The organism is Microcoleus sp. MON1_C1 (assembly GCF_036701945.1).
Taxonomy (GTDB): domain Bacteria; phylum Cyanobacteriota; class Cyanobacteriia; order Cyanobacteriales; family Microcoleaceae; genus Microcoleus.
This window is the reverse complement of sequence record NZ_JAUBRO010000042.1, coordinates 20363-63378: the sequence shown is the minus strand read 5'-3', so window position 1 is coordinate 63378 and position 43016 is coordinate 20363. Positions and strand designations below refer to the sequence as shown.

The 43016-nt window shown below is 45.6% G+C and carries 40 protein-coding genes; 22 read left to right on the top strand and 18 right to left on the bottom strand.

Features of this window, described 5'->3' with window-relative positions; translation table 11 throughout:
- Window positions 1-193: 193 nt before the first annotated feature.
- The 9 genes from gap to QUA62_RS21805 form a co-directional block, all read right to left on the bottom strand.
- Window positions 194-1225: a type I glyceraldehyde-3-phosphate dehydrogenase gene (gap, locus tag QUA62_RS21845; protein WP_333406643.1), complete on the bottom strand. Its 1032-nt coding sequence runs from the start codon at window positions 1223-1225 to the stop codon at window positions 194-196.
- Between the two features lie 453 nt (window positions 1226-1678).
- Window positions 1679-1990 (bottom strand): P-II family nitrogen regulator, encoded by a 312-nt coding sequence (locus QUA62_RS21840; protein ID WP_242728729.1) that lies wholly within the window; start codon window positions 1988-1990, stop codon window positions 1679-1681.
- Between the two features lies 1 nt (window position 1991).
- Window positions 1992-2963, bottom strand: coding sequence for a sodium-dependent bicarbonate transport family permease (locus QUA62_RS21835; protein ID WP_190660925.1), 972 nt, complete (start codon window positions 2961-2963; stop codon window positions 1992-1994).
- A gap of 204 nt (window positions 2964-3167) precedes the next feature.
- A complete protein-coding gene (locus tag QUA62_RS21830; RefSeq protein WP_333406641.1) occupies window positions 3168-3902 on the bottom strand; it encodes a glutathione peroxidase in 735 nt (244 codons plus the stop codon).
- Between the two features lie 228 nt (window positions 3903-4130).
- Window positions 4131-4772 (bottom strand): Uma2 family endonuclease, encoded by a 642-nt coding sequence (locus tag QUA62_RS21825; protein ID WP_333406639.1) that lies wholly within the window; start codon window positions 4770-4772, stop codon window positions 4131-4133.
- A gap of 42 nt (window positions 4773-4814) precedes the next feature.
- Window positions 4815-6677 carry a tetratricopeptide repeat protein gene (locus tag QUA62_RS21820; protein ID WP_333406637.1) on the bottom strand — a complete coding sequence of 621 codons (1863 nt, stop codon included), beginning with the start codon at window positions 6675-6677 and terminating at the stop codon, window positions 4815-4817.
- Window positions 6670-10761 (bottom strand): tetratricopeptide repeat protein, encoded by a 4092-nt coding sequence (locus tag QUA62_RS21815; protein ID WP_333406635.1) that lies wholly within the window; start codon window positions 10759-10761, stop codon window positions 6670-6672. Before QUA62_RS21815 ends, QUA62_RS21820 begins: the two co-directional genes overlap by 8 nt.
- 24 nt (window positions 10762-10785) lie before the next feature.
- A complete protein-coding gene (locus QUA62_RS21810; RefSeq protein ID WP_333406633.1) occupies window positions 10786-13701 on the bottom strand; it encodes a tetratricopeptide repeat protein in 2916 nt (971 codons plus the stop codon).
- 277 nt (window positions 13702-13978) lie between these two features.
- Entirely contained in the window at window positions 13979-14839 is an 861-nt protein-coding gene (locus QUA62_RS21805) for a calcium-binding protein (protein WP_333406631.1), read from the bottom strand.
- A 541-nt stretch (window positions 14840-15380) separates the two neighbouring features.
- On the opposite strand from QUA62_RS21805, the gene QUA62_RS21800 reads away from it, so the two are divergent.
- Together QUA62_RS21800 and QUA62_RS21795 are read left to right on the top strand one after the other, a co-directional pair.
- Window positions 15381-15629 (top strand): hypothetical protein, encoded by a 249-nt coding sequence (locus tag QUA62_RS21800; protein WP_333406629.1) that lies wholly within the window; start codon window positions 15381-15383, stop codon window positions 15627-15629.
- A 76-nt stretch (window positions 15630-15705) separates the two neighbouring features.
- Entirely contained in the window at window positions 15706-16011 is a 306-nt protein-coding gene (locus QUA62_RS21795) for a transposase (RefSeq protein ID WP_333406627.1), read from the top strand.
- A gap of 188 nt (window positions 16012-16199) precedes the next feature.
- Here the strand turns inward: QUA62_RS21795 and QUA62_RS21790 are convergent, their stop codons facing one another.
- Window positions 16200-16379 (bottom strand): hypothetical protein, encoded by a 180-nt coding sequence (locus tag QUA62_RS21790; RefSeq protein WP_333406625.1) that lies wholly within the window; start codon window positions 16377-16379, stop codon window positions 16200-16202.
- 989 nt (window positions 16380-17368) lie between these two features.
- Window positions 17369-17785, bottom strand: a complete 417-nt coding sequence (locus QUA62_RS21785; protein ID WP_333406623.1) for a hypothetical protein — start codon at window positions 17783-17785, stop codon at window positions 17369-17371.
- A gap of 226 nt (window positions 17786-18011) precedes the next feature.
- On the opposite strand from QUA62_RS21785, the gene QUA62_RS21780 reads away from it, so the two are divergent.
- A complete protein-coding gene (locus QUA62_RS21780) occupies window positions 18012-18209 on the top strand; it encodes a hypothetical protein (protein WP_006632170.1) in 198 nt (65 codons plus the stop codon).
- 736 nt (window positions 18210-18945) lie between these two features.
- Window positions 18946-19146: a hypothetical protein gene (locus QUA62_RS21775; protein WP_039886773.1), complete on the top strand. Its 201-nt coding sequence runs from the start codon at window positions 18946-18948 to the stop codon at window positions 19144-19146.
- A 327-nt stretch (window positions 19147-19473) separates the two neighbouring features.
- On the opposite strand, the gene QUA62_RS21770 is transcribed toward QUA62_RS21775, so the two are convergent.
- Window positions 19474-20223 carry a pentapeptide repeat-containing protein gene (locus QUA62_RS21770; protein WP_333406621.1) on the bottom strand — a complete coding sequence of 250 codons (750 nt, stop codon included), beginning with the start codon at window positions 20221-20223 and terminating at the stop codon, window positions 19474-19476.
- A 54-nt stretch (window positions 20224-20277) separates the two neighbouring features.
- Between QUA62_RS21770 and QUA62_RS21765 the strand changes: the two genes are divergently transcribed.
- The gene (locus tag QUA62_RS21765; RefSeq protein WP_190660905.1) at window positions 20278-20790 is read left to right on the top strand and encodes a phosphoribosyltransferase family protein; all 513 of its coding nucleotides are present in this window, start codon (window positions 20278-20280) and stop codon (window positions 20788-20790) included.
- A 356-nt stretch (window positions 20791-21146) separates the two neighbouring features.
- Here QUA62_RS21765 and dxr read toward each other — a convergent pair whose 3' ends face one another.
- Entirely contained in the window at window positions 21147-22337 is a 1191-nt protein-coding gene (gene dxr / locus QUA62_RS21760) for a 1-deoxy-D-xylulose-5-phosphate reductoisomerase (protein WP_333282742.1), read from the bottom strand.
- 127 nt (window positions 22338-22464) lie between these two features.
- Between dxr and QUA62_RS21755 the strand changes: the two genes are divergently transcribed.
- On the top strand, window positions 22465-24048 hold the full coding sequence (locus tag QUA62_RS21755; protein ID WP_333406619.1) for a DUF2079 domain-containing protein: 1584 nt from the start codon (window positions 22465-22467) through the stop codon (window positions 24046-24048).
- Window positions 24049-24057: 9 nt separating this feature from the next.
- Window positions 24058-25494 carry a DUF2079 domain-containing protein gene (locus tag QUA62_RS21750; RefSeq protein ID WP_333406617.1) on the top strand — a complete coding sequence of 479 codons (1437 nt, stop codon included), beginning with the start codon at window positions 24058-24060 and terminating at the stop codon, window positions 25492-25494.
- 63 nt (window positions 25495-25557) lie between these two features.
- On the opposite strand, the gene cas6 is transcribed toward QUA62_RS21750, so the two are convergent.
- Window positions 25558-26688: a CRISPR-associated endoribonuclease Cas6 gene (gene cas6 / locus QUA62_RS21745; RefSeq protein ID WP_333406615.1), complete on the bottom strand. Its 1131-nt coding sequence runs from the start codon at window positions 26686-26688 to the stop codon at window positions 25558-25560.
- A gap of 300 nt (window positions 26689-26988) precedes the next feature.
- Between cas6 and QUA62_RS21740 the strand changes: the two genes are divergently transcribed.
- From QUA62_RS21740 to QUA62_RS21720, 5 genes are all read left to right on the top strand, one after another.
- Window positions 26989-27351, top strand: coding sequence for a ferredoxin-thioredoxin reductase catalytic domain-containing protein (locus QUA62_RS21740; RefSeq protein WP_333282733.1), 363 nt, complete (start codon window positions 26989-26991; stop codon window positions 27349-27351).
- A gap of 147 nt (window positions 27352-27498) precedes the next feature.
- The gene (locus QUA62_RS21735) at window positions 27499-27906 is read left to right on the top strand and encodes a DUF309 domain-containing protein (RefSeq protein WP_333406613.1); all 408 of its coding nucleotides are present in this window, start codon (window positions 27499-27501) and stop codon (window positions 27904-27906) included.
- 305 nt (window positions 27907-28211) lie between these two features.
- Window positions 28212-28682, top strand: a complete 471-nt coding sequence (locus QUA62_RS21730; protein ID WP_190660893.1) for an LptA/OstA family protein — start codon at window positions 28212-28214, stop codon at window positions 28680-28682.
- Between the two features lie 173 nt (window positions 28683-28855).
- On the top strand, window positions 28856-29584 hold the full coding sequence (lptB, locus tag QUA62_RS21725) for an LPS export ABC transporter ATP-binding protein (RefSeq protein ID WP_190738078.1): 729 nt from the start codon (window positions 28856-28858) through the stop codon (window positions 29582-29584).
- Window positions 29585-29665: 81 nt separating this feature from the next.
- Window positions 29666-30832, top strand: coding sequence for an LptF/LptG family permease (locus QUA62_RS21720; RefSeq protein WP_190660891.1), 1167 nt, complete (start codon window positions 29666-29668; stop codon window positions 30830-30832).
- 174 nt (window positions 30833-31006) lie between these two features.
- Here the strand turns inward: QUA62_RS21720 and QUA62_RS21715 are convergent, their stop codons facing one another.
- Window positions 31007-32377 carry a hypothetical protein gene (locus QUA62_RS21715; protein WP_333406611.1) on the bottom strand — a complete coding sequence of 457 codons (1371 nt, stop codon included), beginning with the start codon at window positions 32375-32377 and terminating at the stop codon, window positions 31007-31009.
- Between the two features lie 476 nt (window positions 32378-32853).
- On the opposite strand from QUA62_RS21715, the gene pgl reads away from it, so the two are divergent.
- The 6 genes from pgl (at window position 32854) to QUA62_RS21685 (ending at window position 37117) form a co-directional block, all read left to right on the top strand.
- Complete coding sequence (gene pgl, locus QUA62_RS21710; protein ID WP_190660887.1) at window positions 32854-33573, top strand: 6-phosphogluconolactonase; 720 nt, start codon at window positions 32854-32856, stop codon at window positions 33571-33573.
- A gap of 206 nt (window positions 33574-33779) precedes the next feature.
- Window positions 33780-34571 carry an FHA domain-containing protein gene (locus tag QUA62_RS21705; RefSeq protein WP_333406609.1) on the top strand — a complete coding sequence of 264 codons (792 nt, stop codon included), beginning with the start codon at window positions 33780-33782 and terminating at the stop codon, window positions 34569-34571.
- A 97-nt stretch (window positions 34572-34668) separates the two neighbouring features.
- Complete coding sequence (locus tag QUA62_RS21700; protein ID WP_445243748.1) at window positions 34669-35145, top strand: FHA domain-containing protein; 477 nt, start codon at window positions 34669-34671, stop codon at window positions 35143-35145.
- Between the two features lie 55 nt (window positions 35146-35200).
- A complete protein-coding gene (locus QUA62_RS21695) occupies window positions 35201-35938 on the top strand; it encodes a PRC-barrel domain-containing protein (protein WP_333282713.1) in 738 nt (245 codons plus the stop codon).
- Window positions 35939-36107: 169 nt separating this feature from the next.
- Window positions 36108-36668, top strand: coding sequence for a hypothetical protein (locus tag QUA62_RS21690; protein ID WP_333406607.1), 561 nt, complete (start codon window positions 36108-36110; stop codon window positions 36666-36668).
- The gene (locus tag QUA62_RS21685) at window positions 36665-37117 is read left to right on the top strand and encodes an FHA domain-containing protein (protein WP_333282707.1); all 453 of its coding nucleotides are present in this window, start codon (window positions 36665-36667) and stop codon (window positions 37115-37117) included. Before QUA62_RS21690 ends, QUA62_RS21685 begins: the two co-directional genes overlap by 4 nt.
- A 137-nt stretch (window positions 37118-37254) precedes the next feature.
- Here QUA62_RS21685 and QUA62_RS21680 read toward each other — a convergent pair whose 3' ends face one another.
- Window positions 37255-37833, bottom strand: coding sequence for a DUF1997 domain-containing protein (locus QUA62_RS21680; RefSeq protein ID WP_333282704.1), 579 nt, complete (start codon window positions 37831-37833; stop codon window positions 37255-37257).
- Between the two features lie 222 nt (window positions 37834-38055).
- Between QUA62_RS21680 and pheA the strand changes: the two genes are divergently transcribed.
- On the top strand, window positions 38056-38982 hold the full coding sequence (gene pheA / locus QUA62_RS21675) for a prephenate dehydratase (protein WP_333406605.1): 927 nt from the start codon (window positions 38056-38058) through the stop codon (window positions 38980-38982).
- A gap of 34 nt (window positions 38983-39016) precedes the next feature.
- Entirely contained in the window at window positions 39017-39661 is a 645-nt protein-coding gene (locus tag QUA62_RS21670; protein WP_333406603.1) for a pentapeptide repeat-containing protein, read from the top strand.
- Between the two features lie 33 nt (window positions 39662-39694).
- Here the strand turns inward: QUA62_RS21670 and QUA62_RS21665 are convergent, their stop codons facing one another.
- Window positions 39695-40627 (bottom strand): PspA/IM30 family protein, encoded by a 933-nt coding sequence (locus QUA62_RS21665; protein ID WP_333406601.1) that lies wholly within the window; start codon window positions 40625-40627, stop codon window positions 39695-39697.
- Window positions 40628-40842: 215 nt separating this feature from the next.
- A complete protein-coding gene (locus QUA62_RS21660) occupies window positions 40843-41484 on the bottom strand; it encodes an LON peptidase substrate-binding domain-containing protein (protein WP_006632192.1) in 642 nt (213 codons plus the stop codon).
- Window positions 41485-41718: 234 nt separating this feature from the next.
- Here QUA62_RS21660 and QUA62_RS29475 point away from each other — a divergent pair, with 234 nt between their 5' ends.
- On the top strand, window positions 41719-41850 hold the full coding sequence (locus tag QUA62_RS29475; RefSeq protein ID WP_445301698.1) for a helix-turn-helix domain-containing protein: 132 nt from the start codon (window positions 41719-41721) through the stop codon (window positions 41848-41850).
- 162 nt (window positions 41851-42012) lie between these two features.
- A partial coding sequence (locus QUA62_RS21655) for a DUF4347 domain-containing protein (protein WP_333406598.1) occupies window positions 42013-43016 on the top strand: 1004 nt, incomplete at its 3' end.

Below are 43016 nucleotides of genomic sequence, written 5' to 3'. Positions count from 1 at the left end.
AGAAATCAGTTCACTATCTTCTTACACTTTCATTCTGGAAGCTTTATTCTATGCAGCTTCATATTAAATTGGTATAACTCACATGAGGTACTATTCTCAGGAACGGGTACGCGAACCCGTTCCACAAAAAATCATAGGAATTTGTTTGTGGGGTGGACACGCGAGTCCGCGCAAAATGCCACCTCACAAAAAATCAATTATTCAAAATTCCGTCTTTCTCGGCCATCGACAGCATTAAGTCAATCACGCGGCTAGAATAACCCCACTCGTTGTCGTACCAAGAAACGACTTTGAAAAACTTAGAATTCAGTTCAATTCCCGCACCTGCATCGAAAATGCTCGATCGCGCGTCGCCCTGAAAATCTGTCGAAACCACCGCATCCTCAGTATATCCAAGAATGTCTTTGAGTTCGCCCTCCGAAGCTTTTTTCATGGCCTCGCAAATTTCTTTATAGCTAGTTTCCTTCGCCGTTTTGAAAGTAAGGTCAACTACAGACACGTCGGGAGTTGGCACCCGCAAAGCCATTCCCGTCAATTTTCCTTTCAATTCTGGCAACACCAAAGTAACAGCTTTCGCTGCACCGGTCGAAGATGGAATAATATTTTGAGCCGCACCGCGTCCTCCCCGCCAATCTTTTTGGCTGGGGCCGTCTACAGTTGGTTGAGTAGCTGTCATTGCGTGAACTGTCGTCATTAAACCTTCTTCCAAACCGAAGTTATCGTTGATAACTTTGGCAATGGGTGCTAAACAATTCGTCGTACAGCTAGCATTAGAAACAACCGTATCTTTTGCCGGGTCAAATTTGTGGTGGTTGACCCCTACTAGATATGTTGGTACTTTTTCCGGGTCTTTTGTCGGTGCTGAAAGTATTACTCGTTTTGCTCCTGCCGTCAAGTGTTTTGATGCGCCTTCAAAATCGGTAAACAATCCAGTAGATTCTACAACATAATCGGCGCCGGATTTACCCCATGGCAATTCGGCAGGATTTCTAATCGCTGTACAGGAGATAAAATTTCCGTCAACGACAATCCCGTCTGGTTTGCTTTCAACTTCGCCGTCATAAATGCCGTGGGTAGAGTCGTATTTGAAAAGATAAGCCAGGTTGTCTGGCGAAACTAAGTCGTTAATGCCGACAAATTCGATGTTGGGGTTTTTGATGCCGGCACGCATAACTAGCCGTCCGATGCGACCAAATCCGTTGATGCCAACTTTTAATGCAGCCATGTTTAAACTCCTCTTGAAAATATCGTTAGTCGATCGGGTGATCGCCTGTGGTGGCTTAGAATTTACCACGCTAACGGATTTTGGCAAGTGATTCTTTTCTATCTCTTAATAATTCTGAATTCTGCAGCGGGGAAGCGCAATTAATCCTGAAATGACCGCTGGCTAATGGCTGATGCCTGATGATTATAAACTGGTAAAAGTGCTATAAGAGACAGAAATTATTTTCAAAATCGCCTTTTTTAAATCACGCTAAAGTAATTAGAAAAAACTTAGGCAAAAGCAAAAACGGAGTGGCATTCTCACCAGCGGCTGTCGGGGTGCCAAGCCTAGGATTCAAGTCGCAGATACGCGCAAAGACACGGCATTGCCGTGTCCTTACACATATGGCGTACAATCTATATGCAGCTCTACTGTTGGGAATTGGTATAATCATCAATCACTAAGGACTAATGACTACCCGACGCACCTAGTAATTAGCAATTCCACCGCATCGGAAATAAAACACGACCCACCAAATTTATTTAGCACTGGTCTAATGTTTTCTGCAACTGCTGATACTTGAGCTGGTGAACAAAAAGCAAGCACATAAATGTTATCCAGTGCCGTCATTGATGAACCACGAGAAACGTGATCCCGGGTGCTTTTTCCAGCGACATCACGAATCACTGAATAACCGGGTACGCCAGCTTTGTCTAAACCGTCTAAAATCTTGCCGAGCTCCACTGAGTGAGCTATGATTTCTACTCTTTTGACTGACTCCATCATCTCACCTCCAAAACATATTGATTCCGTATAGATACATGGGAATGCCTACAATGATATTAAAGGGAAATGTCACTGCTAAGGCAGTTGAAATGTAAAGGCTGGGATTCGCTTCGGGAACAGTTAGGCGCATGGCTGCTGGTACTGCTATATAAGAAGCACTCGCGCACAATACGGCAAACAGCAAAGTGTCTCCCTGTGGCATTCCGATTAATTTCGCTATTAGCAAAGCAATTACTGCGTTGAGTATGGGAATTAGGATTGCAAAGCCGATCAGAAAAATTCCTGCTTCTTGCAAATCTTTAATTCTGCTAGCAGCAACCAGCCCCATGTCTAGCAAGAAAAAAGTCAAAACTCCGTAAAACAAGTCTTGAGTAAACGGACTCATAACTTGCCAACCGTGTTCTCCTGTCATTATGCCCATAATTAGGCTGCCAATCAGTAGAAAAACTGAACTGTTTAGGAATGCTTCTTGCAACACTTCTGGCCAAACTATTTCGCGTTTTCCTTCTTCCCCCCCGAATACACTCACGAGGATTAGCCCGACTATAATTGCTGGGGATTCCATTAATGCTAGCGCGGCTACCATGTAACCGTCAAAGTCGATCCCCTGTGCTGTGAGGAAGGAGGTTGCCGTGATAAATGTGACGGCGCTGATGGAACCATAGGTAGCTGCGATCGCGGCGGCATTGTAGGAGTCGAGTTTGATTCTCAGTATGAAAAAAGTATAAATGGGTACTAGCATTGACATCAGCATCGCTGCCAAAATTGTCAGGGCGACTTGCTGGTCAATTCCGCTTCGGGACAGTTCGACGCCGCCTTTAAATCCGATCGCAAACAGCAGGTACAGCGAAAACAGTTTGGGGATGGGCGCTGGAATTTCTAAATCAGATTTGAGAAAAATTGCCAGCATTCCCATGAAAAAAGCTAATATTGGGGGATTTAAGATATTTGACGCTACTAAACTCAAATCCACGATAGGTAACTCCCATTTCTTGCGTTTTTGATATTACTTCCCCAGTAATTGTGGCACGAGAATGGATCAATAGACCGATCGAACTTTGGACGCGCAAGCTCGATCGGGCTAAATACCCCCAAATACGGCAAAGGCGCACAGTACGCACCGTACAACGAGTAAGGTGTGGACTGTGCACCCGCAGGCTAAGTTATGGTTGTTTAACTAAGCAACTGCCAAATAAGACTCTAGGGCTTCGGAACCACCGATCAACTTGCCGTCGATAAATACTTGCGGCACAGTTGTAGCCCCAGTCATAGCCCGGAGCGATCGAGTTGTGATCTCCCGGCCCAAGACAATTTCTTCATAATCCAAGCCCTTTTGACTCAGCATTGCCTTAGCCTTAGCGCAGAAGGGACAGCCCATTTTTGTAAACAGCGACACTATCTTCGGCTTGGGTGCTGCGGAGTTGATGTAGTTGAGCATCGTCTCGGCATCGGACACTTTGAAAGGATCGCCCGGTTCATCAGGCTCAATAAACATTTTTTCAACCACGCTATCTTTTACCAGCATCGAATAACGCCAAGACCGCTTGCCAAAGCCTAAATCTGTTTTGTCTACCAGCATTCCCATGCCTTCAGTAAATTCGCCGTTACCGTCGGGAATTAACGTCAGATTGTCTGATTCTTGGTTTTTGGCCCATTCGTTCATCACAAAGGTGTCGTTGACGGAAATACAAACGATCTCATCTACGCCGTTTTCTTTGAAAACTTTCGCCAATTCGTTGTAACCGGGGAGGTGCGTTGACGAACAAGTGGGAGTAAAAGCTCCCGGCAGCGAGAAGACTACTACCGTTTTACCTGCAAATATATCATCGGTGGTGACATCCACCCACTCGTTGTCTTGGCGAGTGCGAAAGGTGACTTTGGGTACTCTTTGACCTTCTTTGTTCGTCAGCATGATTTTAAATTCTTAGGTACTTGGGTTCAATTCCTTTGCTTATTATAGCGTACTCATAACGAGTATGACTTGTCAAGGGAGGCGAGTTTTTTCTCGGACTTGGGCGCGCGCGAGCTCAGTTAATTGTCTTTGCGACGATAGTTTGAATCATAGTCCGAATCAATCTCGCGGCGCGCGCGAGCTCAGTTCATTGTCTTTGCGACAGCTAGCAGATTTAAAACTTGCTGTTTAAGTAGGTCGGCAATTCTGTCTCCATTCCTTTGCTGCTGCTAACGGGTGAGGATTTTTTACACATTCTGTCAACATATCGATATCAATTCCCGGTAGCAATTCGCTTTGTGTGATTAATTCATAACCGCAGTTGGACACGAATTCAACCGGAATTTCTTCTCGCAAATGGTAGATAGAAAATCGGTCATTTCGCCAGAACCAAACCTCTCGCACATTCAACCTTCTATACAGTTCTAGTTTATTGATGCTGCCACTGGTAACAATCACTTCAATTACCAAATCGGGAAATTCTTTATCTGTGCCAATACAGTAAGCTTCATCCGGTTCCGTACCGCCACGTTTTTCCTCTTGTCGCAGAGTTGTAGACCCAAAAGGGAAATATTCGATGTCAGCTTCTACAAAATAAATAAGCAGCAGATCTCCAATGCGAGTTTTTCTACTTTCATGGCGGCGAGAAGGCGACATAATTTCCAAAACTCCATCTAAATAAGTAACTCGATATCCTGCCGCATCTCCAATCCGATTCAGCAGTGTCTCGTATTGTTCCCAGTTGGCGCTATCGGTAATGTAGCGATCTTCAGGATCTTGGCGTTGGAGTGCTTGTTGCTTAAGTAGCGTATCTAGCTCGCTCGTCAGCATCGGTATTACCTCCTTACAAGTTGTTCTAATCTTAGCTCAACTTTATTCCCAATCAAACTGCCTCCCCAAATATTCCTCTAATTCCTGATTGTAAGGTCGGAAATAATCGCTCAACCTGTCGCGAACCGATTCATTTACCCGCTGATAAGAACCAGGATTAGCATTTTGGTACTCAGACAATTGATATTCCGGCAAATCTAAAAATTCTAAAACCTGCTGGACTATAGCCGCCGCATCTGCATAAAAATCTTCGCTTTTCAAAATTAACAACTGTTCTTGGGGAAAGAAAGTACGCCAGTTTTTAATAAATTCTATGTACCTACCGCGAGCTAAATAATTGCCCGGTTCCTCGCCGATGATGTATTGGGGATTTTGATTCAACCGTTCAATTTCATCGCTAATTACTCGATCGAGCGATCGCGCTTCCCAATTTAAGCCAGTCAAGCGGTAAAATTGAGAAATCGCCCGATCGACGGGATTTCGCAAAAGTACAATCAGTTTAGCCTCTGGAAACAGGCTGTAGAGCCGTGCCGGTGCTTCCCGAGAGTCAAAATAGCTCGGACTTGCTTCACCCGTCAAAAATTGCTCTCCTGGAGGAATTGGCGGAAAATGAGCCAAATACCAATCAATCCCTCTGTCAAAGTGCCACGAGAAAAAATCCATCTCCTTTTTAATCGGAGTCAAAATTTGCGGGTGTTGGGCTAAATAAGTATAAAGAGAAGTAGTGCCACACCGCTGAGAACCAATAATTATAAAGTTAGGAAATTGGACGGGTTTTAAGTTCCAATTTTGTAGAACAGGCATCTTGCCTGTATCTGCTTGTAGAACAGGCATCTTGCCTATTCTATTACTTATAATAGATGCAAAACTTTGTTTAAAACTGACTGTTCGATAAAAATCAATCGCCTCGGGAATTTTACCTTGCCTCGTTAAAGCTTCTCCCAAATTCAGATAAGGCCAAAAAGCCTCCGGTTTAGCTGCAACAACTTGGCGGCACAAGTTCTCAACTTCATCTAGCTTATTTTGCCTAACCAAAACTTCCCACAAATTGTAATAAAACCACCAAGGAAGATCGGGATTTATTTCTATTGCTTGGAAAAAGGCCGCCGCCGCTTCCTCCCAATATTTTTGGTGGCTCAGAACAGCACCTAAATTGTAATAAGACCAGCAATCATCTGGTTTTTGGGCGACAGTTGCGCGAGATGAGGCTAATGCGCGATCCTCTTCGAGGGCTTCGGTAACGCACTTTTCTTGCTGCTGCAACAACTCCTCTAATTTTTCTGACATTTCTGCACAACTCGGCATATTTGTCAATAGCCATTTATAAAAAATAATTGCGCTTTTTGGGCGATCGTACTTGGCTAAATTCTTTCCTAACTGCAAATAAAACTCCCAATTTTCCGGTGTAATTTGCAATTGAGATTGTTCTAACACTAAGTTTAAATCCGACTCTGTTTGTCCGAGAGCGTATCCCAACTTCTCGTAAATTCCCGGCAAATCTCCGTCAATTTCAATAGCTTTTAAATACGTAGCGATAGCTTCATCCCAGTGTTTTAGTTTAGTTAAAGCGTCGCCTAAATTGCAAAAAGACCAAGCAAAATCCGAGTTTAGTGCAATCTCGCAACGGTAAGCAACAGCAGCCTCTTTCCATTGCTGAAGTTTCAGCAAAGCATCGCCCAAATTGTGATAAGACCAGGAAAAAGCGGGATTTAACTCAACCGCTTTTTTATAAGCAGCGACAGCTTCCTCGCATTTTTCAAGTGTCAGCAAAACATCGCCCAAACTGTGATAAGACCAAGAAAAATTGGGATTTAATTCAATAGCTTTTTTGTAAGCAGCAACAGCCTCATCAAACCGACCGCTTTCTTGCAGGGAATTCCCCAAACTGTGGTAGTCATTATCCATGCAAAACTCCTGCCATAGCTAGTAATTTTTCCAGCGAGTTCAAATCCAACTGCATATCTTTATGTAGAGGTTTGGTCTGAGTTCCATCATCAACCAAATCACCAATTAAATAGTAATGTTCCAAACCGCACAAATTGCTAATCATCCAATAACAATGCGGAACGTAAAGGGGAGAAAAAATCTCAATTACCTTAGTTCCCGGACTGCAAAAAACTAGATTAGTCAAGCCCCCTCCGTGGGGTGCGACAACTACTTTAGCAGCAGCCAAACACGATGCTTGTTCCGCTACCGACATCGTTTCCAACTTGACACTGCGGAACCCTAATTTTTCTAAGTATTTAATTACCTCTTCATCGTTGACGATTCGCCGATAGGATGCTTGTTGGCGGCTGATATAAATTCGCTCTGAATAGTCTGTATTTAGTGGCTGCTTTTCATTTAAAAATGTCTCTTTTAGATATTCACACTTCCATTTAGAAACCGCTCCCGCTCCGTCATAAGATATTGACGGCACTATTAATTTATCGGCTGTAATGTGTAAATTGCAGCGACTTTCTAAAAGTTTATCTTGAGAAATTCCTAAAGTATCTAAAGTTTCTGCTTGATAGGAAGAATCCGAGGCATTGACAACAAACTTATCTATAGTTTCTATCAATCCGCTCCGCTGCAAAAGGTCAAATCGCGTAATCACATCAAACATCCAATGAAAATAAGCCGCTCCACCCCAGCGAGCAGATAAAAAAGCTACATTTCCATCGACGTGTTCAGCGGGAGGCAATTTGTCGGAAGTAATTACCAATTCCGCACAACCCATTGAAATATCAGCAACAAGTTTATTGTCTGAAGTAATCACGGCGGTAGTCACAACATCTGCCCAAGCTCGTCCGTTTGGCAAGACGGCAATAAAAGCTTTTCTGGAATGACTTTGATGTTCCCAAAATCTGCGGCTGCTGTCGATTGTTTTGGAATCAGATAAATTGATTTGACTCGCAGGATGGATGTCAATGCAGGTGAGGTTAGGATTTGATTCTGCTGCAACGGTCAAATCTTCTGTAAACCCACAGTATTTTTCGAGAATACTTAAGGGTAAATTTTGATTACTGCATTTTGCCCGATCGCTCTCATCGCCTTCTCCTTGTTGTTCGAGAGCATAACCTATATTATCGTAAGCTTCAAACAAATCGGGTTTAATTTGCAGGGCTTGAACTAAATTAGCGATTGCAGGTTCCCACTGCTGTTTTGCAATTAAACTCAAACCCAATCCTTCGTAACACCAACAGGATTTTGGATCGAGATTGATGCCTTTTTCATAAAAGGCGATCGCCCTTTCCAATTCCCCTTGATTCCGCAGTGCATCACCCAACTTTTTGTACAGCCAACTATGCTCAGATTCGATCTCAATAGCACGACCAAAAGCCACTGCTGCTTCGGCCCAATTTTCTTGCGATTCCAGAACTTCCCCCAAACTATTGTACAACCAACAATCATCAGGATTTAACTCAATGGCTTTGCGGTAAGCCGCCGTCGCGTCCTCCCAATTTTCCAGTGCAACCAAAGCCTTACCTAATCTATCGTAAGACCAACAAAAATCGGGATTCAGTTCAACTAACTTGCGGTAAGCAACAGCAGCTTCCTCCCACTCAGAAAGCTCCATCAGCACCTCCCCTAAATTGTTGTAAGTCCAACAAAAATCGGGATTTAACTCAATAGCTTTGCGGTAAGCAGCAGCGGCTTCGGCTTGTTCCTCAATCGCCTGTAAAGTTTCCCCCAAAAAGTGGTAAGCCCAACTAAAATTAGGGTTGAGTGCGATCGCCCGTTGGTAAGCGGCCCGAGCTTCGTCAAACAGTTCTTTCTCTTGCAGAGCTTTACCCAACTTGTGATAAGTTAAGTAGTTGCCAGACTTAATTTTAATAGCTGTTTGATAGCGGGCGCTCGCCTCATCGAAATAACCCGCATTTGCTGCAGCATCCCCCAACTTTTCCCAACCCAGAGACAACAGAGTTTGCTCTTCGCCCAAACTTTGATTGCCGATTTTTTTGACCATCAGTTGATAGCCTTTGTGTACTACTTCTAACTGACTTCCAAACATCTCCAAAAAAACATCTATCCCAATTTTAGTATCTTGCTCCGGGCTGTCGGGAAACGTAAACTCGTAATCGTCAAAAATCATCAATCCCCCAACTTTCACCAACCTCCAAGATAAAATCGCATCTTGCAGAGCACTGGTGGGTTTGTGACAGCCGTCAATGTAAGCAACATCGTAATATTCCGAAGCCAAATTAATTAACAAATCTTGAGAGTGACCTTCTAATTCAATTACCCGATCTGCTGCTCCCGTTTTAACAATATTGCCCTTAAAATGTTGTTGAAAATACAAATCAATACAAGTAATCTTTGCCGTCGGATGAGTTAAAATATTATCCAGCAGCCAGCAAGCCGACATTCCCTGAAAACTGCCGATTTCCACCACTTGAAAATCCGCAATTCCGGTAAATTCCTGCAAATGCCGTTGCCAAATAGGAATATTGTGGGTAAACCAATCTTGGGTAAATTGATAATCTTTCGCCGCACACTCAGGCCAACCCCTCAATTCGCTTGCTTTTTGGTGGCAAATAATTGCTTCTTCTAATTCCCCTAATTGGGGTAAAATATTTCCTAAATCGTTGTAAGGCTTAGAATTGCTCGGATCTATTTCAATTTGGTGGCGGTAAGCGGCAATTTGTGCGTATAACTCCTGTTGTTTCGCCCGAACCTCATCCAGTTTTGCAACAACTTCCGCAGCATTGGGTTCAATTTGCAGTGCCATGCTATAAAATACGATCGCACCTTCCAACTGCTTCTGTTTTGCTAAACTATTGCCTAAATTTATATAAAACTCCGCTCCATCTAACTCAATTCCCAGCAAGTTGTGGTAAATTTTCCCGCTTGCAAGTACCTCAATACCTTGACAGTAAGTTGCGATTGTGCTGTCTAAACCCGATTCGCTGCGCTTCCGCAAAACATATCCCAACCTCTGATTGATTCCCGTCAAATTCGGCTCAATCTGAACCGCCTGCAGGAAAGCAGCCACAGCTTCATCCCAGGATTTTTCGCAGGTGAAGGCAATTCCCAAATTGACATAAAACCAAGGAATATTGGGATTTATTTCAATAGCTTTGCGGTAGCAACTAATAGCTTCCTGCCACAGTTGTTTTTGAGCCAAAGCGTCCCCTAAGCAATTGTATGCCCAGTAGGAATTATCATTGATTTCCAGAGTCTGACGGTAACATTTAATGGCTGCATCAAAGTCGCGTTTTTGTGCGAAAACATTACCTAAACCCACGTAAGCACGAGCGTAGTTGGGATTGAGTTCGAGGCTTTTGTTGTAACAGGCGATCGCCCGCTCTAATTCTCCTCGCTCCGCCCAAGTTTTACCCAAACTGTGGTAAGATTCAAACGAATTTGGATTGAGGGCAATGGCTTGTCGGTAATTGGCGATCGCCTCATCCCACCGCTTCTGACCAACCAGCATTTCTCCCAAATTGTGATAAGCTGTTGCCAGCGTCGGGTTTAACTTAATTGCCCGCGAATAACACTCCATAGCGCGATCGAACTTTCCCAATTCAACCAAACTATTTCCCAGAGTGACTTGTTCCTCCGCAGTTGCCCAATTCGGCTCGATATTAAAAGCTTGATACCAACAGTCTGCCGCCTCTTCTCGCTTCTCTAACTGCGTCCAAATTCTCGCCAACTGCCGATAAACAGCAGCAAAATTCGGCGCTAGCGAAATCGCTTTTTCACAATTGGCGATCGCCTTTTCCCACTGTTTACCCTGAGAATACAAAATGCCGAGATTAGCATAAACTTCCGGCAAATTTGGATTGCGATCGATTGCCGCTTCATACCACTGCTTAGCTTGCTCGATTTCACCTCGAAGCTGCATCACCTTTCCCAGCGTCTGGCAAGCTGTCGCCAAATTCGGTTCAATTTTCAACGCTGACTCGCAAGCAGCAACTGCCTCATTCAACTTTCCTTCGGCTAAATAAACTTCTGCTTGCCGACTCAAATCAACCGCTGCCTTTTCCATCTTCTCAATCGAGGGCATAATTAAACTTGCTCCAGACACCAACTAACCCAAACCCACCACCTCAACCATCCTTTTCAGCGAACTCACGTTCACTAAAATATCCTCAGTCAGCGAATTCTGATACATCAACTGTCTAATAGGATAGCATTCAAAAGCCTCGCCCGCTAAAAAGTAATGTTCCAACTGCAAATATTGACTTATTCCCCAGTAATAATGGCTGATATAGTGAGGCGACACCAACTCAATTACTTGAGTTCCCGGCCTACAAAAAATTGTATTTGTCAACCCGCTGCCGTGGGCAGCCACTATCACCTCAGCGTGGTAAAAATGAGCAATTTGCTCTGCCAAAGACAGGGACTCAGGTAAAATAGAAACAAAGCCAAAGTTCTCCAAAACCTCAACCACATCTTCCTCGCTCAAAACTCGTCGGTATCTTGCTTTGCTGCGGCTGATATAAATGCGTTTTGGATAGCTCGAACTAGGTATAATTCCCTTGAGAAACTCCCGCCTCAAAAAATCCATCGCCCACCCAGAAGGCCAGCCCAAATATCCCGCAAAAGAAGGTACAATCAACTCGGTTGCTTGTATGTGAGGCAAGCGATCGCTCTCCAAGACTTTTTCTTCGGGAATGCCCAAAATTCTCAGACTTTCCCGCTGAAATTGGTGCTGACAACTATTCACCAAAAACCAATCAATTTCCGCCAAATCCCTACCGCTGTGCCGCAGCAATTCTATCCTCGGCAAAACATCAACCATCCAGTGAAAATAGACATTTCCCGACAAACCAGAAAGCACGGCCACCCTGCCGTCAATTTGCTTTAGAGACGGGAAGGATTCTAACTTAAACACGCTGTGTTTTCTAACATCATGCTTTTCGCATCCAGGTAAAAACCCCGGATAATCTCTCGACACATCAGCCAACAAATAATTGTCAGGAGTAATTACAGCTATCGCCTTGCAAATCAGCCAATAATTTTCCTGCGGAACACTCCAAACTCTACCGTTGGGAATTGCGGCCACAAAAGTCTTTGGCTGCGCCACAGGTATCGGTTGCGCGTTGGACAAACGGCAAACTCCCCAACCCAAATGCACTGGATCGAACCACTTAGAAAGTCGCTGCAAACACAGCCCGCAAGTTAACCCGGCACACTCGGAATTTGCCAATTTGGAATTGGATCTCGCAAATTGGGAATTCGGAATATTTTCTGCACTTGCTTTTTGTGCCGATTTCCAAAATATTTCCACATAATTATCAGCATCCAAATTAGCATTAACCAGCCAATCCCAACTCGATAAGTAAATACCGTGAGGAGGTTTTAGAGAATTGTGAGCTGGCGAGATAAAACTCTCTTTTTTCCACTGTTTCTGATCCCCATACCCGTGCAATTGCAGATCTAAAACCTTTTGATAATAATCAATCGCCCGTTCCCAGCGCCCCTGTTTTTCCAGCAGTTTTGCCAACTCAAAATAAACCTGCGGTAAAGCAGGTTGAATCGTCAAAGCCATGCGGTAAACTGCAATTGCTGCACTGAACCGCTTTTGCTGGGCTAAGGAATTTCCCAGCCGCCAGTAAATCTCTGCATTCTGTGGCTGAATTTGCAAAGCTTTTTGATAATAAGCGGCGGCAGATTCGTGTCCGCCGTACTCTGTTAAAGCATTTCCCAAATGCAAGTAAATTTCGGCTAAATTATCGCAAATTTCAGCAATTGGTAATTGGGCATTGGGCATTGGGCATTGGGCATTGGGCATTGATAATTTTTCCTGCTTCCCTCTTCCCTGTTGTGGAGAATTTATCGGTGTATCTGTGTCAAAATCCGTGTCGTGCCTTCCCTCGGACTTCTTCCCTGTTCTTTCAACATCAGACTCATGCTCGATAATTAATCCGTGTATCCGTGTCAAAATTGGTGTTGTGCCTTCTCTCTTCCTTCCAGTTAGTGCTGTGAGAAATCGATCGCACGCAGCGATCGCCCTTGACAATTCATCCTCTTCTCCCGCCGCAACTCTACGGCTGTCTCCCAAGCGGCAGTAAGCCTCAACAAAATCAGGCTTCAGAGCTATTGCCCGCTCAAAATAAGGCATGGCTTCAGCAATTTTGCCCAAAACCATCAAAGAAAACCCGGCGTCTGTATAGCCCGAAATATAGTCGGAATTGATCTCGATCGCGCGATCGAAACAAGCAACCGCCGCCGAATGTTCCCCCTGTAATTGCCACGCTTTCCCCAAATTGTAGTGAGCCAAAACCATGTCCGGCTCCAACTCAATAGCTGTGAGGTAAGATGCGATCGCCCTTTCCGGACTTTTGTCCAGCAAGGCTTGACCCAAATTATTGTGCAGCGTTGCCCAATCCGGCTTAATCTCCATCGCCCGCTGGTAAACCTCGATCGCCTCAGCAGTTCGATCGTCCTTTAGCAAAATCACACCCAGATTGCTGTAAGCTTCCACGTAATCCGGCTTCAGAGCAATCACCTGTCGGTAGGTATCCATTGCCGCTTCGAGCTGGCTATTTTCATCTAAAACTACAGCCAGATTGTATAAAGCATCGAGATAATCGGGTTTTTTGGCGATCGCATTTTGGTAACAGTCGATCGCCCCCAACAAATTACCCTGCTTGTGAAAAATATTTCCCAAGTTATAATGAACTTCCGCCCAATCTGGTTTCAAATCCAGAGCTTGTCGGTAGTGAAAAACCGCCTCATCCAGCCACGAATAGTCGCTGTAAAGTTGACCCAAATAAGCATGAGCCAGAACAAACTGCGGCGAAATCTCCAAAGCTTGCACAAAAGCGTCTCTTGCCGCCGTCGGATCGCCTTGAGCTTCGAGGATTTCGCCTAAAGTCGTGTAAGCCGAGGGCGAAAACGGTTGAAGTTCGATCGCCTTTTTGCAAAAATCGATCGCCTCAGTTAACTTCCCCCGGTTCAAATAAATTTGGGCTTGCCGGATATATTCTTCAGTGATCATTGCTAGCCAGCAGTTGCGGTTTCTTTACCGCTTCAGTAAAACCTAGAACTTCTAATTTCAAAACTTTGTATTTATATTTTGCCCGATCGGGCGATCGATTAATTTTATCAATAGCTGTCGATCAATTTTTTTTAACTGCCTCTGCTTCAGTTCCTGCATTGAATATTTCAACCTCACCCCGCTTGTAGCAGAGTGAGGTTGAAATCCTTTAAAACTACCGGCTTTGTGAGAACAGCCCCGAATCTTATCCGGTGCTGCCCCACAACAGCCAGTTGTTTTAGAACAACTCGAAGTTGTTCGAGGTAATCGTCAGGCCAGGCTGCAACTGAGCCACAGTTAGTACTCCGTTGGTGCCGTTGAAGAACAACGTACCGCTTGTTGGGTCGTAGACCAACTTGTTCGTCGTGGTTGCTCCTGGAGTGGCTGCGTTGAAATTAGAAACGACGACAAACTCGCTTGCCTCGAAGCTGGTGCCCAAACCAGAGAACACACCACCCTGCTTCAAGCGGATCTTATCTTCGCCTGGGGTAAAGTCAGTGATCGTGTCTACGGGGAAATCGCCACCACCAGCACTCGCGAAGAAGAACGTATCGCTGCCAGCACCGCCCGTCAGGACATCACTTCCTCTGTCGCCAGAGATAAAGTCATTGCCACCGCCACCATTGACAGTATCGTTTTCTTTACCGCCGTAGACACTGTCGTTGCCGTCGCCGCCGTCGACAATATCGTTGCCTTGGCCACCGTAGACACTGTCGCTGCCCGATCCGCCGAGTACGGTGTCGTTGCCTCTGTCGCCAGAAACCAAGTCATTGCCATCACCGCCATCGACGAGGTCATCGCCTTTACCGGCAAATATCCGGTCGTCGCCGCTGCCGCCAGCTACCGCATCGCTGCCCGAACCAGCGTAGATGAGATCGTTGCCGTCGCCGCCGCCGACACTGTCATTTCCGCCACCGGAGAAAATGTTGTCGTTGCCAGCGCCACCGGCGATGACATCTGCGCCCCCAAAAGTCAGGATGATGTCATCGCCGGAGCTGCCGTTCAACCTGTTATTGCCCTGGATGCCGGTAATGTTTGAACCACCGGCACCTCCAGATAGTGAACTTGCTGGTTGTGTTGGATTTGTTACCTGTGTCATTTACACTCCTCCTAAAAGATCAATCATTTTTCTACAATACACTTTTCCCTCCAAAGGGATTCAATAAATGAAACCGGACATCGGTTGAGACCCTAATTGACCCGGCTGCTATAAGCTGTCATGTAATTTAAATTGTCAGCAGCGAGCCTGGGAGCGCGAGTTGAATCCTGTATTCGTTGAGCAGCAAATATCGGTTGTTTCCTGCTTTTGACTCTCGACTCCACCACTGCCTCCTCTAACACGAAAATATTCCCGTTAAACGTTTGCGAGTTTACCATAATGACCGTCGGCGTGGCTAGTCATTATTAAAACAATAGCCGGAAGATACACAGAGACCATTTTTAATGGGAGTATGCTCTCAAGATTGAGAACTTGCACCGGGCCCTTGGCACTGTCGATCGCCGGAGAGTTCGATCGCCCGCAATGGGGCTGGAACTGAGCTGCGATTTCTTTTAAGTACACTGTAGTTGACCTGACTTTTGATTTTTGCTAATAGTTCCCCAGAAATCAAAATTTTTTAGCTGGCTTTGAAAGCAAGCCCGTGCACGCTGGAGGTCGGATTCAATCAAAAGTGCCTCCCAACACAGTCCCGGACGGGCTTTTGAGCCTCATCACCTTGATGTTTCCAGCCAAATCCCTGACGCTCAACGCAGGATTTTGGCTAAAAAACCCTGTTTTTCAACCACAATCCCTCATTTCAACCATGAGCCACATCCATCCGGACAATCAGACAATGCAGCGCTCGTCTTTTGGTGAAGTTGGGATGAACGGTGGGCCGGTAGATTTGTGACGATACTGTCACTAGATTTTAGATTTTAGATTTAGTCCAGAGATGAATTTGGGAACTGGAACTAGGATATAAAATTTTGGGCTGCTGGCGAATCCTGCCCCAGTTATGGGTTGGCGCAATTGTAGTTATGAATAATTTACCTGTTGATAATGCTGAAGCCATCAGTTTTTTGATGGCATCTATCGGAGCCCAGGTAAAATTCTTACCTCCATACTCGCCGGATTTATCTCCGATAGACTTGTATTGGGCCAAAATCCCAGCGATTTTCCGTTCTGAAGTATATCCACCTTCAAATGTTCTTGATGAAGCGATTACTAAAGCTATTAATGCTTTTACTGATGAAAATGCTTGGTCATCGTTTCATCACTCTGGTATCTTTTGAGAACTCATTAAATAGTTAAGTTTTGTGGTACATTCGATGGCTAATACCTGTGAGTGAAAATTTTATTTATTTTTTTCAAAAATACTTTTTTACTAAGTGTTGTTAACTTCGAGCTGATCATTAACGATTAGCAAATTTCCAGAATTTTGGTTCGGCATTCATTGAGAGAAAATCTCTACAATTTATTCCTAGCGGTGTGCTTCTAGTTGCGCTGGTGACACGTTGGCATTACTCTGGCTGTCGTACTTGTAGATGTGAGCGTCACTCTCGAAAATATAATTGATGGAAGTAGCTGCATAGTAGCTCAGCGCTAGCAGCGACAATAGATTAAGAACTCTATAAATTGGTTTCTCAGATACTTCGTTCATTTTGACTCCTACTTTTTATGCAAATAACGAATTTGGATACCGTGACGGCACTTTTTTTTAGAAGTTCCCAAACATCTCGCACCTCTAAAAATTTAGCTGGCTCGCGTTATACACTCCTGATGCCCGATCGCCTAAAATAAGTCGTACTTGAGATTTGAAACAGTTTTTGTTGCCTATTTCATGTTGCAGTCTCTGCCTTGAATTGTCTATCTAACTGCGGTAAGAGTTAGGCAATTTGGGTATAAACGAACTCTACAATTTTCTGTTTAGAGCTGCTACGATTTGAAGAGAGGGCTCTGGAAAAGGTTACATACCAAAGAGCGTAGCTGTTTTTCAACGCCTAGCCAGGATTTTCCCACATTCGATTAATGGTACGCCGTGGCCGGAAGTAATAAAAATTCTTATGTTGGTCAGCGGCAGGCGAAAATATGTCTGAAGTTATATTTTTGCCAGGAACAAGCCCTGTTACATTACATATTAATTTTGAGCTTGGTTGAGGTTGTCGATAATTTTTGAGTAAAAAAATGTTGCTGTCGCTGTCCAACAATTTGCGTCTGACAATTTTGACTGAGCCCCACCCTTAAATCACGATGTGACAGAAGAAAAGTAGGCATCAGTCGATTGGAGACTTCGGCGTGAGAGGTTCGGCTAGCGCTCAGTGAATCTCGCTCAGTTGAACGATTGGAGATTTGAGATTTATTCGACAGATGAATCTGAGAGCTTGAACAAGATCCCCTAAAATTTTGGGCTGCTGCCGACTCCTGTCGGAAACTTGTATCCGTTTTCGGGCGGGGTCAAAAAGCCGAAGGCAGAATTTGAGCTCGGTAAAAAAATACTGTTTTAGGATTCAGAGTTTTTATTGAATTCTACCTTCTAGCTGCATTTTTACACTGAAACCAGCTCATTTACTCGCTGCCAGAAGCGATGCCTGCCGAATAATTTAGGACGAGATAACCAACTATGTTGAAGCCAGTTACTTCCACAATTTATTATAATTCTTGATCGCATTGAGCTGTTTTTACAACAGACTTTTTGCTGGTAATTTGCAAAAGGGATAGGGGCACAACAACAGGCCAAAACAGAGGTCCCATTATTAAGGCTATCCAAGATATCACGTCTTTTTTAGATGTGGCTGTATCATTCCAAAAACTTTTGAACCAAACAAGAAAAACGATTAAGGCAATCAAAAAGTAGCTAATCATTATCATTTTTTTACCTGCCTGCCTATAGATGAGATAGAAGTATTTATAATTATTGTATCTCAGGCCGTGGCTCGCAGCTCGCAACTTTATGCCCTGAGCTGCAAGCTGCAAGTATCTAAAACCCAAAGTTTCACAGCTCTCCGAGTCCAGACCTGCGATGTAGAGCGGACTTACTCCCGCTGCGCGGCGGTCTAAGGACTTCAAAGCCTTGCGTTGAGGGCTTTTCGAGGTTTTGTCAGACCTTGAGGCTACCACCCCAATCATAGCTTATGCGATCGAGGTCTTTGGTTTTCTGTGATTTAACTCACGTATACTCGCAGACTTCGGTCACAAATCGAGCCAAGAAAAATCACACAGCTTACCCGACGGCAATCACCCTACTCTTTTCTCAAATGTTCGATATTATAATAGTCGAGTTCAACGAGATTTCATGCAAGCTCTGACTTTAAAATCTGATCGCGCGATCGCTGAACTGTTCTATCAAGTCACTCATTCAGGCAATCTGACTCGCACTGAAAGCCACGGGCTCCGCGAACTCTGCCAAAGCGCTCTCAGCGAAGACGCCCGAGATGCAGTCAACCGCCTGCTGCACGCCATCCGCCGCGGATGGGTCAGGATTTCCGATTAGTTCCCTCACACAAGAAGTTGAGATGAGTATTTCTACTGTCTCTCCTGTCAAGCTTTGCCAACAATAATTGCCAACAATAAGATTTTCGTGAGTAGGTCGCTCCATTAACCCTCTCCAAAAAAAATTGTACTGCGATCGAAAAGCTCGACCCGGTTTCTTGAAGAAGCCGGGATTTTTGATTGGAAGCAGTCAGTCGATTTTAGATTTTAGATTTTAGATTTTAGATTTTAGATTTTAGATTTTAGATTGACTTCACAGATGAATCTGGGAGCTTTAACTAGGGCCTAAAATTTGGGGCTGCTGGGGACTCCTATCGAAAACTTGTATCTGTCTTTGGGCGGATCGTTAAGTATATACACGGAAACAAGAACACAGCAAGAAACTAGGTAAATGTAGGTAAAAGCGGGCTTCTAAACACGCTAAAAGTTTTACGTTGAATTAAGCCGAGCGATTTCGCTAGCAGTCATTAGTAATCTCTTAATAGATAAATATTAATTTATTTGTCACCGTTTCTTAACCAAAAGTAGAGATGTGGGGGTTGCCAGAAGCGAGGAATCGCGACGGGGTTTGTGTTTCAAGTAGCAGGGCTATCGAGGAAATATCCGATCCCCTAGTTCGGCTGACACAAATCACTCATCAAGAGCCAATCGATCACATTTACTTCCGTAGTTGAATCACATAAATTTTGGAAAAATTAGTCAATACTGTCAAAAGCGAGTTCAAAAAAAAACACATGATGACAACCCAAACGCTTTTACCTCAATTTACTATTGCAGAGCTAGTCTTTCAGGTATATCACTCCGGTCTGCTGACTCCCACTCACCGACAACAGCTCCAGACAGCGCTCTTAAATGACTGTCTTACCGAAGAAGATCAAATAGCCATCAACCGCTTGCTCCACGCCGTTCGCCGGGGCTGGCTGAAGGTTGTAGATTAAATTATCGCCAAATTTTTTTGCCACTCTCTTTAAATGAACTGTCAGTCAATTTTGGATTTTAGACCTCCGCAAGCGCTCAGTCGAACCGTGGAGTCCCGGTCACTCTAGCAATTTGAGATTTTAGATTTACTCCACAGATGAATCTGGGAGCTTGAACAACACTCTAAAATTTTTGCCTCTCCACAACAGGAGTCCGGGGCTTCTCTCGATTTTTGGGCGCATGAGATTAACGCAGAATTAAATCCCCTTAAAAAAATCAGGCATTAGCCTAAATGTAGGGTGCGCCACAAGCACCCTGCGGTTTTAACTTCTATTTTCTCAGCTTATTTAGTCAGAGATTGTGCCGTCAGGCATCATGGCCTCTCTGAGATTCGCTTCATTCAAATTTGTCCCGCGCAAAGAAGCTTGATGTAAGTTTGCTCCCCGGAGATTTGCTCCCTTAAGGGAAACTCCGCTCAAATCTGCTTGATGGAGATTTGCACAGCTCAAGTTAGCTCCGCTCAAATCGGCTCCCTTCAAATCAGCTTTTTCCAGATTTGCTTCCGTCAAATTTGCCCAGCTCAAATTTGCTTGAGTTAAGTTAGCATGGCTGAGGTCAGCTTGTGTTAAGTTCGCATCGGTTAAATTGGCTTTGCTGAGGTTGATTCCGCAAAGCTTCACTTCTGTCAAGTTTGCACCTTGCAAGTTAGCGTTAACTGCATAAACTTGAATCAAAATTGCCCCCTGAAGGTTTGCATCTCTCATGTCTGCACCCCTGAGACTCGCCCCCGTTAAATCTGCCCCGCTAAACACGACACTCCGCAAGATGGCTCCGCTCAAGTTCGCTCCCACCGCGTCGCATTCGCCAAAATTAGCGGACATGAGGTTGGCTTGAGAGAGGTTGGCTTGGCTGATATCTGCTTGATACAGATTAGCTCTGTAGAGGGTGAGACCGATCGAATTTGCACCTTTTAAATTAGCGTGACTCAGGTCAATATCGCGCAAGTTTGTCCTTGACATATTGACCCCGGCCAGGTCTACTTTGTGAAAAACCCGTTCTCCGGCTGCATACCGTCTGAGAAGTTCCTCTGCATCCATGTCATTTTCCCCAAAATATTTAATAATACCTTTGATATTTCAATAATATTAGGAATGAGCGACCTTTACGTTTCTTGGCCTGAGTACCATCGGAAAATTGAGGATTTGGCTGTAAAAATTGAGGAATCTCAGTGGAAATTCGATCGAATTGTCTGTCTGGCGAGGGGAGGGCTGCGCGTTGGGGATACTCTGTCGCGGATTTTCGACAAACCTCTGGCGATTTTAGCGGCCTCGTCCTATGGTGGGGCCGAGGGAAATGTCCGGGGTGCGATCGAGTTTGCCCGCGATTTGACAATGGTGGGCGATAATTTGGGGAGCCACATTCTCTTGATTGACGATTTGGTGGATTCGGGAATTAGTTTAGATCAAAGTATTGCTTGGCTGAAGAGTCGCTACGGCGATGATATTCAGGAAATTCGGACTGCTGTACTCTGGTACAAGGCTTGTTCTGTTGCAAAGCCGGATTATTATGTAGATTATTTGGCTGACAATCCTTGGATTCACCAACCTTTTGAAATGTACGAAAAGATGAGTGCGGCTGATTTGGCGGCGAAAGTTGGGAGTTAGTCTATAAAAGGCTAACATCTGGTCAACTTTTAACATGGTTTGGGCGATATTTTGCACTTTTTGGCATAGTCCGTCCGGCGTTGAAACCCCTGTCTCATAGCTAAAGTCCTCTCAAAGAAAACTGAATATTTATTAAGGTTTGGCAGTCTGTTTCAACTCTGAGCTTGCACCATTCTCAATAAGCCTTTTAGGGGCGGGCTAGAAGCCCACCCCACAAAAAAATTCACTCTTTGTGGAACAGGCATCTTGCCTGTTCTTGAGAATGGTGCAATATCTCAATTTCAACCAACTTTAGCTATGAGACGGGGAATTAATTCCCGGCGGGCTTGTGGGTAAGTGCAAGTCTGCTAATACAATTAGCGAACCGAAAGAATACGATCGCCCAATTCCATACTATCTGCCAAAACTTCCTGCCGCGCCCACCTATCCGCGGCCAAAATATCGTCTAAACCAGGACTTTCACAGTTATCGGTTTGATGTTTGTCGCACGCCTTTTCAATCAACTTGGGAATATCCAAAAACTGAATCTTCTCCTCCAAAAATAGCGCTACTGCCTGTTCGTTTGCCGCATTCAGCACCGCAGGCATCGAACCGCCCGCACGTCCCGCCGCATAAGCCAACTGCATACAAGGATACTTTTCGTGGTCGGGTTCTCGGAAAGTTAAATCCCCAGCTTTTACCAAATCCAGCCGTTCCCAATCTGTATGAATTCGCTCCGGCCAAGACAAAGCGTAAAGCAGCGGCAAGCGCATATCCGGCCATCCCAATTGCGCCAAAACCGAGGTATCTTGCAGTTCAATTAACGAGTGAATTATGCTCTGAGGATGGATGACAATATCAATGTCGTCATAATCCATTCCGAACAAGTAATGAGCCTCAATTACTTCTAATCCTTTATTCATCAAAGTAGCAGAATCGATCGTGATTTTCTGACCCATCGACCAATTCGGATGTTTCAAAGCATCGGCTACTGTTACTGCGGCTAATTTGTCGATCGGCAAATCTCGAAAAGACCCCCCCGAAGCAGTGAGAATAATTCGCCGCAACCCGCCAACCATAACACCTTGGAGGCACTGAAAAATGGCCGAATGTTCCGAGTCAGCCGGCAATATTTTAACGCCGTATTTTTCGATTAAGGGGTTGACAACGGGGCCCCCTGCGATTAATGTTTCTTTATTGGCTAAGGCGATATCTTTGCCTGCTTTGATAGCAGCAATTGTTGGCAGCAAACCGGCACAGCCAACTATGCCCGTGACGACGGCTTGAGCGTCACCGTATTGGGCAACTTCGACAACGCCTGACTCGCCAGCAAGTAAAATAGGTTGAGGGTCGAGATCTGCGATCGCCTCCTTCAATTCCTGTAATTGATCTTCGTCGCAAATCGCGACAATTTCCGGTCGAAACTGGCGAATTTGCTGGGCCAGCAACGTTACATTTCGTCCGGCGGTTAACCCGACAATCCGAAATTGATCGGGGTATTGAGCTACAATATCCAGAGTCTGAGTGCCGATGGAGCCTGTGGAGCCGAGAAGAGTTATTGCTTTCACAATTTTTTAATGTTTTGTGGATTATTCTAATATTACGATTGCGGGGATAAAAATTAGTGGTTAACTATTGCGTGGAAAGCACATTCGATGGAATCATATTTTGAGTGACCACCTAGTGCCAGATTTCATGCAGAATAGGGAAAATTTTGCTGATTCCAGTGAGGACATCAGTGTCTCGATCGCCGAAAATACAGAGGAAGGTCGATCGCAGCTACCGTCGAGTTTGGTTGGGGCGATCGCTACTGCTGCGGCAATTTTCTTTTTGTGTAGCAGTCTACGGCACGCTTTATTTCAATCAACTGCTTTCGATTTGGGAATTTTTGACCAAGCAATTTACTTGATCAGCCAAAACCAAACGCCTTTTTCCTCTTTAATGGGGATTCATATTTTGGGCGATCACGCAGCGGTAATTTATTATCCGCTAGCTTGGCTGTACAAAATTTCCCCGGATGTGCATTGGCTGCTGTTGGTACAAGCAGTTGCATTATCCCTGGGGGCTTGGCCTACCTGGAGTTTAGCGCGTTTGGCAGGTTTGAATCAAGAACAATCCCGTGCGATCGCATTGATTTATTTGCTCTATCCGGTGGTATTTAACATCAATTTATTTGATTTTCACCCGGAAGTAATCGCTTTACCCGCACTTTTGGCAGCAATTTTAGCGGCGCGTTTAAATAAAATTGTGTGGTTTTGTACCGCTATTCTGTTAATTTTGAGTTGCAAAGCGGTTTTGTCCCTAACCGTTGTTGCTATGGGTTTCTGGCTGTTTTTTTGCGAAAAAAAGCAACGGTGCGGGGCGATCGCACTTTTGCTCGGTGCAGCTTGGTTTTTGATAGCTTCCCAGAAAATAATCCCCTTCTTTAGCGGCAGCGAAGTCGCTGGAGTCGGGCGCTACAGCTATTTAGGCAAATCCGTACTAGAAATTATCATCAATCTCATATTAAAACCACAGTTAGTATTAGGAAAAATCCTTTCCTTCGATACATTCAAATATTTATTTCTGCTCACCTTACCTGTGATTTGGCTGCTATTGCCCTTTTCCGGCAAACTACGCCTACAATATCTAACAGCGCTAATTCCTGCCATCCCTACCCTGCTCATCAATATCCTCTCTGACTTGTCATTTCAACGCAGCTTAGCCTATCAGTATTCAGTGCCTGTAATTCCATTTTTATTTTTAGCAGTAATCGCCAAGGAAGAAACCAGGAAGACGGAAGAAATAAAAGGCAACAAGGAAGAGGATAAAGCAAATAAGCAACAGTTTTTAACATGGGTCAATCTGCGACCATTTAAAAACTTCCGAATTTCTCAACTTTGGCAGGGAATTCAATTGCCGAGAATCATGATAATTTGGTCATTACTAATTTTCCTAGGTGTGGGCGAATATAAAGATTTTTATCTGTACCTAAATAGACTAGATACCTGGCAAGCTACACGCGAAGCAGTCGCACAAGTTCAACCCCAAAGCAGTATTTTAACAGATAATAGACTTGCCCCTCACTTTGCCCACCGCCCAATAGTAAAATTGCTTTCACAAATTTCGCCCCAAACAAATTTAGCTGAATTTCAATACATATTATTAAACCTGCGGCATCCCTGGCCTGATACGGAAAAAATTGGTAATACCTTAGCAAATCAACTTAAAAACTCTCCCGATTTTAAATTAACTTATAAAAAAAACGAAGTTGTCCTATTTAAACGAAGGGCTGATTAAACCAATAAAATGCTAACTTTAAAATCCCTAAAATCTCATCCAGTATTTTTAATGATTGTCGTGACAACGCTAGTCTTATTTGCCGCCAGCAGCGCGCGACACGCTTTGTTTCAGTCAACTGCATTCGACTTAGCAATTTTTGACCAAGCAATTTATTTAATCTCCCAAAACCAAACGCCATTTTCCTCTTTAATGGCAATAAATATTTGGGGCGATCACGCCGCTTTTATTTTCTATCCACTAGCTTTACTTTACAAAATATATCCAGATGTTCACTGGCTTTTTTTAGTGCAAGCTGTTTCCCTAGCTTTAGGCGCTTGGCCGAGTTGGAGTTTGGCACGTCAAGCCGGATTAAATAATAGCATATCTTGGGCGATCGCCTGTATTTACCTCCTCTATCCATTAGTATTTAATGTCAATCTCTTCGACTTCCACCCAGAAGTCATTGCTTTACCAGCACTGCTAGCAGCAATCTTAGCCGCGAGGCTGAATAAAACCTTGTGGTTTTGTGCTGCTATTGTATTAGTTTTGAGCTGCAAAGCCGTCCTATCTTTAACTGTGGCTGCGATGGGTTTGTGGCTGTTGTGTTTTGACAAAAAACGCAATTGTGGGCTCATAGCTCTCTTTCTAGGCGCGGGTTGGTTCCTGGTAGTTACTCAGGCAGTTATACCGTATTTTAATCAGGGAAGAGAACACGCGGCAATTGGGCGATATCAATATTTGGGCAACTCTGTTTTGGAAATTGCTATTAATTTAATAGTGAAACCAAATCTAGTTTTAGGGCGTTTATTTTCTTTAGAAACTTTGGAATATTTAGCCTTATTGCTCTTACCAGTAATTTGGTGGCTGTCCCCGCGTCATCTGTCATCTTTAATTAGTGCTGTGCCGATGTTGGCAATGAATATTCTTTCCGATCGCCCCGCTCAGCGGGATTTAGTTCATCAATATTCTGTGCCGATATTGCCGTTTTTGTTGGTTGCCGTAATTTCCAGTTTAGCAGCTAGCAATCAGCAAAAGGGAAAGACAATATTTGATAGATTGCCAATTCCTAATTATCCATTGCCTAGAGTCATTGTAATTTGGTCGTTGATTGCTTTCTTAGCTTTAGCGAAATACGGCTATTTTTGGACTATTTATTTAAATGGGATCGACACTTTGCCAGCTACCAGAGAGGCAATTTCTCTTGTTGAAACCAAAGGCAGTGTTTTAACAAATGTTCAGATTGCTCCGCATTTAGCGCACCGCCCTGTAGTAAGATTAACTCAGGCTAACGCGCCGCCTGCAAATCTCGCAGAATTTGATTATGTATTGTTGAACCTCAGATATCCTGGCTGGATGAGCGATCTAGAATTTGTTAAAAACCTAGTAACTCAACTAAAAAACACCCCTCAATTTCAACTCAAATATCAGCGAGACGAGATATATCTATTTACTAAGAGTCATTAGTTAGCAGTCATCAGTCAACAGTCATCAGTCATCAGTCATCAGTCATCAGTCAACAAATTTGCGCTAATCCTCCACTTTTAAAGCCCTTCTTGCCAACTTCACGTAAGTTTTCACAGTTTCATAAGGCATTTCCAAATCAGCAGCAATATCAAACAAAGATTCCCCCAATTCGCGGCGCGCCAAAATCGTCGCCCAAGTTTCAGCAATCTCAGCAGCGCGACTTCCGCCTGTACGCTTTCTGTGCGCCATAAACTTCTCTGTCAATTCATCTATTCGCGCCGCCAATACGCTTTGTATCGACACTTCAGGTAGCGCTTCTGTCAACCATTGTGCTCGCGTTTGTCCCAATCCAAAAGTAGTTTTGTGGCCCGTGCCGCAGTAAGGCGCTAACCGCCCCAAAGCATAAAATAATTGTACAAAATCAGGGCGATTGTGAGCCGATCGCCCTAGCCCAAATTCCACAGCCCCAGTGAAGCCCGTTACCATGCCTTTTTTGCCCGCCGCTACCTTTTGCGACTCCAATTTGTGGCGGCTAATAATTGCATTTTCATCAATCCAACTCAAAAATTCTGCTTGGTCAAAATTTACCCCCGAAAAGTTATTCCAGCGGCGCAAATAGCTGTGAAAAACATTTTCGGGAACTGGCAAAGGGAAGTGATGGCCTTTGCTACGAAAGCTTGTAGGAGTCACAAAACTAAGTTTGATGGTTGGCGACAAGGGGGGTTCTGCTGTTAATAATTGCTGGTAAGTTGTGGGAGCAAAAGCAATATCCCAAGAGCGAATTAGCAGCGGAGCATTTCGCAAATCTATCTCTTGGGGCAAATTTTGCAGCCACTGACTCAGCCACTGCACTACTGGCTTTGAAAGTCCTGTTACGTACCAGCGATAAATTCGATCGCCCAAAAGCTGAAATTCTTTGCCGCCGGGGAGCAAATCACCTTCCAATCCCGAAATAGTAAAGGCTTTTTCTGACTGTTCATCGTGCAAAAGTTTCGATAAATCCGGATCAGTTTGCTGTACTTGACCTAAAAACCAAGCGTGCAAACCTATAGCATACTGCGCGTACAGATAGCTAGCAGCGCCGGGAGTCAATTCAAACACTAATCCGACTAACTCGGTGTCAGCCGGCCAAATCAGCCCAGACGGAGGAGATTTTAGATCGCGGGTGCGGGTGCGGTTCGGGGAAGTTGCCATCAGATGCCACTAACAAGGACAGCGCTGTGCTATATTATCCGATTTTTATCCCCTTTGGGGGATGATTGTTGAGGGCGATCGATCGCCCAAATCTTTTGGCTGCTTCAAAAACCGGGTCTGCCACCAGTTTCCCGCGCCCTCCCGGATAGACAAAAACCAGTAAAAAACCAACAACCTAAAACTCAATCTTTGTCAAGGTTTTCCTCCTTGTAAGTAAACAGAAATATACAAGTGTTTAAAATCACATTCTGCGCTACAATTGTTAAAAGCTCGTAGCATCCTCAACTCCGATCCTTAACTATGAACACAACAGAAAAATCTAAACTCTCCAACGAAAAAACTTTGGAGGCGATGAAGAATTTCTCCGAAACCTATGCCAAGCGCACGGGAACTTACTTTTGTTCCGAGCCTTCCGTCACTGCAGTCGTGATAGAAGGACTAGCAAAACACAAAGATGAACTAGGCGCTCCCTTATGCCCTTGTCGCCATTACGAAGATAAAGAAGCCGAAGTAAAAGCCGCCTACTGGAACTGTCCCTGCATTCCCATGCGCGAGCGCAAAGAGTGTCACTGTATGTTATTTCTGACGCCAGATAACGATTTCGCTGGAACTAATCAGGAAATAGGAATGGATCAGATTAAAGCTGTCAGAGAGACTATGTAATCGGTTAAGTAGGCGGTCGTTAAATGGCAGTAGTTGTGAAAAGAGGTCGTTATTTTTCCTATTTTTAAGACTTAGCTATTTAAAAAAAATCGATCGCCGCCTACTCACAGACACATCCGCAATCGAAAATCCCCAATCTCCAATCGAATGATAGAGGAAATCCCGCTCGACTTTTGGCAAGGTATCGAACAGTTTAACAGCCAAGAATTTTACGCTTGTCACGATACTTTAGAGGCTTTGTGGATGGAAGCCGGCGAGCCGGAAAAAAGGTTTTATCAGGGAATATTGCAAATTTCGGTCGCGCTTTATCACTTAGGAAATAAAAACTGGCGCGGTGCGGTAATCTTGCTGGGAGAAGGAATAAATCGGCTCAGTTATTATCAGCCGAGTTATGCCGGAATTGCCGTTGAAGACTTGCTCGGACAAAGTGCTAAACTTTTGAGCGCTTTGCAACAAGCTGGCCCGGAAGAAGTAGCTAAATTTCAACAGTTGTTCGCAGGTACAGAAGTTGCAGGCTTGCAATTGCCGCGAATTATCAAACTACCAAAAAGTTAAATAAATGTTTGTATTAGGGTGTGCAGTATACTTGGCATCTACACAGAGGAGGGCTGGCTTTCTTGCCGGCTGCCCAAGTATATTAATTTGCTGTGGAACGAGCCTCTTGCCCGTTCCCGGTTAAGACAGTTGCAGCCACTCAGCAAAATAATCAATTAAATTCGCTGTTGTCTTGCTAGGATAATTGGTTGAGACTCTCGGGTCAATCGATCGACCTCACGGGAATCTTTCTGGCCGTTAAGATAAAATACCTAACTGGAGAGAATGCCCTTCAGCAATTTCACAAATTTTGAGGCTCCAAGCTTATGATGCCCTCCGCTAAACTACTCAATTCCAGAATATTCAAAGGATTATCGCTGCTGTTGCCCCTCACTCTGGCAGGCGCGATTGCCTCTCCCACTTACCCGCAAGCCGGGCCGCCCCGCACTCTCAGCGTGCGATCGGACATTCAAGAAGCCGACTCCAAAACCGGCATCGTGACAGCCCGCGGCAACGTCCAAATCAACTATCCAGCCCGCCAAATACAAGCAACCGCAGCTCAAGCACAATACTTCAGCCGCGAGCGCCGGATCATTCTCAGCGGAGATGTTTACGTATTGCAGCAGGGCAACAGCCTGCGCGGCGAAACCATAACATACCTCATTGACGAAGGGCGGTTTATTGCCCTGCCAAACAACCCAGGACAGGTAGAATCTGTCTATCTGGTTGCCCCGGAACAAGATGCAGCAGCCCAAAAAGCAGTTGGCTCCCCACGTCCAACTACAGCCCCCCGGTAAAAGCGGCTCGCAGCAGCGAAATTTCGCCTCAGCCAAAACATACTACTTGGGATAGATGCGAAATTTCGTCTTTAGAAAACTAACAAACTTGAAAAGGTAAAATTTAAATTAGAGACTCGATCGCACAAAGCCGCAGTCTGAAATTTAGCTTGTAGAGGTTGCCGGGAGCGAACATGAAAATTGTACTCGAAAATATTCACAAATCCTACGGAAAACGCAATGTAGTGAGTCGCGTCAACCTTTCGGTAGCCCAAGGAGAAATCGTAGGACTGCTAGGCCCCAACGGTGCCGGCAAAACCACCACATTTTACATAGCAACCGGATTAGAAAAACCAAATCAAGGCACCGTTTGGCTAAACGATTTAGACATCACTAAATTGGCGATGCACCAGCGAGCGCATTTGGGAATTGGCTATCTCGCTCAAGAAGCAAGCATTTTCCGGAACATGAGCGTGCGCGACAACATTTTGTTAGTCCTAGAACAAACTCAAGTGCCGCGGTGGGAATGGCGCGATCGAGTCGATTTCCTATTGCAAGAATTTCGCTTAGAAAAAATAGCATCGAGTTTGGGAATTCAAATATCTGGGGGAGAAAGGCGGCGGACTGAACTGGCCAGAGCATTAGCCGCGGGACGAGACGGGCCGATGTTCCTATTTTTAGACGAACCGTTTGCAGGCGTCGATCCGATCGCCGTAGACGAAATTCAAACCATTATTGCTAAACTGCGCGATCGTAAAATCGGCATCCTCATCACAGATCACAACGTCCGAGAAACCCTCGAAATTACCGATCGAGCCTACATCATGCGAGACGGCCAAATTTTAGCCTCCGGGGCTGAAGAAGAACTCTACAGCAATCCTTTAGTGCGTCAGTATTACTTGGGCGACAGCTTCGTGCGATAGTCTTTTGAATGCCTTCGGCAAACCGTCGAATTTGAGATTTTAGATTTTAGATTGAGGAACAATCTGCGACAACGCGCCACTATGAAAATAGCAATATCCAATTCTTTGAATCCCATCAACTGGCTGCCGAGAATTTCAGTAATGGACTGGTACATTACCAAAGAACTAATCGGGCCATTTCTCTTTGGCGTCGGACTCTTTACATCCGTAGCCGTCACAGTTGGAGCCTTATTTGAATTAGTCCGCAGAGTAACAGAATCCGGCCTCCCCTACACCGCCGCCATAGAAATTTTTCTCCTGCAAATTCCCTATTTCGTAGTATTGGCTTTCCCCATGTCAATGCTGCTAGCAACCTTAATGGCCTACAGCCGAATGTCCAGCGACAGCGAACTCATCGCCCTCCGCAGTTGCGGAGTTAGCGTTTACCGATTGATACTGCCTGCTGTGATAATGAGTTTAATTGTTGCAGGCTTCACCTTTGCTTTGCAAGAGTTAGTTGTACCCGCCGCCAGCTACAGAGCTACTCTGACTTTAGACAGAGCCCTGAAGCGAGAAAAACCGATTTTTCAAGATAGAAATATTATCTACACAGAATTTCGCAAACCAGAAAAAGGCGGCGACGAAACCCTGGCCCGCTTTTTTTATGCAGAACAGTTTGACGGCCAGCGAATGAAAGGTTTAACAATTATCGATCGCTCCACCCCAGGCCTCAATCAAATCGTTTCTTCAGAATCAGCTACTTGGAATCCCTCAGAAAATACCTGGGATTTTTTCAACGGAACCGCTTATATAGTTGCTCCTGACGGCTCTTACCGCAATATAGTTAGGTTTCAACACCAGCAGTTGCAACTCCCCCGCACGCCCTTAGATTTAGCTGCTAGAGCGCGGGATTTCAAGGAAATGAACATTGCCCAAGCTTTAGAGCGTTTGGATATCCTTAAAAACAGCGGCGACGAACCGCAAATTCGCAAATTAAAGGTGCGAATTCAAGAAAAATATGCTTTTCCTTTCGTGTGCATGGTATTTGGTGTAGTGGGAGCCGCTTTGGGAACTCAACCACGCCGCTCCGGCAAGGGTACGAGTTTTGGTATTAGCGTGGTTGTGATTTTCACTTACTATGTATTTTCTTTCATGACCAGTTCTATGGGCGTGAAAGCTGTTTTGACTCCGATTCTGTCGGCTTGGCTGCCGATCGTGTTTGGCTTGGGAATCGGGGGATTGTTGTTGGTGCGGGCCGCGGCTAGGTAAGTTTTACCAATAACATTGGGAATGGGTAATTGGGAACTTGTACTGCCCTTTCACTGCCTTCGGCTACGCGAACCCTTCGACTACGCTGAGGAGAACCTAAGTCCAAGGGCAGGAACCGCGTAGCCTAAGTATTGGGAATTGATAATATCGTTTTCGTGGCCGAACTTCCTTCATTTAAGGATTAGAAAAAGTATTGATTTCGCCACCGCCAATATAGCGTCCCGGACGCAGGGAGCGGGGTGTAGAAAAAGGTTGAGGTTGAATGGGCTGCACGCCCTGATTTGTATTTTGGGGAACCACTCCAAAGTTAGGCGGCTCCGGCAAATTAAGCTGACTCGGTGGAGCTGTTTGAAATTGAGAATTCGCTGCATTGGGAGAGAATTGAGGGCTAATTATCTTGCTTGCCCCAATCCCACTTGGAAAAGGAGATGGACCGACATTGGGAAGTAGAGGTGTTGGTGAAGGTGTGGCTACTGGAAGAGCCACAGGTTGAACTTCAGGTGCGAAGCCTGAGCCAGATAAATTAGTTTGGTAGGGATTTTTCGGCAAAGCCACCGTTGGAGCCGCTGCATTAATTTCGGGGAGGCTCGGTACTCGGGAATTTAACCCAGCCAAGGGTTCAGGGACTGTAGCTGTGGGGTTTAAGAATTCTTGAGATTCCTTGCTCACAGTAGTTGTTGGAGCCACAGGTGGGGGAAGTGCTGTGGGAACACTCACAGGATTTGCTCCAGCTTGAGCTTTAGCGGTCGTTGGGAGCAAATTTGTCGCATTTACTGCTGCCGGATCGGAAGCCGGTCGATCGAGCAATTTAGGCAAGTTTCCAGTTTTCTCAGCCTCCGCCACCGTTGCCGAAGTGTTAGCAACGACGTATTTTTTCATAGCTGCTTGCAGCGGACTCAAAGGCAGAGAATTGTCGTTTTTTTTATCTGAATTAGCATCACTCGACCCCTGCGATAAAGTTGCTGTCGCTGTACCCCCAGACTCAGGCTCGATCGTTTTTATCCCGGAAGTCACTCTCCCACTGCCAGATAAACTCAATGCTGATGTTGCGTTTGAACTTGGCAAGCTGGAATTTTGAGGGTTATTTTTTCCGGCATCATCGACAGCAGGATTTGCTAAATTTGGCACAGGCAAAAATCCGCTGCTTCCTACCCGCTTGGGGGCTGAAGATGGCTGAGGAGTTTCTAAGCCCCGAGATCGAAGTTCCTCGAATAAACCTTTGCTTTTTACTACTGATGAATTTAACAAGTTCACTTCAGAAGCAGTAGAGCCATTAAACTGATTGACTAGCACTGGTAAGCTGTCGATTTCAGCCGCAATGGCGGTATCTTCAGCAGATAGCCCCGATAGCGAAGCTGGAGAGTTTGAGGCTGGTACTTCTTCGCCATCTATGCTCAACCTTTCGGGATTTACAGATACCTCCCAGATAAATAACCCCCCTGCACAGAGGACGGCTAGGGGAGCCCAAACCGCCGGTTGGATCCAGTGGCGCAACCGCGCTATTAGATAGCGGGCAGATGTAGGAAATCGCTTAATAATTGACATAGTTTTGCTTCCATCCGAGCGTGCGGATTTAAAACTATTTTTCCTAGTCTACCACATCAATCTTGATTATTTTTGCTATGCCGGGGTAAGTGCGATCGGGAGGCTCTCGGTTTGGCTTTTACTGTCGGTGTGCGATCGTCCGGCTCGCTATATTTATAGACTTTGCTGTGCGGGACAGCTCGGACTCCCAAAAAACGCTTTTTACTTTCTGCAGAGATGCTCCGAGTAGGCTCAAACTTTTGATTGAAAGTTGCGAAAGCTCAATGCAACGGGTGAAAATCCATAAAGCACTGGTAGAAATATGTCTTGCTTTCGTCAAATCAAGGGGCATCAGATGATAAAATGTTATGCGATGCGGTGCCAGGTCTGCCGGGTCTGTCAGCAGCTCGACCTCAAACCAAAATGTCAAACCAAAATGTCAAGGTAAAATTGGCAATTGCTGAGAATAACACCCAAGGAAAGTTGAGAGGAAATTAATGAAAAAAGTAGTTGAAGTATTAGCAAATCGGGAACAACTAATAGATCGATCGCTGGAGATTGTGCTGTCGAAAATCTCAGAAGCCATAGCAGAACGCGGACTTTGTACGATCGCCGCAGCGGGCGGAAGCACACCGGAACCGCTCTACAGAGCGATCGCAGCCCAAGACCTGCCCTGGGACAAAATTCACGTTTTCTGGGGCGACGAACGCTACGTTCCCCCAGAACACCCAGACAGCAATCAAAAAATGGCGCGCCTCGCGTGGCTCGATCGAGTGAATATCCCCGCCAGCAACATCCACCCCATGCCCACAGGCGCCGGCGACCCCGCAGCCGACGCTGCGGCGCACCAAACCGAATTACAGCAGTTCTTCAAAGTATCCGAGGGCGAGTTTCCTGCCTTCGACATCATTTTATTGGGCATAGGAGACGACGCCCACACAGCCTCTCTATTTCCTGGCACAGCAGCCTTGGAAGTCCGGGATGCCCTAGTAACTGTCGGCAACAAAGACGGTCAACCCCGCATTACCTTTACAGTCCCCTTAATCAACCGGGCCCGGTGCGTCATGTTCATGGTCGCAGGAGCCAGCAAACAACCCGCCCTAGCTCAAATTTTTGCCCCCGCAGCCGACGAAATGACCTATCCAGCCAGACTCGTTCAACCAGAGGGCGAACTTTGGTGGCTGCTCGATGCGGCGGCTGGCGAAGCAGTAAAATAGCCGACAGAGCCGCAAGCGTGCCAACACAGTCAGCATTATCACTAACTCAATCTTGCCCATCACAGCTAACGTCACGGCATCAGCTCAGTTGCTAGTATTAGCGAAGCAATATAAGAATTGTGGCGGTTAAAGTTAAAATTTGACCATATACACGAGTATTTTTATGAGGCTGATTTGAAAATCTGGCCGATAGCAAGGAGAAATCGATGATTGTCTGTCCCAATTGCAATCACCAGAACCCCGACGGGGCCAGCCAGTGTGAGGCTTGCTACACGCCTTTACCTGTTACCGCAAGTTGCTCGAACTGCGGTGCAGCAGTTCAGACAGATGCAGCATTTTGCGGCCAGTGTGGCTTTAACTTGCGTCCGGGTTCCATAGTTCCAGAAGTTGAGGTGACAGTACCGTCCCCCTCGCCTGTAGGCCCCACAGTGGTATCGTCACCGGCGCCGGATTTAGTCCCACCCGATCCCCTGATGGCAATGGAACCTCTAGTTACCCTGAATAAGGGGCTCAACTTGGAAAAAACTCCCGCCAGCATTCCGACGATTCCCGATCCCCCGCCATCGCCCTCGGTTCCTGTTACAACTGAATCGGTGGCAACACCAGTAAATATCTCTCCTACGGTTCCGGGCCCACAGCCAGCAGGTGTAGCTAAAACTCAACTGCAACAGCAGTCGGCCCGCCTGCTACACGTTCAGACAAATACGCCGATGGAATTGCCTCACAGTCTGTCTGTGGTTCACATAGGCAAGCCAAATGACTTAGTACCGCCGGATATTGATGTTTCGGGATTTGCTAATTCTGAGATAGTTTCTCGGGTACACGCAAATCTCCGGGTGGAGGGAGATGCTTGCTACCTAGAAGATGTAGGCAGTTCCAACGGCACTTACGTCAACAATACTCCGCTACCCAAGGGAAACCGCCACCGGTTGCGACCGGGAGACCGCATCTCTCTGGGCAAAGGAGACCTGGTTACCTTTTTATTTCAAATCTCTTAGAGCGAGTTTGGATTGGGCGATCGAAAGTCTAAAATCTAAAATCGCATCTTGAGGCGCTCTACCAAAACTCAATGCTGCCAATGTGATTAAGCTGACCTTGCTACATCCACTCCAGTCTATACCCGTCCGCAGTTGGATCTTTGAAGACGAGCAGGTCGTCCGGATCGGGCGATCGACCGAAAACCACGTCGTTCTTTTTAGCGCTGTGGTTTCTCGTCGCCACATCGAATTGCGGCGCAGCGGCATAACTTGGGAACTGATCAATTTAGGTACCAACGGCACTTACCTCGATGGTAAGCCGATCGCTAAGGTTCCCATTGTGGACGGTCTGATCGTTCACTTGGCTCGCTCAGGTCCGAAAATTCAAATCAACGTAGGCCCGAATCAGTCCTCAGTCCAGTTAGGACAAATTAGCGTCAAGCCAAGGGAGGCTAAGGAAATTCACGCTCCCTCGGGCGCCGTGCAAATTAGCACGATTCCTGTTCCCGACCAAAAAGAAGTTGGCACTTCCAGGGAAGAGGAGGAGTTAACGGAGGCAGATCATACTCGCCATTATTCGGAAGAAGAATATTAAACCGGCTTCTTTGGACGATCGACATTTTTCAAAGGCGGCACTCAGGAGTTTATTTATGAGTACATCACCACAGATTGTTAGGCGCAGCGAACTGCTCAACCGCCGCACGATCGACCGCAGAACGGCGGAAGAGGTCGGCAGGGTAGATCGGGTTTGGCTCGATGCTCACTCCCAGCGGGCGATCGGCTTTACTTGCAAGTCGGGACTTTTGGGCAGCAAAAAAACTTGGTTCGCTTGGGCGCAAGTTGATACGGTGGGGGAAAATGTTTTTGTCACCATTAACCCAGAACTGCCGGAATTGCATCAGCCGGAACAAGCTGTTTGTCCGATCGGGCTTGAGGTGCTCACGGACGCTGGGAATCAGGCAGGTGCAGTGGTTGACTACCTATTCGATGTCCGCACGGGTTCAGTCACCCACTACCTATTTAAATCGAGCGGCTGGCGCGGTGTTTTAGACGACATTTACTTGTTACCTGTGGCAGCTATTTCGACCATCGGCAGCAAGCGGGCGATCGTCTCTGAAGCTGCTGTATCGGAGCCAGTGCAGTACGCGGAGGGACTGCACAAAAAAGTCGGTCTGGTAGCAGAGTTTTTACATGAAGATTTCGACAGAACTCTCAAAAATGTGGCAGGTGTGAAGCGGGGCGCTCAAAGTCTCGCGGAAAAATTCCAAGATAAAGCTCTAGAAGTCAGGGATGTAGCTCAAGAAAAAGTTGCACAGTTGAAGCGGCAAAGACAAGAATCTGTCCCGCCAGAGCCGAACCCGGAGCCGCCCGAGTCAGATTTGAGCTGAAGTTTGGCCTTCCCGCTCGCCCTGCGACTAATTGCCCATCGCATTTTGGGCCGACGCGCGCGAGGAAGGTCGAGCGGTATTTTCGCTATGAGAGATTGATGTGTTGTCCCTCAAAATTCCAGTGCTGCTCAAAGCATTGTATTTTAAAGGTATCGCATCAATAAGGAAAATGTTAGCAACTCAAAAAGACCTATGCTGTTTGATACAACCAACAAGTATTTTATCTAGAGCCCCCAGCATTAATAATTGGTTAACTTCTTTCTTTACAAACACCGATTCCTCAATCGTTGACTGTCGCCCGATCGAGAAATCGAATCAGCGCGGCAACCAGCGCGGGTCTGAGTTAAATTCTCTGGTTCGTCAGCGGGAAAAGGGTGATTTGGCCGCTCGAATTGAGCGGCTCACCCATGCGAACAATCGTTCCCTCCCAGACCACATTAATCAAGCGGTTAAGACCGCTGTCAATCACTGGGACGTTCACCCGATTAATAACATCGTGTTTGGTTGTTACCGAGGACAGCAAAAATTTGCGTCTGCGCCAAAAGCTAACCATCAAAAGTTGGTTCAAATGCCTCAAGCAGCCAAAAGTTCAAATTTTACGGCAGAGCGAGGGAATCATGGCGCACTGACGACGCCTTTAAAAATCAAATTTTTTGCAGTTTTCTCCCAAAAAATCTCTCTGGAAGTATCCCCGTTTCTGTCTGGCGGTGGAGTGTCAAAACATCAGTGATTACCTTAACTCTTTTACATCCTATCCAGTCTGTCGCGGTTCAAAGTTGGTGTTTTGAAGCTGAACCGGTGGTTCGGATCGGTCGCTCAAACGACAATGATGTAATTATTTACAGCGCTGTAGTTTCCCGCCACCATGTAGAGCTGTGGAATCACGCCAATGGCTGGGAAATTATTAATTTTGGTGCTAACGGCACTTATGTAGATGATAGACCGATCGCTCAGGTGTCAGTTGTGGACGGGATGACAATTCGCTTGGGCAACTCCGGGCCAAAAATCAGGATTGGGGTGGCCGCCACGAATCAACCGGGCAAAATAATCAAGCCACCGCAGCAGGACCTCCGTCAAAAGGAGGAAGTTTCAAAAAACAGGTCAACTGCTTGGCCTGGGGTCGTGGGAATAATCGAAGACGATGAACATGGAGGGCTCACTCAAATCGATCTGGACTGATCGGCAGCTATCTATTGCAGGCTAGTTCAAACAAAGCTCAGAGGCCAAATTCGAGCGTCTAACTAATATTGTGGTAAGTGGCCTGATTTGTGCCTAAATATCCCTATACATTAATTAACAGGTTCTCTAGTAGGATTTCACCCTTCTAAAGATAGGATTGGGGGGATCTCGATCGATGTTACCTCAGTTTCACTGCTTGCCCACCGGCGGTAATCCGAGAGCAACTGGTGCATCAACCGCTGTTTGACGCTCAGCAGTACGCTCTTGAGCAAAGCATTCCCCGTTGCTTCTAAAATGGGTTTGGGCGTCAGCCAAAACGGCGGCGGTAACTCTACTTGCACTTCCAAATCCGCTTTTCCCCTCAAGTATGCTACGCCGCTGCTTTGGTGTACACAAAGCTGTCCTTTGAGATTGAGAGCAAAGCGATCGTTGATATAACCCACGCCGCGAATTTCGCAGGCGACGGACTCCAAATTGATTGTGCCGTCCGACTGCGCCCACACCCTCATGTCTACTGTGGGTTGAAGGCTCAGCATCATAAATTGTAACGGTCGCATTTTTAGGCGGAAACAGTCATCGCTTAGCTGTTCTGTGCGACTTTGATCGACAAGGGCGTTCACCAGTCGCCTCGGCTGGCGCAGATAATGTTGAATGGGAACCCGTTCCTCTGGTACGGCGATCTCAACGGATTGGGAAGAATTAAAGCGGGTATACATGAGAAAATATCAAAATATAGGATTCCTAAGCATATCTTAATAAACTATCACCTTTTTTAAGGTGACATAAGTCGCGCCCTAAGTCAGGTGACATACGTCGCGCCCCCAGCAATGTCATCCGAGAAATCACCGATAAAAGCTTTCGGGACATCGCTAATTTTTCATCATACTTCCTAGCTGATGAGAGTAAAGCAAACATTTGTAACCTAAAATTGCCTCTAAATGAAAATTTCGATCGCACATCTCGGCCCTGTTGGTACAAATGCAGAAACAGCGGCTCTAGCTTATGTCAATTGGTTGAGCCTGAAAACTAACTTGGAATGCAGCCTGTGTCCTTATTCCACCATTTCCCAAGCGCTAGAGGCATCGGCCGTAGGGCAGGTTGACTATTCAGTTGTGCCCGTTGAAAATTCGATCGAAGGCAGTGTGACTGTCACCTTAGATACACTGTGGCGACTCGATCAACTCCGCATTCAACACGCCTTAGTTTTGCCAATTTCCCACGCTCTGGTGTCTAATGCTAAAAATTTTAACGAGATTCAAAAAGTTTACTCTCACCCGCAAGCGCTAGCTCAGTGTCAGGTATGGTTGGGGCAGTTTATTCCCTCAGCTCAATTAATTCCGGCCAATTCTACCACGGAAGCATTGCAATATCTGGAAGATAGAAATGTAGCAGCGATATCTTCGCCAAGAGCTGCTGAACTTTACCATTTGCCAGTGTTAGCTCAACCCATTAATGATTATCCCGATAATTACACTCGATTTTGGGTACTCAGCAGGAGTTTTGGAGAAATCGCCAACGTAGAACCAGGGGAGCGCTCATCCATTAAATCCATTACAGAATCTGCTTCTAAGTTGATCCTCGATGCTTCAGCGTCTAATTGCACCCATACCTCACTAGCTTTTAGCGTACCTGCCAATATGCCGGGAGCATTGGTAAAACCTTTGCAAGTATTTGCCAGTCGCGGTATTAATTTAAGTCGGATTGAATCCAGACCGACTAAAAGATCGCTGGGAGAATATATTTTCTTTATGGACGTTGAGGCTAACGCCTGCCAAGCATTTGTTCGATCGGCACTGGAAGAATTAAAAAATCACACCGAAACTTTAAAAATCTTTGGTTGCTACAATGTACTGTCTGTAGTATAATTTTTTATTAAGTAAAACTTAGGAGGCTGGTGGGATGAATGCTGATGAACTTCTCAAGCGATACGCAGCCGGAGAAAGAAATTTTCATGAAACCAACTTGAAAGAGGCTTTTTTGCGAGAAGCTTTCCTAATTGATATTAATCTCGCCTGCTCCGAGCTCAAAGAAATCAATTTTTCCCTAGCAAACTTAAGGGGGGCCAACTTAATAGCTGGCAAGCTCAAGAATGCCTGTCTGGTGATGACCAACCTAAATGGAGCTAACCTGAGCCGAGCAGATCTAACTTTCGCAAGATTAACAGGAGCTGACCTGATTGAAGCAAACTTGGAAAACGCCAACTTGAGCGACACCAAAATGATAGGTGTTAATTTGAGCGGAGCCTGCTTGTGCGCGGCAAACCTGATGGAAGCCAACCTCATAGATGCTTGCTTGGACAATACAAACCTCGAAAAAGCCAATCTAAGCGAGGCTAAACTGCGGGGAGCGAGTCTCAGAAGAGCCAACTTGAGAAACGCTTTTTTGTGTGAAACTAACCTTGAGGGCGCAGACTTGAGAGGAGCGGACTTGAGGGGTGCTAATTTGAGCGGGGCATTTTTGTGCGGTGCTAATTGGGAAGGAGCTAAGCGAGATGAGGCAACAATTTTCAGTGGCACAATACAGTTTTGCATCAGACAAGTCTGAGATTAGGCAATATATCAGCAGAGAATCCGACAACTAAGGACTAAAAAATATATTATTGACTTGGCTGAAAGTGAAGTCTATTTGCTGCTGTACCTTAGCAAAATGAAGCTGCATCTTGAGGATCTCTTTCTTGGAATTAGCTTGAGCAATCTTACTTTCCAAAGCCAGCAAGTTGCGGTTGAGATTTTCTACTCGCACAGTTTGGTAGTCTAAGTCAATTTTTAGTTCTGCCGCCTGATCCAATTGAACCTGCTTGCGAACCAGGGCGAGGCGGACTGAATTTTCATCCTGTGTCTGAAGAGCTAGCAAAGCTCGTTGCTGCCACTGGTTGGCTTGAGATTCAGCTTGATTGTACAGCCACTGAATCCGCAGTTGGGCGGAAATCGCAGTGCCAACAGCCTGACGCAGTTCTTTGAGAGGTTCCTGAATTTCTAAGATTAATAGTTCCCAAAGATTCATCAGTTCGCTGGTAAATTCTTCGCGTTCTACAGAGGCTACCAGTGCTTCTAAGAGCAACAAATTTGGTTGCATCTGCTGCGTAACTGTCTCAAATATTAACTGTGCTTCGGACATTTGCCGATCGTAATTTTTTTCTGAGACTGCACCGGATGAGTGCTTTAATATTTTTTCACTGCTATGTACCTTAGCTTCGGAATCTGAACTTGAAGCTACAAAGGCCTGTAATTTTTCGCGGGCGATCGAATTCAGCCTTTGTCGAAGCAAATCACAGGCCGCCCGCTGCACTGGCCCTGTTTCGCTTTGACAAATGTTGATGACTATTTTTAAGCCGGCATCGCCGTAATTCAATGTCTCTCTCAGGGCGGCGATTCGATGTTCGCTGACAGAACTAGACAGCCGATGTTTAACTCCTGCTAGTCCGCCGAGCACTACACCGCCCACAGGAGGTGGCAGTTGACCGCCTCTAACTGCATCGTATGGTTTCGGTTGGTCGTGATTGTCTAACACAAGTTACTGCTATAAGGAACCTATCCGAACCTGTTTGAAGTTAAGAATTAAACAGATACCAGTTCCCAAAAAGAATGGAACTGTAGCCAATCTCCGAACTCTTAGTTCATAACTCATTCCCAATCGAAAATCGCCAATCGAAAATGGTATGATTTGTGTGTAATTATTTCTTCAATGCAGGTCAAACCGATCGTGCTTTTTCCTAGGCAAATTGGCTACTTGAGGGTATCTTTAAGTACAGTCCTCGCTGCCAAGTGATTGCGAGTAGAAGTCAAAATTTCGGTTTCGCGTTCCAATCTCGCAGCAGTATCTTGCAATTCTAAAAGAGTTTGCTGTTCTGTCGCTGCCCCGTAAAGGTAGCTGGCTACCCAGTAGGACAATTCTGTAGGCAAACTGGGAATGTCTTCGGGCAGGTCGATCGGCTGATCCATCAATTTACTGGAGAGGCGAACTACATCTCTCAGCAGTTGTTCGACATCTTTTCCCAAAGGTCTGAGGTCTTTTTGCGGCGGTTCGTCTTCAATCCATTCTACTAGACCGACTAAATAGGGTTTTTCCCGAACGGCGTCGAGAACTCGGAACCGCTGCTGTCCGAGAGTCATAATTTTCATGCGATCGTCGGGCAGGCGTTGGCAGTGAATCACTTCGGCGCAACAGCCAACGGCAGAGACTTTGTTTTGGTTGGGGTCCCACATGAGTACACCGAAACGCCGATCGCCCTCCAGAATCGTATTCATCATGATTCGATAGCGAAACTCGAAGATTTGCAACGGGAGTGGTCTACCTGGAAATAGAACCACTTCCGGCAACGGAAATAAGGGGAGTTCGCGAACTGCTACAGAGGAAGAGGATGCCATTGTCGCTCAAAAGTGACGGTACTTGCGCTTATTTTTCTTACTTTAACTGATTAAAGGCAATTCCGGGGCAGGAGCGATCGGGCGCAGGACAAGGACGCAAGCGATCACTATCACAGATCAGAGTGATTACGATCACCGCACTACGGTCTTCACAATGAAAGAGTAGAGTTTGTGTCGCTTATAGACGATTCCTCCTAAAAAAGCAACTTTCTATCGGCATATTTTAGGTGCGACGTGAGACAACAAACGGGACTGACTCAAGAGCAATTTCCCGCACGTCTCGGTGTGGTGTTCTCTAACCTGAACCATTGGGAGAACCGACTGGCCACGCCTTCCTCGCGGGCGATGCAGAAAATCGAGCCGTAGACCCAGCAGTTAGGAGATCTGGGGCAGAAGTTGTTGGAACGGTTCAGGTTAGTTGTGACGGAACCACTTAATTATTTCTAATAAAAAAAAATCACAACCGAGTGCAAGTTTGATTTTTCTCAATTTACAAATCACCCCAAAAAACACGGGCCCCTGACTAACATGATTAATTCCAACATCCAAAAGGCGATTCTTTTCATCGATGCTAAAATTGCCGATTATCAAACATTGGCAGCAGGAGTAGAAGCAGGAACAGAAGTAATCATTCTTGACGCTACAGAAGATGGCATTAGCCAAATTACTGAAGAACTTGCTAATCGTCGCGATATTACGGGAGTGCATATTGTTTCCCACGGTGCGCCCGGTTGCGTGTATTTGGGAAATGCCCAACTCAGCCTAGATACTCTGAGCAAGTATGACGAACAACTACAACAGTGGTTTGTAGCCCGTGAAAGTGTATCACCGAGCTTGTTTCTTTATGGTTGTCAAGTCGCTGCAGGAGATGCAGGTACAGAATTTCTCGCCAAATTACGGACTTTGAGTGGCGCAAATATTGCCGCCTCAGCTAACTTAACTGGGAATGCTGCATTGGGCGGTGACTGGGAGTTAGAAGTCGCTCTAGGAGAAGGCAATTTTGCCTCTGCGTTTACTCCAGAAATGATGGCAAATTATGCTTCTGTATTATTGCTCTCTTCTTCTTTGTCAGAAGTAGAAAAAAGTTTAGCAGATGCCCAAACTAGCATATCTGCCACCGCAAAAAAAGCCCTCCAAGATATCCTCGATACTTTAAAGCCATTAACTTTTGAGATTAAAGCCGATTCAATTACAGCAACTTATAACGGTGCCGGCTCTCTAGCAGATATATTGAAATCTGTGGGACTTCCTACCACTACAGAAAGTCCGATATTAACCGGCTCAATCAACAATCCCAGCTTAACCATAGGCGCTTTAAGCACCGACAACCCCACTTATAAGTTCTCTGGAGCAATCAGCGGACAAGACGTAACGTTCGAGTATCAAAAGGGTCAAGAGTTAAAAGTCGCCTATACCAGAGATATTTCTTTAGCTGACCTGTTAAAAACTGTTGGCGTGACCGACACCCAAGGAAGCGCGCTATTAACCGGCTCTATAACCGCTCCTAGCTTGACAGTCGACAGCAGCAAGTC

What these genes read in the sequence shown, in the direction of transcription:
- lptB (WP_190738078.1), top strand. Translation starts at nt 28,856, where the DNA reads ATGAAAATTGTACTCGAAAATATTCACAAATCCTACGGAAAACGCAAT.
- QUA62_RS21660 (WP_006632192.1), bottom strand. Translation starts at nt 41,484, where the DNA reads ATGGCATCCTCTTCCTCTGTAGCAGTTCGCGAACTCCCCTTATTTCCG.
- QUA62_RS21780 (WP_006632170.1), top strand. Translation starts at nt 18,012, where the DNA reads ATGCAAGCTCTGACTTTAAAATCTGATCGCGCGATCGCTGAACTGTTC.
- gap (WP_333406643.1), bottom strand. Translation starts at nt 1,225, where the DNA reads ATGGCTGCATTAAAAGTTGGCATCAACGGATTTGGTCGCATCGGACGG.
- QUA62_RS21755 (WP_333406619.1), top strand. Translation starts at nt 22,465, where the DNA reads ATGCAGAATAGGGAAAATTTTGCTGATTCCAGTGAGGACATCAGTGTC.
- QUA62_RS21830 (WP_333406641.1), bottom strand. Translation starts at nt 3,902, where the DNA reads ATGCTGACGAACAAAGAAGGTCAAAGAGTACCCAAAGTCACCTTTCGC.
- QUA62_RS21740 (WP_333282733.1), top strand. Translation starts at nt 26,989, where the DNA reads ATGAACACAACAGAAAAATCTAAACTCTCCAACGAAAAAACTTTGGAG.
- QUA62_RS21815 (WP_333406635.1), bottom strand. Translation starts at nt 10,761, where the DNA reads ATGCCCTCGATTGAGAAGATGGAAAAGGCAGCGGTTGATTTGAGTCGG.
- QUA62_RS21805 (WP_333406631.1), bottom strand. Translation starts at nt 14,839, where the DNA reads ATGACACAGGTAACAAATCCAACACAACCAGCAAGTTCACTATCTGGA.
- QUA62_RS21695 (WP_333282713.1), top strand. Translation starts at nt 35,201, where the DNA reads ATGAGTACATCACCACAGATTGTTAGGCGCAGCGAACTGCTCAACCGC.
- QUA62_RS21770 (WP_333406621.1), bottom strand. Translation starts at nt 20,223, where the DNA reads ATGGATGCAGAGGAACTTCTCAGACGGTATGCAGCCGGAGAACGGGTT.
- QUA62_RS21705 (WP_333406609.1), top strand. Translation starts at nt 33,780, where the DNA reads ATGATTGTCTGTCCCAATTGCAATCACCAGAACCCCGACGGGGCCAGC.
- QUA62_RS21750 (WP_333406617.1), top strand. Translation starts at nt 24,058, where the DNA reads ATGCTAACTTTAAAATCCCTAAAATCTCATCCAGTATTTTTAATGATT.
- QUA62_RS21715 (WP_333406611.1), bottom strand. Translation starts at nt 32,377, where the DNA reads ATGTCAATTATTAAGCGATTTCCTACATCTGCCCGCTATCTAATAGCG.
- pheA (WP_333406605.1), top strand. Translation starts at nt 38,056, where the DNA reads ATGAAAATTTCGATCGCACATCTCGGCCCTGTTGGTACAAATGCAGAA.
- QUA62_RS21810 (WP_333406633.1), bottom strand. Translation starts at nt 13,701, where the DNA reads ATGATCACTGAAGAATATATCCGGCAAGCCCAAATTTATTTGAACCGG.
- pgl (WP_190660887.1), top strand. Translation starts at nt 32,854, where the DNA reads ATGAAAAAAGTAGTTGAAGTATTAGCAAATCGGGAACAACTAATAGAT.
- QUA62_RS21840 (WP_242728729.1), bottom strand. Translation starts at nt 1,990, where the DNA reads ATGATGGAGTCAGTCAAAAGAGTAGAAATCATAGCTCACTCAGTGGAG.
- QUA62_RS21720 (WP_190660891.1), top strand. Translation starts at nt 29,666, where the DNA reads ATGAAAATAGCAATATCCAATTCTTTGAATCCCATCAACTGGCTGCCG.
- QUA62_RS21730 (WP_190660893.1), top strand. Translation starts at nt 28,212, where the DNA reads ATGATGCCCTCCGCTAAACTACTCAATTCCAGAATATTCAAAGGATTA.
- QUA62_RS21735 (WP_333406613.1), top strand. Translation starts at nt 27,499, where the DNA reads ATGATAGAGGAAATCCCGCTCGACTTTTGGCAAGGTATCGAACAGTTT.
- QUA62_RS21825 (WP_333406639.1), bottom strand. Translation starts at nt 4,772, where the DNA reads ATGCTGACGAGCGAGCTAGATACGCTACTTAAGCAACAAGCACTCCAA.
- QUA62_RS21680 (WP_333282704.1), bottom strand. Translation starts at nt 37,833, where the DNA reads ATGTATACCCGCTTTAATTCTTCCCAATCCGTTGAGATCGCCGTACCA.
- QUA62_RS21670 (WP_333406603.1), top strand. Translation starts at nt 39,017, where the DNA reads ATGAATGCTGATGAACTTCTCAAGCGATACGCAGCCGGAGAAAGAAAT.
- QUA62_RS21690 (WP_333406607.1), top strand. Translation starts at nt 36,108, where the DNA reads ATGTTAGCAACTCAAAAAGACCTATGCTGTTTGATACAACCAACAAGT.
- cas6 (WP_333406615.1), bottom strand. Translation starts at nt 26,688, where the DNA reads ATGGCAACTTCCCCGAACCGCACCCGCACCCGCGATCTAAAATCTCCT.
- QUA62_RS21765 (WP_190660905.1), top strand. Translation starts at nt 20,278, where the DNA reads ATGAGCGACCTTTACGTTTCTTGGCCTGAGTACCATCGGAAAATTGAG.
- QUA62_RS21790 (WP_333406625.1), bottom strand. Translation starts at nt 16,379, where the DNA reads ATGAACGAAGTATCTGAGAAACCAATTTATAGAGTTCTTAATCTATTG.
- QUA62_RS21775 (WP_039886773.1), top strand. Translation starts at nt 18,946, where the DNA reads ATGACAACCCAAACGCTTTTACCTCAATTTACTATTGCAGAGCTAGTC.
- QUA62_RS21820 (WP_333406637.1), bottom strand. Translation starts at nt 6,677, where the DNA reads ATGGATAATGACTACCACAGTTTGGGGAATTCCCTGCAAGAAAGCGGT.